Below are 57085 nucleotides of genomic sequence, written 5' to 3' on the forward strand. Positions count from 1 at the left end.
AACTCCGGTCGGGCTACGCCCTCCCTTCGTCACGAGCCCGGCGAAACCCTCTCACCTTGATTGACGCGCTCTTCCATCCTGATCGCCGCGCAACAGCCGACTGCGCCAAGCCAGTATCAAGCTGCCGGGCAAGAGCGGTGCCCATGTCTTGCGACATGCACGCGCGGTCGAGATGTTGCGCGCATCGGTCCTGCAGGAGGTAATCGGTGATCTGATCGAGCGCCGGTCGGCGGAGTCCACGGCGACCTATCTCAAGCTTGCCACCGAGGACCTCAGGACCATCGCACTCGACGTGCCGGAAGCGGAGGTGCTGTCATGACAACATGGCCGATCCCGAACGGCAGTTGATCGCGCGCTATCTGGCAGGCCTTGGCCTGCGCCACGCCGACAGCGCTACGCCTCTTACAGGCAGGTGCTGAACAGCTTCCAGGACGTCCCTGAATGCCATGCCGAGCTCAGCAAGGATATTCTGGTGGGCTGGCTGCAGATGTTGACCGACCAGTGGATGACAGCGACGCTGCTGAACCGCACCCGCAACATCGATCGGTTTCCTCGATCACCTTCTGAACACCGGAGCGATCGAGCGCAATCTCGTCACCGCCTTGTGCGACCCATGCAATATCAAGCGATGTCGGCCGGTCTGGCGCGCATTGGCGTCGCATGATCCCGAACAGGCCCTTGCCGAACTCCGCCAGCCCAAGCCGTTCGAAAGCATGCTGGGCGGGATCATGGCCGAGCACGTCGCGCTGATGCGCAACAGAGGATACAAATACACCTTACAGACCGCATGGTTCTTGCGGTTCGATCGGTTCCTGCAGTTGAATCCGACGTTGCAGGATGAACCGATCGAGGTGATGCTGGAACATTGAAAGAAGAAGGCAAAAACGACACTCAATCACGCTGCGGAATGTGAGAAACTGGAGCGGATCTTTGCGAGGGTCCTGCGCCATAAGAATCCGTCGCTCTCGCCGCGCCGCTCGGACCCGCGACCGCAGAAGGAACTAGCGAGCGGTGGCGCAAGCCTTACATCTATACACCGACCGACATACGGCAGATGCTCGATACAGCCCATTCCTGTCTTTCGGAACGGGCTCCGCTGTGTGCACCGAGCATTCATGCCATGCTTCTGCTGGCCTATTGCGCGGGGCTTGACGTGGCGAGCTTGCCCGTCCCGATCTTGGTGACGTTGACTTCCGCGTCGGCACAATCACGATGCGGCAGACCAAGTTCTACAAGACGAGGATCCTGCCGTTCTGACAGCGTGATCGCCGAGCTTCGGGCTTATCTCGATGCGCGGCAGCAGGCCGGTGCACCGCAGGATCCGCACTCTCCGCCCTGTTCTGGCACGAGGGGCGCAACGCCCGCTATACAAAGCAGGTCATCGCCTTGTTGCTCATGGACGTGATCCGCCGAGCCGGGCTGAAGCCGCCAGAAGAGCGAATGGGTCCCCGTCTTCATGACCTGCGCCACTCGATAGTCGTGCACCGTATCCTCGAATCGTACCGCTCAGGTATCAATCCGCAAGACCGGCTGCTGTTCCTCGCGACATATCTTGGCCATAAGGATATCCTCTCCACCCTCATCTACATCACCGTTACACAAGACCTGCTTCATCTTGCGCACGAGCGGTTCAGGGCCGTAGGCGATCCATGCCTCGATCTGAGGCAGGAGTTGCGACCATGAACAGGCGAACGCGTTCGCGGATTTGATGTGTGCGTTCTTCGAATGGCTCGTCGAGCAGCGCAATGCATCGATCCACACGGTCCGGTCCTATCGTGACACTAGCGGCTGTTCCTGCGGTTCGCCGCACAACGTGTGGAAAAAAGGGTGGCGGTGTTCACACTGGCCGATCTGACTGCTGACGGGTGGCTGCCTTCCTCGGTCACGCCGAGCACGACCGCGGCGGTACTATCGGCACGCGCAACTGCAGGCTTGCCGCGATACGCAGCTGCTTCAACTTCGTCATGACCAAGGACCCCGCATCGATCGCTCAGTGCGTAGAAATCCTTCACATCCCAGCCAAGTGGGCGCTGGTGTTGGGACCCTGTTATCTGGACCTAGCGGAGGTAGCAGCGATCCTTGCCCAGCCAAACCGCTCCACACTCGAACGCATACGTGACCACTGCTCTCGTCCTCTACAACAGCGGAGCACGGATACAGGAGGCTCTCGATCTGCGTCCAAGGCGATCCGGTTCGATAGCCCAAGTTGCGTTCGTCTTACCGGCAAGGGCCGCAAGGGACTCTGCCCACTCTGGCCGGGTCCGCAAGCGGCATCGCGGCGGCGGCCATCGGCGACGATGTTTTTTGGCGACGTGGGCTCACGCTGCGGCCTGCGCAGTGCGCTGGCGGGCCGCCTTCCGGTTCCAGGCGAGCAACTCGAGCAGCTCGTGCAGCTGATGGTTCTTGGTTCGTCCGGAGGCGATGCGCTCCAGCACGTCGGTCAGGTAGGCTTGCGGGTCGAGCAAATGCTCTAGCCCATCAAGACAGGTAGGTGCGCTGTTGAAGAACCCGTGCAACTAAGCAAATAATGAGAGGAGAGGAAACGCAGCGAGAGGAGGTAAGAAGGAAATCGTAAAGACCGCGAGCCGGCGAACGACCGAATTTGGCGGCGCTTGCTGGTAATAAGTTGGCCGCGATCCTCGAGTCGTGCAGTAGCTTGGTTAAGGGAGAGCCATTCATCCTTAGTACATCGCATTGCAACCAACTTTCCTCGATCACGCAACCGCCCTTCTAGTCTTAGCGATACCTAGCGGGGTAACCTCAAGAGCCGCAGAACGGTTCAACCCTGGAGAATCACGATGAGTGCGTCGGCTTCGATTGATAATTGGATACCGCGTAGCGATATCGTCAAACGCGCGGCGCGCATCGGTGCCGAGATCAAAAACATCAAGCTGTCGGGCGATTTGCCCGACGGGACGATTGGCGCGATTAATGCCTTGCTCTTGGAGCACAAGGTCGTCTTCTTCCGCGGTCAAGATCATCTCAACGATGCCGAGCAGGAGCGCTTCGCGCTTCGTTTGGGGACGCTTGTGCCGTCTCCGACACGTGGTGCAAAAAAGGGTACACTATCAATTTTCGAGATTGATTCCGCGGGCGGAGGTATCTGGACCGACAATTGGCACATCGACCTAGCCTACGTGGACGCCTACCCAAAGATCTTAGTGCTTCGAAGCATCGTGATCCCACCGGTCGGTGGCGACACGCTGTGGTCGAACACCGCAGCCGCCTATCTTGACCTGCCCGCGCCTCTGCAACGACTTGCCGACGACCTCTGGGCTGTTCATACCCACGAGTTCGATTTTGCCGATATTGCTCGCCCCAACGAAGTGGATAAAAGGCTCTATTTCGAAAGGCTTGCCAGAGGGAGGTTCGAGACCGAGCATCCTGTCGTACGTGTCCACCCCGAGACCGGCGAGCGAGCGTTGGTGCTCGGCTTTTATGTGAAACGTTTTGTCAACGTCCCGAAATATGATGGCCAAATGTTGTTCAATCTATTCCAGTCGCACATTACGACGCCAGAGAACGTTGTGCGCTGGAACTGGAAGCAAGGCGATGTGGCTATCTGGGACAATCGCGCCACGATGCATTATGCCACGAAGGATTACGGTGACCAGCGGCGCGTCGTTCACCGCGCGGCAATCGATGGCGATATTCCTATTAGCGTCGACGGCCGATGCAGCGTAGCCCGTGTCAGGAGCCTCGATCGGCCTATCACGAATGCGATCCCTTCTAGCTGATCCCGTAGCACTTGCGAGCTCTCTCCTCCCGAATCGCTGAGGCGGTGATGACGATCATACCAGCGACGAAAAGTAGCGGCTATTTCCCCCGCCCTTCTCGTAGGCGGACCGGCTTGCAATGTTCGTTCCGTCATGAAGAGAGCGGATCGCAACTGGAGTTGGACCAATGAGGGCCAGTTACCGGGCCTTCAGGCCGCTTCCGCCTCTGACGAGTTGTAAAACAGTCGCATGATCCTTCAGGAGTGAAGATAAGATCGGCCCCGCCGGCGACTTCGGACCAGGTCTATCTCAGTACAGAAAGTTGTGCGGACTGCCCACCTAAGCTTCCTCATTGGAAGATAAGTCTCGAAGCGAACGAGGACGTTCTTTGGAGCACTCACATGCCGACAAAAGTTTCAACGAATTCCGCTGTATGGGAACATTATCAGACGCTTGGCGAGCACTACGACAAGGAGCGACCGGGCTATCCAATCAGCGCAGTTCATGAGATTGCGGCACGGGCTCTGGCTTTGCGTCATTCTTCGCGCAAGGTCGTCGACGTCGGCTGCGGGACGGGTATCTTCACACGAATGCTGGCCGGTGCTCTCGACCCGTCTCTTGAAGTTTTTGGTCTGGAGCCGAGTTCGACGATGATCGGGCGCGCTATTGAAGCAACAAAGACCATTCGGGCGATTCGGTTCGTACAATCTCCGGCCGAGCATCTTCCGTTCGACGATCGAACCGTTGGGGTGATCACGGCTGCAAGTGCCGCCCCACTCTTCGACCGGACGCTCTTCTATGCAGAAGCACACCGCATCCTGGTAGATACTGGCCTCCTCGCGATATTGCAGAATAAGCGCCGCCATGAGACTGGCTTCTTCCGGTCCTTCGAGCTGTTCCTCGAAAAGTTCGTCCCGGGCTATCGAACAGGCACATGCGCTGATGCTCGCGGCGGATACTCGGTCGCCAACTTCGATGCTGAGCTTGCCTCAGATAATCGATTTTCGAAGGTCATGGTCCAGAAATGGGACTGGCCAAGAACTTTCACGACCGAGAGCTTCGAGGCGTTCGCCTTATCCACAATCCAACTCAAAATAGCACGGGCCGCGCACGGTAACGACATCATCATCAACGAGCTGCGGTCGATCTTGTCCCGTCATTGTAATGCCAGTGGGACTATTGATGTGACCTACAGCGCCGAACTTACAACTGCAGTACGGGCTGTGCAATAACCATATTCCGTTGATGGAGCGGAATGCGGCCCTCAAGAGTTTGCTCGGAATGCGATTTTCAGAAAGAAGGCAAGGTCGCCGGTTGTCTTTCGCGTGCCGATCTCAACCAATACCTCAGCATACGGATGGATCTCAGTGGCGATGTGTGGGAAGGTCAGATCATACTTATAAAGCTGATTCAGTCGGTACAGGCAGAGGATATTCAGGGGCATTCGGTTATTCTGCCTGGCGCGAATGCATCAGCCGTTCACATTGGCCAAAGAGTCTCTCCCTTGGATGATTGGAACCTAAATCGCAGCTTTCTAGGCGATCCAAATGGGACTCCGACGATGATGATCGAGCATTTCATCGAAGCGGTCCTGTTGCCGTGCTGCGATCTCACGGTGGCCAGCGTGTGACCCTCATAGGGTTGCCGGGCAGCGCCTTCACATGGGTGACGAACTGGCCGCCCTTCGCGCGGCTGATCGTGGTTGCAACGGAGACTTTGACGCCGAACTCGTAAGGCCGATGGGCCTTGCCCTTGCCGATGCATTCGACCTCCGGCGCGTGCAGGGAATATACCTTCGGCCCGCGTTGACGCTGTTGCTGCTCGCGCACGCGCCGCGCCGGCGGCAGCAGCTTTGCGAACGCCGCTTCGCGCCCGCTGTTGCCATCGATCTTGCGGCCGATGTCGCGGATCACGCGGCCGAGATAGGTCCGTAGCGTCTTGAGCGCCCGGTTGGCACGCTTGAACTGTTTGGCGTGGGCATAGCGCTGATGCTGGATCAGGGCGAACTTGCCCACCCGCGCATAGGATTGACGCAAGCTCACCCCATGGCGCTGCGCCAGCCGTACCAGCTTCTCGCGCGCCCGGTTCAGAAGCTTCGCATCGGTGGGGAACGTCACGTTCTTGGGCTGAACCGTGGTATCGACGATCACCCGGGACAACTCGGACGGCTAGATCGCCTTGGTCCTGGTGGCAACCGACAGGCTCTCCTGGATCGGCGCAGCCAGTCGTTCCTCGCCCATCCGGTTGCGCCAGCGCGTCAGCGACGAACGATCGAACACCAGCCGGTGCTGGAAGAACTCCTCGCCGCAGAAGTATTGGTAATAGGGGTTCTCGACCCACCGCTCGCACAGAACGTCGAGCAGCAGCTCCCAGTGCTCTCCACTTACCTCGGCCACGTCTGCGTGCGCGATACTTACTGGTAACTCTCGGCCTGCGCCGAGTTGATGGAAGAAGCGGCTATGAGGCCCAGGGCGCACATGGTATTGAGCTACGCTCAAAGCGAGCAGCGTTCGAAAGCAGGCAGCTAAAGCCTCGCAGGCATTCTGGCCTAAGAGAAATGCGCCTGTCCTATAGCTCTCTTGAAGCGGTAATGAGATGGAAGGCCTCGCACGTGCCGCTGGTCGCCAATCTGTTCGAATCCGTGATGTCGGTAAAACGAGCCGGCCGTTGTTCGCCCGTTGCACCATATCAGAAGTCCTCCACGCCTACGGATCTCGCGTAAACCATGGTCAAGTACAGCGCTGGCAAAGCCAAGGCGACGGAACTCTTGGGCCGTTGCCATTCCACGAATTCTCCAACTGCGCCCGGATGACGGACTTCCTTGATCCAAATCCATGTCTTCGAGAGTAAACGTACCAACGGACGCCAGGACCGATCCACAGTAGGCGCCGACGTGAAATAGGGCCTTGGCGTCAGGATAGGCCGGGACTGGTTTCGGAGGTGCGGGTGTCAGTTCCGAATTCCGGAGGTCAAGGCCTGCTTCTTCGGAAATGAGACAAACGCGCAGATCGGTATCGCTGGTGGGGAACTGACCTGTTACGGGAGCATGCGTTAACTGGCCCTTCATTGGTTGAACTCCCGATCCGCAGGCGCATCCATAAGAGATGCAATTGCCTTCAACCCGCGAACAAGTTCGTCCTGATCCGACGGCACGCCCAGACCGACCCGAAATTTCCGGTGTCCGTGTTGATTGTTAACGGCGAAGGAATCGCCCGGTCCAACAACCACTCCAGCATCGAGGGCCGCCTTGACGAAGGCGTCAAGCTGCCATGCCTCAGGCAAGTCGATCCAAAGATGATAGTTGAATGCGCTTGGAGATAGCTGCATCCGCGGAAGGATCGACGCAGCCAGGGCCCGGCGCCTCAGGGTCTCCGCCCGCACCGATCGCAGTATTTCTGAGCCGATCCCATTTGCGAGCCAATACGATGCGACCTCTGCCACCAGCGGTGCGACCATCCAATTCGTGGTTCGCACTCCAGGCCAAAAGACATTTTGCGAGATGTCCGAATTGGGACCTACGACATACGCCACCCGAAGCTGCGCGGCGAGGCATTTGCTTAGTCCCAAAATGTACCAGCTGCGCTCGGGCGCATAGAGAGAAAGTGGAGGAGGCGCCTCTTCCGGCAGCACGCCATATATATCATCTTCAAAGAGCCAAAGATCGTGTCGACGCGCCACCGTCGCAATGTCTGAGCGTCTTGCCTCAGACATTGTTGCAGATGTTGGGTTATGCAGTGTGGGCATGCAATAGAGGGCCCGAGCATTGTCGCCCAGCTCAACGCAGGCCTTCTCAAGACTCTCCGGATCGATCCCGTCAACATCCATTGACACAGCGTGGAGCTCGATGCCGAATATAGCTGTAAGTGGCTTGATTGCTGGATAGGTCAGCTCTTCCGTTAGAAGGACACCGCCGGGTTTGACGAACCGAGCCATTAACATCGCCAGTATGCTCTGCGAGCCGTTTGCGAGTACGACACGCTCTACGCTCGGCTTCTGACCAAGCCGCTGACTAAGCCACGTCGCTCCCGCGTCTCGGTCGCCCACAGTTCCTATGAAGCGCGGAAAGCGAATTGCATCCGCGATATTTGCACGTCCAAGGTCGGCGAAGGTGTCCGTCAAAGCTCGTTGAACTACGGGGCTTGGAGGTGGAAAATTCCGACCAAAATCGATCGGTATCACTTTGGGTGATAAGGGCTGCGCTTGTCCAAGCTTGTTCAGATCGTTCATTTCGCTCTCGCTAGTCATAACCTTATGAATTGGCCGCTGATCCTAGTGCTGAAGGCCAGATCGGGAGATCATCACCAAACTGATAGAGCCCGCGATCGCGAAGGCGGTGGCGATGGGGACTGCGATGCCCCGAATAGCCGGAACCCGAATCTCAGTTGTCACATGAAGCACTGCAAGAATGATGAAAGCGATCGCCACGACGGTCGGAAAGAGGTCGTCAGGAAAGTGCGACCGTGAAAGGAGGAGCATCGCAAGAAGTGGCGTATCGTACGAAACGGGGATGCCCGTGAACCGAGCGTCGGCAGTAAGACCCACGTTCTCAAAATAGCTGAGCCTGATGGCACCCGCTAAAACGAGAAGCACGCTCGCGACGAGCGACAGGGCAGTTCCTTGGCTGATAAGGATGATCACTGCAGCCGGGAACACGACTCCATGAAAGAAGTCGGCAAATCCATCAAAGCTCTTTCCGAACTCCGGTACACCTCGACGGCGAAGATGGCTCGTCTTGCGGGCAACATGCCCATCCCAATGATCCAGAAACCAGGTCCAGAGCATTGCCGCAACGCCGAGCTCTATCTTGCCGTTTAAGGCCAGGAAGAGCCCAATGACGGCAAACAGATAGGCGAGGGCGGTGATGACATTTGCATAGTCACGCAGATACCCGATCATCGCCTTGCTCCCGTCAGCGGGATGGAACTCGCCGCGGAAACTGCGCGGCTCATCGGCGGCGCGAAAATCTTCTCCGCTAGGCGCAGATCATCTTCGCAATCGATTTCGAACCAGCGGGTATCGCTGCAATCCGCCGCTGAAAGCTGCAGCTCTCGCTGCTCGACAAGCCGTGCGAGGACCTGCTCAACATAGGCCGTACGATGCCCGCTTTCGACAGCCTGGTGCAATGCTGGCACCAGCTGTTCGCGCGAGGCGTCTGCAGAAAAGCGCGTCAGGTTGACGGTCTTAAAGAGACCCCTGGCCCGGGCCTCGACGGGCGTCTGGTTCATGACGAACGCGACGACAGAACCATCGTCAGCCAGCTCGACGGCGGAGCCACTCATTGCTGCGTTGAACGCCGCAACAGCCGCCACGCTCTGCTGGGTAGATGAGACCGTTCGAATTGTTCTTTCGAGGACTTCGCGCTCGAAGAAGACATCGCCTTCGAGAAAGACGGTGTCGCCGGCAAGCATTGTATTTCGCGCTAGCCATAAGGAGTAGGCGCTGCCGGTCCGATCGAAGATGGGATTGTGGACATACTCGATGTCGACCTCCTCGAACCGATGGCCGCAGGACTGTTCGATGGCTTCTTCGCGATAACCCACGACGATGGTTGCTTCGCGAGCCCCGAGCTCAGACAACTGATGCAGCGCGTTGTGCAGCATCGGGGTTCCGTTCACCTCCACCAAAGGTTTCGGAACAAATTCCGTGTAGGGGCGCAGCCTGGAGCCGATTCCTGCGGCAAGGATCACCGCCCGTGTACCATTGAGCATTTTGAAACGTCCTTCTGGCAAGCTTCAGGCTGGCTGCCTGGTCTTCAGGCTGTTCAGGGTCTCGACGACGCGTTTCAGTCCCGTCTCCAGCAGGTTTGGTGGAGCACCGAAACAGAGACGCAGGCCATTCACGTCGCCAAAGGTACCGCCGGCAACGGATCCCACATCGGCTTCCTCCAGGAGCAATCGTGCAATGTCGTCGGTGGATCGAAGGTGGCCGCTGGCCGGCAAAGCTGAGACGAGCCTACTGAGATCGAGATAGAAGAAGAACGAGCCGTCGGCGCCCGGCAAGCTTACGTCCTGCAGACCAGAGAGGATGCGAAGACCATTGTTGCGAGCGTCGGACAGACGCTCATGCATCTTTCGTTCAAAACTGCCGTCGCCGACTTGAAGGTGATGCAGGATGGCGTGCTGTGCGATTACATTGGCATTCGAGGTCGTATGGCTCTGCAGCTTCTTGGCCGCGGAAACGATCTCCGGCGGAGCTGCGAAGTAACCCAGGCGCCAACCGGTGATCGCCAGCTCTTTTGAGAAGGCGTTGACCAGGATTGTCCTTGAACGGACGCCGGGATGCGCCATGACGATCGACTCATGGCGCGAACCGGTGAATACGAAGCTGGAGTAGCTTTCGTCGGAAACGATCCAGAGCTGATAGTTGATCGCGAGATCGCCGATAGCTTGTAGAGTCGTTCGATCATAGACTGCGCCGGTCGGATTGTTCGGCGAGTTAATGATAACGGCTTTCGTGCGCGGGCTGACAGCGGCGCGAATTGCGGCAATATCAGGAATATATGTCGGGGGGCGAACGTCGACGAACACGGGCTTTGCGCCAGCGAGAAGAACCTGGGACGGGAATGTCGGCCAGCAGGGGCGAATGATGATGACCTCATCTCCAGGATTGAACACCGCCAAGGCAACGTCGAGCAGGCCCTGCTTTGCACCCGCAGTGATAGCGATGTTATCCGTATTCCAGTCGATGCCTGTTTCCGCAGACAGCTTCGCGGCAACGGCGCCGCGAAGCGGCGTCAGGCCGATGGAATCGGTATACCGGTTCGCCCCGGCATTGATGGCGGCAATCGCTCCTTCGCGCACGGATGATGGTGGCTCGATGATGACTTCGCCGTCTGCCAGATCGATGATCTGACGGCCGGTCGCGGCAGCTATCTTAGCCGCCTCCCGGGCGGCGGCAGTGCCCGAACCTGACAGCAAAGACATCCGTTGCGCCAACATGTGCGCTCCTCCTGCATCGATGGTCGCATTTGTTAAGGTGATCGCAACCGCTTCGCCGCCGGTACGCGATCTGCCTCGGCGGATATCACTCTTCCGATCGGCAACCGCGTCGTAGCCAAATGGGGCTTTAGAGTTCATTGAGACCGGCGACCTCTTCATCGCGCCAAGATGCCCTTCATGCACTTACAAGGAGGGGCGCGGTTGCAGCAGACCTGAGCACACAGTATTTTGGAACCGAGGAGCCAACGCATCGATCGCGGCCGTCGGCCAGAACAGATTGTGAGTGAGTCTGCATGCTGAACTCCTTGCAGCTGATGTTTGCGTAGCCCGATACTCATCCGACAAATAGTTTGCTCCCATCAGTAGATCAGATACTAACGTTGGTAGTTGACCCGAGCGCAAACGTAAGTCGTTAGAATTGAGACGAGAGTTGCGGCTCTGCGGTGCTCGGAGTCGAGCAGGTCTAGACTTGCCCTTGGCGATGGCTTCTATCATTTGCAAGCATGTCGATGCACGAGGCGCTTGAAACATGCCGCAGTCCGATCCTGAGAGTGCCGCCCGCGCCACCGACGATGCTTATTGAGCTCAGAGTGGTGCGGATAAGCGATGCATCGATGTGAACGACCTCAGCGGTGGCGATCTTCGCCTTGAGACGGGCCCCGACCGTCCGCTTGAAGACTCATGCGGTGGCGCTCTGCACCCCACCGCTAGGGGATCCGTATCAAGCTGGAGTGGTCGGGAAGAGCGTCATGCGGTCCGTAGCCGACGAACCATCGGATGGCGACATTGACTTGAGCCTCCGATCGTCGACGATGCCCAGTGGCAGCCCAGCGAGCATCAACCGTGCAGCGACTTCCGGATATTCGCCCGGCCATCGCACAGGCAACAACAGTGAGACTTCGTAGTGTAGCCAATAGAATCGAGTACGCGATCGAGCCGAACCACCACGTGATCGTCGGGATTAGCTGGCGGAGCGAGCCCGTGACGAACAGCTCTAGCTGATCCTGTTCCTTCCCAGCATGTGGCTCCTCTCCGGCCGCGAATCACAAAGAAAACGGAGTCAATCCGCGCGAACTCTTTCAGCGACCTGCCACTCGGCAGCGCTGTCACGTGGCGTTCAGCACCTTTGGCGGCGGCGGCCTTGATGCTCTCGTGGGCGTCCGAGATCTAGCTTGAGGCCGCGCAGACCCCGCCTGGCGAGCCTGCGCAGGAACCCCGTCCGCAGATGGGCCGACATCCATGCCGGGGACTTCGGGCCGGCCATCACTGTACGCCGATCGCGACGATCCCCGCGCAATGCGCCCCTGCTGGCGCACCTTCGCGTAGGTGGCGTCGATCCACCGAGAGGGCCATCGCCCTCGACCGGACGGGCGAGGAACGCCCCGTCAACTATCAAGCCTGCTAATTGATCTAGATGTCAGAAAAGGGGAGTGATTGCCGGATGAAGGTTGGGCTGCTCAGTTGGGCTCCTCAACCGTCGCTCCTGAGGTGTTCGGCATGAAACGTCAACCACAATCTGTACTCGCCAACGGTCCTGATCGATGCACCGCATCCTCGACCGCAGAAGTGCTGCGTGCACAGGTGTGCTCCAATCTTGAACTCTCCTTCCTCATGGAAGCGCATGACGGCCTCTCGGCTGCGATCGCCGAGCGCGCAGGGTTCAAAGGTCTCTGGGCGTCCGGTCTTTCAATTGCCTCCTCTCTTGGGTATCGTGATGTCAACGAAGCGTCATGGTGCCAACTTGTCGATGCAGTCGAGCGGATCGTGGACTCGAGCAAACTGCCTGTTCTGGTTGACGGCGATGGCGGCTTTGGGAATTTCAACAATGCACGCCTCCTTGCCGGCAAGCTCCGTCAACGAGGCGCTGCGGGCGTTGCGCTTGAGGACAGCTGCTTTCCGAAGATGAACTCGCTCATTGGCGATCGTCATCCCCTCGCCGATATCCACGAATTCTCCGGCCGCCTGCGGGCAGTCAAGGATACAGTCGCGGAAGATTTAGTCCTCGTGGCCCGGATCGAGGCGTTGATCGCGGGGCATGGAATGGACGAAGCAATTTTACGCGCTCACGCCTACGCGGACGCGGGTGCGGACGCGATCCTCATTCACTCGCGAAAGAGCACCGCGGACGAGGTTCTTTCCTTCACGCGCACCTGGCAAAGCCGATTGCCCGTCGTGATCGTGCCAACGACATACTATCGAACACCAGTCTCTGCGTATCGTAATGCCCGCATCTCAACAGTGATCTGGGCCAACCACTCAGTGCGAGCTGCAATAGCGGCAATGCAGCAGATCTGCCGTCGTATCATTGCCGAAGAAGGCGTTGCCGGTATCGAGCCCAATATTGCGACGCTCGACGAGGTCTTCGAGCTTTTGAGGTATGACGAACTTGCCCGCGCGGACGCGCGCTATCTTCACGCTCTTGACTCAGGGCAATGATCTCCCATTTACACGCAACAAACTCGTTCTCGAAGGACCACCGGCATTCAATCGGCCGCCTTACTGTTACGCTCCACTGCATTTTCAGTTAAGCACAGGCGTTCCCTCCCAAATTAGATGCGCCATTAACGGGCGCGACTGCTCTTGCGCGGCTGATCCGAACATGCCGCAGATCTACGGGCTCATTTCTCTCTTGGAGAGGCGCCAACGCGGACGGTGATCCGTCGTCCTCTTCAAGAAAGCCGGTAGACTCCACACCGCAATAGCAACGACAAGTAACATTTGAGACCGACGGAGAGCCCTTATCATAAGGCAACGGACGGTTCTGCTCAACTCTTCGGGCACCGCCGCCAACGTGACAGATCTGCCTGGCGGCGCCGTTCGCAACGTGTTCGCCTTCAGTACGCGCCGCTGGCGCAAGCAACTGACCCGCTAAGGCTGATTGGGACCACGGTTGTCGCTTCAACTGTGGCTGGCAGTGTTACCGATGCGGTCGCGGGAGACGAGGTGAAGGCCGGCTTGCAAACCCAAATCGGCCGGGTGCAGCGGGGCTAAAGCCATCTCTCTACCGGTTCCCGCATGTGGCGAGACAACCCAAAAAATTGGCTCCAATGATCCGAACGATCCCGTCGATGGCACCGTCAACAAGACGATCACCGACTGGCTGGCGGCAAGGCCGCTTGGAAATCCAGCTTTGGTCTGGATAGGCCCGCTCTTGGCGACGCAAAGTCCGAAATCGACACCTCCGGTTACGGGAAGGATCTCTTCCCGCCGGCCCCGAAGCAAGACCCGCGGCATCGATCCGCATCCGAAGCAAATGCTGCAGCACCGCGGTGTGTTCGATAATTCCAAGGACATTCTCGAAAACACCATTTCAGCCGCCGACAACGCGCTTCAGCACGGTTTCCACGGTGTCGAACTCGATCTTCGCGCACATAGGAGCGGCCATGCCTGGATGATGCATGACACACTACGCTCGGGCGGGTTACCGGAGACCCGGACAATTGCTTGATTTCGGATGTCCCTACCGAGGAAATCAAGAACATGAACCTCTCGATGTGGAATCCGATCAATAATGAACGAATTCCGTGCAAATCGAGCAAAAGCGCTTTCCGGTCTTCAAGGCCAGCAGGGCAGTGCACGAGCGCCTAAACCGCGACGAGAGCTCGGAGACGATCAGCTCGCCGTCTGAGGTTGTTTAAGAGGGCAGGTGGCGCGCAGCCCGACCGTAGGGTTCCATCATGCCAAGGCGGCGGCTGACGCGGTAACGCGCCACCTGTTGGGCAGAGTGCTAATCACCATTAGCATCGACAAGTCCCGCGGTCAGAGCGCGCCAAGGATCAGTCCATCAACGCCTGACTCAGACCAAGGCCGTTGCGCTGAATTGGTTCGGCTTCAAGTGAATGATCGTAAACAAACGGTGGTGAGAACCCTCGTCCGCTCCCTCGGAGCCGATTATCACTTAGCTCCCGGAAGCGCGGAAACCACAAACGAGGGTCTTCGATCTGGCGTTCGTTTCAGACCCGCCACCAAATCGATCGAAAGAGCCCAGCAATCCCAAAAGATTGCTGGATTTTGTTTTGAGTCGCTTTGGTCGTGCGATCAGTAACGAGAGGGGCCACCCGAATTGTCCTCTGCGCTGGCGCCTAAAGCCATAGCCCGGGTTGATGCCGCATCCTGCATGCGTGCCCGACGCCGTCGCCCTGCACCGCTCGGTTTGCTGTCGACAGCGATTAAAGAACGGACGACTTTATTAGAGACCGACAACGAAATCTTGTCCCGAATCGTGGGCCGGTTGTCGGTTCCAAACCAATGTTGTCGTGTTGACGACGTGAGACAAAGCGAAAAATCAGCAATTTTCAGTCTGGCGCGTTGCTTGCTTTGTTCGCGCTGTCGGCGTCGATCGCCTGCGAAGGCATCGTGAATAGTTTGGCAACATTAAGCGAAGACGTGGAGACTGGCTGTGTCGCGAACTGAGATAGAGCGATTTGTCAACGATCTAGGGAAAAAGGGCAATCTGCTCGAAAACGCAAAACCGAGTGCTACAGGTCTTGCATCAATTGTAGCGGTGGGAAAAAGTCACGGCTACACTTTTACACTTGATGAAGCGAAGAGTTACATCCGGTGTCGAAGCCGACAGGAGTTGATTAGTAAGCAGCTCGATGCGACTGCCGGCGCCAATCCGAATTCGGGTGTTGCGATCTCGACCGGCGTTGTGCAGGCCGCCGGGTTGGCCAGGTCCGCTGCGGAGGTGCCCACGAGCGGCGTACAGGTCGCGGAAGCGCACTCTAACTTCGCCTCGGCAGTCGAGCCCGTCGCTGTTGTTCTGGTTGTTGTTGTTGCGGTCGCGGCCTGACATGCCTTTCGCCATGACCGCATTGGCTCGTGCTCAAGGAGACGAGAAGTACGACGAGAACATGAAAGCAGGCCTCGTCCGGGGTGAGATCATTGCCATTAGGCTTATAAGATGCTGCTTCAAGGTTTATCCGTAACGTGATGACGCGCGCTGCCACCGAACACTACCGACAGAGTTTTGACCGTCGCACCCCCGAGCAACGGCGCACCCTGTCGCACGTCAAGCGCTTCACGGAGCGGTTAGCCGGTGACGTGGAGTTCCGCAAGGCGCTTTCGGAGAACGTCGACGCCCCTCGTACGGTAACAGAGCGCTACGGCATCGAAGTTGACCCAATGGAAATGTTGCCGATCTGGCACGGAGACTACCAAAAATACCGCTTCAAGCCGGAGTCTGCCCAGTGGCCGCTGGCTACGATGTGGGACGAGCATCTGCGCGAGATGTTGCGCCATCGCGACCTCCTGCGCGATGAAGGCGAAATGTCGACGATTAACCCTCGTTTCCATGCCTGGCGCGAGCGCCAAATCCGGCGCTGCAACGACGAATTGGGCGCATCATCGCTATCGGTCACGTACCCGATCATCGCTTTCGAGTTGAGCGAAGGCTGCACCGTTGGTTGCTGGTTCTGTGGCCTCTCTGCCGACCGGTTCAAAGGCTATTACGACTACAGCAAAGAGCAGGCAGAGCGTTGGCGTGGCGTAGTTGGCGTCGCGAGCGAGGTGTTTGGTTCGGCAGCCCGTACTGGCTTCTGCTACTGGGCTACAGATCCTATGGACAACCCACACTACGATCGCTTTCTGTTCGACTACTATCGGATCACGGGCGCATTGCCGCAGACAACGACCGCTGCGCCGCTTAAGGATCAGGCACTCATCAGACGCGTGCTCAGACTGTTCAACCTGTATGGCACCACGCCGAATCGTTTCTCCGTGCTGAGCAAAGCCCATCTCAATCAGATTCATATGACGTTTTCGCCAGAGGAGCTGCTAGGGGTCGAACTCATCCTGCAGGGCAAGGAGGCGCCGACCGCAAAGGCTTTCGCCGGACGCGCGCGCGAGCGGAAGGGGAAGCTTAGGTCCGCCATCAAAGATGATGCAATGGCGTTGCTGGAACGCGATCATACCACGATCGCGTGTGTTTCCGGCTTCCTCGTAAATATGCAGCAGGGACGTTTGCAACTGGTGACGCCGGTACCGGGGAGCGAACGCTGGCCTCTCGGTTACCGCATCTTGGGTGAACGTTTCTTCAGGACGCCTGACGAGTTCCGGGAGGGGCTGCAGAGCATGATCGACCAGTATATGCTCGAGAGCCCAGCCCCACACCTGCCGATCCGCTTCCGCAGAGACCTGCAATACAAAGCAGGGATCCGGTACTTCCAGCTCCGCGCCCGCAACATGGAACACCGGGTGCCCGACGACGTCGCTCCGATTTCCGTGGGCGATCTCATCGCGTTCGGCAACTGCACAGCGTCGGAGCTGGTTATGCGGGTCACGACTGACGGAACGAGCGTACTTGCAGTCGCTGACTTGCTCGATCGGTTGTACGCGGCCGGGTTAATCGAAGACGACCTCGACGACCGCTTCGCCTGGCAGACCAGCAATTGGACGACGCGCCGCACCGAAGCTGCCAAATACGCAGGCTCCCGCACGGACGTAGATCATGCCGATTCGCACTGAGATACCACGTCAGTATCGAGGCGCTGCGGCATCTTACCATCTCGCAGCGTGGACTGGGGTGGCAAGCCGCTTCGCATCCACCGTCCGCGGCTTCATGGCGCGCGGAACCGACGTGACCGCAAAACCTGTTCTTGGCGTGCCGGGCTCTCCTAGGCAGCTCGAACTCATTCGGTCTACCACCTGCCTGAGCTCCGCCGGATGGGCTTTGGTTGCTCCGCGCTGGACGCGACCGAAGGACTTCCGCGCTCGCGGCTTCGAGCCAAGTCCTCCTTTTTTGCACATCGGCGAGTACGACTGGAGCGCTGCACGCTCTTCGTCAAGAACGGCTCGATCCGACCTGGTCCTTGGCGTGGCGCCGCTTAATGTCGGGAGCGAAGCGGTGTGTCGGCTCATTCACGGCTCGGCTCTAGCACCCTCCGCTGGACTCGCGCGTTCATGCTTTCCAGTCTCCAGGCAATGAACGTGACACGGAAACATGGCTCGAAGCGCGCCGCCTAGGGCATTCGCTGAACTAGTTGACTTCATGTTCACGGCTCCAATCACGGAGTCGCGCAGAAGTTCGCATCGCCGTCCAGCGCATGAGGCTGCGGCCGGGTGAACGCGCCTAGTCTTCCACAAATAATGTGGCATCACATGGGTATCGATGTGCCAATCGTCTTAGTCAACATGCCTATGTCGGCAGTCGAAAGACCGTCGTTGGCGCTTGGTCTGCTGAAGTCAGCGCTGACCCAGGCGGGGCTGCAAGCCACGATTGCATATCCCAACATCTGGTTTTTGGAATACATAGGCATTGCCGACTATGGGCCTCTTGAGAGTTGCCCGCCAGAGGAGGCGCTGGTTGATTGGCTGTTCGCGGGCGTTGCATTTCCCGACTTCGAGCCTGAAGAAAGCGCCTTCCTGGACCTTTATTTCGAACGCAACCCGATACACGCAGGCAAATCTTTGGCCGAGCGTCGCGCGAATTTCCTCAGGCTGCGCTCGCTCATAGGCGGGTTTATTGATTGGACGGCTGACAAGATATTGGAGCAGCGGCCGGCCATGGTCGGGTGCAGCTCGACCTTCACCCAGCATGTTCCCTCGCTCGCGTTGCTGCGCCGACTGAGCGAGCGCTCACCGGATCTTGTCACTCTCATGGGGGGCGCAAACTGCGAGTCGGTAATGGGGCGGAGCACTCACATGCGCTTCCCATGGGTCGACTATGTCGTGTCGGGCGAGGCCGACTTACTGATCGGCCCGCTGTGTTGGGACATCCTTAATCGCGGCAGAGACATTCCGCCTGCGGACCTGCCATTTGGCGTTTTCGGTCCGGCGCATCGCGAGGCCGGTTATCCCGCTGCGTCGACGCGCGACTTAGTGCCCCGCGCAGTGATCGAGAACATGGGTGACCTGCCGCTGCCCGATTTCTCGGACTATTTTGCCGAGCTCAACGCGTCGCTCTACGCCGACCGCATCCATGCCGGGCTGCCGATGGAGTTCTCTCGAGGCTGCTGGTGGGGCGAGCGGAGCCACTGCACGTTTTGTGGGCTGAACGGCGGATCGATGACCTATCGCCAGAAACCCGCGAGGCAGGCCGCAGAGGAGATGATCGAGATGTCGGCGCGCTACGGTTCGTCGCGCATCGAAGCGGTGGACAATATTCTGGCCACTGACTACCTTAAAAAGGCGCTGCCTCGCCTCACCGCGCTACCCGAGAAGCTCGCGATCTTCTTTGAGGTCAAAGCCAACCTGAAGCGCCACGAAGTAGAGAAGCTGGCTGCCGCCGGCGTCCGCTGGATCCAACCGGGTATTGAGAGCCTGGATACCCGTGTTTTGAAGCTGATGCGCAAAGGAACGAGCTCAGCGCATAATGTCCAGCTCTTGAAGTGGTGCCGTCAGCACGGTGTGCGGGTCAGTTGGAGTTTGCTGTGGGGCTTCCCCGGCGAGAGCGACGCATGGTATGCGGAAATGGCTCCTTTGCTACCGCTGCTGCATCATCTACAGCCGGGACCTGCGGTGCGTTTGCGGTACCAGCGCTACAGCCCCTATCACTACGCAGCCGAGAAACATGGATTGAAGCTGCGCCCGGCCGCCTCCTATCGCTACGTCTATCCGTTGTCGGAGCGCGATCTGGCGGATCAGGTTTACTACTTCGAAGACAGTGAAGAAGACGATGTCGGCGGTCATTTCGCGGCGCGCGACGCTAATCGCCGCCCGGGGCTAAGCACTGTCACCAAGGGTATCGATGCCTGGCTGAAAGCCTGGTACGAGCCGAAGTTGTCTATGCTGTCGATGCGGGACAGCGGCGACGAGATCATAGTCGAGGACACGCGAGCCATTGCAGTCGAGCGCGAACACCGGGTCAGGGGCCTCGAGCGGGAAATTCTTCTGGCCGCGGACGAAGGCTCGCCTGAAAACCGCCTCCGCGAACAGCTGAGCGGGACGAATGTAATGCAGGCCGAGATTGAGGCTGCGATAGCTGATATGATCGCTCGCAAATTGATTGTGCGGCTGGACGGGCGGCTGGTTGGGCTCGCGCTCTGGCATCCATATACGCCAATCGCTCCGATGACTGCGTTCCCTGGAGGCTATTTCGACCGACGTGCCGCGCCATTGGGTACCTCGCGTGAATGAGGAAAACTGCGGGGGGCATCTCGGAGGGAGACGCTTCTTCTGGGGCGCACGACGAGATGCCAAGTATGGCGGAGCGGAGATTTCGAGCTTTTGGAAGTTTTGTCTCTGTATGTTCCTCCGAGACTGGCAGCACGGCGAACAGTGGGCGCCGGAAGAGCTCAAGGAGGGAATGCGCTTGCACAACGTGTTTGCCAAGCGTATCCGAGCCAAATTTGAACGCCGATTGACAGTTTTTGGAGTGCCCAGTTTTGTAACGATGTGGCGCACCAAACACTATGCGAACGTGTGACTTCCACCTTTGGGAAGGCAATGGTCTAGGCAGCCAATCGCGGAATGAATGTTTCCACCAATCGCAAAAACCGGGTAATACGAGCCCCCACGACCATCATTTCTTGCGAGACCCCGATTTCGAGAACACCCGTTCCATTTCGCCGGAATCGGGTGTTGCGTGTCCCCGCAACCAACGATTCTTGCGAAAGCAAGGCAACCAAAACCCCGGCCTCCGAAAGGACGTCGGGGTTTTTCTTGTTTGCGGCGAACCGCAGGATCGAGGCCAGGTCGCCCCGCAGGACGATCGCCAGTTCAGCCTTGTCGGGCACAAGTGTCACCTGATCGACCAACGTGCGGAAGACTTCCGCCGCCTCGGTCTTCCCATCCTCGTTCTGCAGGCTCTCATAGAGCGCCGCGATCCGCTGACGGTAGATCTCCGCCATGTTCGGATGTAGGAGGGGTGGCGGCTCTTCCGCATTCGCAAGCTGGTCCTTCCGTACCGCCTTTCGGGCCTCGAGCCGCTTCATGTCCTCGACGATGGCTTCGATCGGACCGCCAGCCTTAATAGCAGCCAGCAGCTTTCCCAGTTCGCGTTCGATGCGCGTGAGGTCGTCTCGCATGGCAGCGAGGCCCGCTCCACGCTCAATCCGCAACCGATTAACCTCGCGGGTGAACTCGTCGCGGAATTCCTTGAATAGATCGGGCTCCATCAAGTGCGTCCGGAGGCCACTGAGCACCGAGGCTTCGAGAGAGTCTCGCCTGATATTCAGGCGGTTGTCGCATGTGCCGTTGTTCCGCGACGTCGCGCAGCCGAGCAGATCCTTAGAGATCATCGTATAGCCGCCACAGCCGCGGATCAGGCTCAGCAAGTCCTCGCGCGTCCATACGCCCGGGCTCGTTCCGCGCATTCGCAGCAGAGCTTCGTCGCGCAATCGCGCGCGGCATTCGGTTCGTCGGCTCTGGAGCACCCGCAGTAGGAAGCCGAGGATGTCGTTAATCTCCAAGTCCAAGAGACGCTCGGTGAGAACGCCCCAGATGCCGATCCGCCCCTCCGGTCCATGGGGTAGGGTCCCTGACAGGCGGGCCGGGAAAATCCGCTCTTCCGGCCATTCCTCCAAGCCGCGGACCAACAGGTCGCGGGCCACGCCGGTGGCGTCGGCATTGGTAATCAGCAGATAGCGCGTGCCGGGATCGTCGAGGTGGTGTTTGGCCGGCCGACGGGTGGTACCGTGTTTGAGCAACGCGTCGAAGTCGGTGATTGACCAGGGACCGCTGTTGCGCAGCTTCACCTGCACGACGAGTTTGTAGCCGTCTGCGACGTTCGCGCTAGGTTGGACACAGGCGTCGTTGGTTCGAACTCCGACTCCAGATCTTCCTCGTTGGCGGGTTCGAGCGTGATCCTCGTCGCCGATTTGGTGATCAACATCAACCGCAGAGCCGCCAACACCGAGACGGCGAGTTGGTACTCGTAGCCATCGAGTGCAGCCTTGGCCCCGCCTGCAGCAGATGGTCGAGGGAGCGCTGTCAAGCGTCGGCACTCATCGAACGTCATCATCCAAGTATTGGAGCTGCTGGAGATGATTCATCATCCTTTCGTTCTTACAGGTGCTTATTGGCATCGGACATGCCAGAGGCATCGAGTGTCTTCAGCAACGCCGAGACGTTCCGTTGTCGTTTTTGAGCCCGCCTAGGCGGGCCTCTATGAGACCTCGTCAGGTTGTCTTCAGTTTTAGGGTGCTTGTCGGATAACCGAAGGCGAGAAAAAAGTGTGAAACTCGAATGGTGCCGTGCGTGGGAGCCAGCGACGGATCTCGTTCGTGCTCAGTGTCGAAATCTGCCGCCCTGAACATATTGGACGGCCTCGCTATCGGGTCGCCGCCGGAGGTAGGCTTAAGGCGCAATGCGGTTGCGAGGGCGGCGTCCTCCAGTGCTTCCCTGATCTGCGGGACCACATCAGCCTCCGGATCAAGAAGGACGCCCCACCATGGCGGCGACCGCTTGTCGGCGGCTGTAGATGCCTGTGACGAAACCACCGAGGCCTTGTTCTAGCAGATAATGGTTACGGTGCTTCTTTTGCCGTCCCATGCGCTTGAACTCGAAGACGAGACGCATGCCTTGAGTGGTGTCGTTCCAGCCATAGACAATGTCGGTCCGCCGCTTCTGAATGAGCGCTCCAGTGCTCAGATCGATTTCCCCGATCACGTCCTCGGCTGATCGAGACCGCGCGCATCGCGCTTGCCATGGAGCAGTGGACGCGCGCGCTGCGGCTGTCGGAACCGTTCTGACAAATCGCGCGAGCTCCCCGACGGAAGCTATGTCGGGTTGGTCGAGGCCGCCCGCGGCAGTCTCGGGCACTGGATGGCAGTGCGCGACGGCAAGATAGAGCGCTTCCAGATCATCGCGCCGACCACCTGGAATTTTTCGCCGCGCGATTCCTTCGACGTCGGCGGCCCGCTGGAGCGGGCGCTGGTCGGCACTGATGTCGGCGACGCCGGCCCGCGTGCGGTTGCGATCCAGCACATCGTGCGCTCGTTCGAGCCCTGCATGGTGTGCACCGCGCATTGACCGGAAACTTCGTTGCCGGCTGCAAATCGAATTGTTTCCTCTTCTCGTGTTGGCAGTGTCCTCGCGTACCGTTCATGAAAGTGGTTCAAATTCGCAACGTTATGGAATCTCTCCACTTTTGAATCTCTCCAGGCTGTTGGCCTGCTTCTTGCTAACCTTTGCGTCATCGAAAAGTCAAAGCCGAAGGCGGGAGCATTCATGGGCGCGGCGACGGAAACGTTTTACAACGTGATCAGGCGCCAAGGCATCACGCGTCGGTGCTTTCATAAATTCTGCAGCCTGACGGCGACGAGCCTCGGCCTCGGACCGCTGGCGGCGAGCCGCATCGCGAACGCGCTCGAGACTAAGCCGCGCGTGCCCGTGATCTGGATGCACGGCCTCGAATGCACCTGCTGTTCGGAGAGCTTCATCCGCTCCGCGCACCCGCTGGTCAAGGATGCGGTGCTGTCGATGATCTCGCTCGACTACGACGACACCATCATGGCGGCTGCGGGCCACCAGGCCGAAGCCATCCTCGAGGAGACCCGCGCCAAGCACAAAGGCCAGTATATCCTCGCGGTGGAAGGCAATCCGCCGCTGAACGAAGGCGGGATGTTCTGCATCGACGGCGGCAAGCCGTTCGTCGAGAAGCTGAAGATGATGGCCGAGGACGCGATGGCAATCATCGCCTGGGGCGCCTGCGCCTCCTGGGGCTGCGTGCAGGCGGCAAAGCCCAATCCGACACAGGCTACTCCGATCGACAAGGTGATCACCAACAAGCCCATCATCAAGGTGCCGGGATGCCCCCCGATCGCCGAGGTGATGACCGGCGTCGTCACCTTCATCACCACCTTCGGCAAGCTGCCCGAGCTCGATCGCCAGGGCCGACCGAAGATGTTCTACTCGCAGCGCATTCATGACAAGTGCTACCGGCGCCCGCATTTCGACGCGGGGCAGTTCGTCGAGGAGTGGGACGACGAGGCCGCGCGCAAGGGCTATTGCCTCTACAAGATGGGCTGCAAGGGGCCGACCACCTACAACGCCTGCTCGACCGTGCGCTGGAACGGCGGCGTGTCCTTCCCGATCCAGTCGGGTCACGGCTGCATCGGCTGCTCGGAGGACGGCTTCTGGGACAAGGGCTCGTTCTACGACCGTCTCACCAACATTAAGCAGTTCGGCATCGAGAAGAACGCCGATCAGATCGGCATGGTGGCGGCCGGCGCCGTCGGTGCCGCAGTGGCTGCGCATGCGGCTGTGACCGCTGTCAAGCGGCTCGCCACCAAGCGCGAAGACGCCGACCACAATAGCTGATCGAAAAGACACAGCAGGGCAGGACAATCATGGGTATCGAGACTCCCAACGGCTTCAATCTCGACAATTCCGGCAAGCGCATCGTCGTGGACCCCGTGACACGTATCGAAGGTCACATGCGGGTCGAGGTCAATGTCGACGCCGACAACGTCATCCGCAACGCGGTCTCCACTGGCACGATGTGGCGCGGCATCGAGGTGATCCTGAAGAACCGCGATCCGCGCGACGCCTGGGCGTTCACCGAACGGATCTGCGGAGTCTGCACCGGCACGCACGCGCTGACTTCGGTGCGCGCGGTCGAGAACGCGCTCGGAATCACCATCCCGCAGAACGCCAATTCGATCCGCAACCTGATGCAGCTTGCCCTGCAGGTGCACGACCACGTCGTCCATTTTTATCACCTTCACGCGCTGGACTGGGTCGACGTGGTCTCCGCGCTCTCGGCCGATCCGCGGGCGACGTCGACGCTAGCGCAGTCGATCTCGAGCTGGCCGCTGTCGTCGCCCGGCTACTTCAAGGATCTGCAGACCCGGCTGAAGAAGTTCGTCGAGTCCGGACAGCTCGGTCCGTTCAAGAATGGCTATTGGGGCAGCAAGGCCTACAGGCTGCCGCCCGAAGCCAATCTGATGGCGGTGGCGCATTATCTGGAGGCGCTCGATTTCCAGAAGGAGATCGTCAAAATTCACACCATCTTCGGCGGCAAGAACCCGCATCCTAACTGGCTCGTCGGCGGCGTGCCCTGTCCGATCAATGTCGACGGCACCGGCGCTGTCGGCGCCATCAACATGGAACGGCTGAACCTGATCTCCTCGATCATCGACCGTCTGATCGAGTTCAACGAAATGGTCTATCTGCCCGACGTGGCGGCGATCGGCTCATTCTACAAGGATTGGCTCTATGGCGGTGGCCTTTCGAGCCAGAGCGTGCTCTCGTATGGCGATGTGCCAGAACATGCCAACGACTATTCCGCCAAGAGCCTGAAGCTGCCGCGCGGCGCCATTATCAACGGCAACCTGTCCGAGGTGCTTCCGGTCGACCACGCCAATCCCGACGAGATCCAGGAGTTCGTGGTGCACTCCTGGTACAAATATCCCGACGAGACCAAGGGACTTCATCCCTGGGACGGCGTCACCGAGCCGAATTACGTGTTGGGACCCAACGCGAAGGGCACCAAGACGGCGATCGAGCAGCTCGACGAAGGCGGCAAGTACTCCTGGATCAAGGCGCCGCGCTGGCGCGGTCACGCCATGGAGGTCGGCCCGCTGGCGCGCTGGGTCGTCGGCTACGCGCAGACCAAGGCGGAGTTCAAGGATCCCGTCGACAAGTTCCTTCGGGATCTGAACCTGCCGATCTCGGCGCTGTTCTCGACGCTCGGCCGCACGGCGGCGCGTGCGCTCGAATCCGTCTGGGCCGGACGCCAGATGCGCTACTTCCAGGACAAGCTCGTCGCCAACATCAAGGCCGGCGACAGCTCGACCGCCAATGTCGACAAGTGGAAGCCGGAGAGCTGGCCGAAGGAGGCCAAGGGAGTCGGCTTCACCGAGGCGCCGCGCGGCGCGCTCGCGCACTGGGTCAAGATCAAGGACACCAAGATCGACAACTACCAGTGCGTGGTGCCGACGACTTGGAACGGCTCGCCGCGCGACCCCAAGGGAAATATTGGCGCCTTCGAGGCGTCGCTGATGAACACGCCGATGGTCAATCCCGAGCAGCCGCTGGAGATCCTGCGCACCATCCATTCCTTCGATCCGTGCTTGGCCTGTTCGACGCACGTCATGAGCCCGGACGGCCAGGAGCTCGCCAAGGTCAAGGTCAGGTAGGAGAGGATCATGATGGATGCAGCTGCCTCGGACGCCGGGCCCGACCTCGCGGCGATCGCAGCCGATGCTTCCGGAGAACGTGCGGTGGGTCGTCCCAGCGTCTATGTCTACGAAGCGCCGGTACGGATCTGTCACTGGGTGAACGCGTTCTCGATTATCGTGCTTATGGTGACCGGCTATCTGATCGGAACGCCGTTGCCGACGGTCGCGGGCGAGGCGTCCGACAATTTCGTGATGGGCTACATCCGCTTCGCCCATTTCGCCGCCGGGCAGGTGCTCGCGGTATTCTTCCTCACGCGCATCCTGTGGGCTTTCGTCGGGAACCACCAGTCTCGGCAGATCTTCTACATCCCGGTTCACCGCAAGCAGTTCTGGGAGGAAGTGCTGCACGAAATCCGCTGGTACGCGTTCCTGGAGCGCGAGCCGAAGATGTATGTTGGCCATAATCCTCTGGCGCAGATTGCGATGTTCACGGGATTCACGCTGTTCGTGGCCTTCATGATCGTCACCGGGTTTGCGCTCTATTCGGAAGGCACCGGCATCGATAGCTGGCAGCATAAGCTGTTCGGCTGGGTGTTTGCGATCTGGCCGAACAGCCAGGACGTGCACACCCGGCATCATCTCGGCATGTGGGCGCTGGTCGTGTTCGTGATGGTGCACATTTACACCGCGATCCGCGAAGACATCATGTCGCGCCAGAGCATCATCTCCTCGATGATCTCGGGCGAACGGCAATTCCGCGACTGAAACGGGAACGCCAAGTGAAGCCGACATTCTCGCAAGACGATCGCATCCTGGTGCTCGGCATCGGCAATATACTGTGGGCCGATGAAGGGTTCGGCGTCCGGGCGGTGGAGGAATTCCACCGCCGCTACGCCGTACCCGACAATGTCACCATTCTCGATGGCGGCACGCAGGGGCTCTATCTCGTCAACTATCTGGAAGAGGCGGACCGCCTGATCGTGTTCGACGCGATCGACTATGGCCTCGAGCCCGGCCAGTTGAAGCTTGTGCGTGACGACGAGGTGCCGCGTTTCACCGGCGCCAAGAAGATGAGCCTGCACCAGACCGGCTTCCAGGAAGTCATCAGCGCGGCCGACCTGCTCGGCCGCTGCCCGAAACATCTGGTGCTGATCGGCTGCCAGCCGCTCGATCTCGAAGACTGGGGCGGGCCGCTGACGCCGCCGGTGCGCGACCAGATCGCGCCCGCGATCAATCTCGCTTGCGCCATCCTGGCCGAATGGGGCCTCACGGTGAGCCAACGCGCCGAGCCATTGGCAGATATCGAGCGGCTGCTCGCCAATGACATCGATCATCTCCATTACGAGACGCGGCCGGCCTGATCGGCCACACTGCCGGAGATTTGCCCATGTGCCTCGGCCTGCCCATGACGATTGTCGAGACCGACGGGATCTCGGCGCTGTGCGCGTATCGCGGCGAGCAGCGCCCCGTCTCTGTGCTGCTGCTCTCGAATCCTCCGGTCGGCGCCAAGGTGCTGGTCTATATCGACACCGCGATCCGGCTCCTGGACGAGGACGAGGCACGCCTGATCGCGAATGCGATCGAAGGTCTCAGCGCGGCGCTCGACGGCGAGGATTGCGACCGCTTCTTCGCCGACCTCATCGACCGCGAGCCGCAACTACCCGAGCACCTGCGGTCCGACTAAGATCGCCGCTGCTTCTCCCGTTTGATGCGTTGACGACATCAGTGACCGGCCGGCCTCGGCGGCCGCTGTGGGCCTGGAAGGTCGATTTCTACCCGCAAAGACAGCTCTCACCAGATATGGCAAGCATCTTTCCATTGAAGCTTAGCTTACAATCGGCGCCAAGAAATACATGATCTGGATCAATGGGATAAATCCGGACATGTGATAACCGATCCTGGCACGTGGCTTGCTAACCTCTAGTTTGGCAAAAACACAAGCTTGTCAGGAGAGGTTCGATGGAATTCCAGGTAGGAAAGCATGATCTGGCGCGGAGTGGTCTGCCCGAGGTCGATGCTGCGACGGTCGATCATTTTCTTGGCGGAGCGGACGAGGCCGGTGCGGTCGCGGTGCTGCTGTCGGCGGGCGATCCCAACCGCTTTCCGGAGGCAATCGATCTCGCCGTGGTGCTGCCCGAGCTTATCGCAGCGTTCGGTAATCGGCTGCGCGGTGCGATCATCGCACGCGACGCTGAGCGTGTGCTCGGCGAGCGCTTTGAGGTGCGGGTGCAGCCGACGCTGATCTTCGTCGCCAACGGCAAGACGCTGGGGTTGATCGCCAAGATCCAGGACTGGTCGGTCTATGCCGACCGCATCACCAAGCTGATCAACCGGCCGCGCGGGCAAGGCGCCGCAGTCGCCCTCACCATCGTTCCCCAGCATCGCGCACAAGAGGTCGGGCTATGAAGGTCGGCTTCTGGGATGCGCCCGAAAGCGCCGAGCAACCAGTCAGCGTGTTTCCGATCGGCGACGAGTGTCTCAATGCAGCGAAGGGCAGCCTGACGGCGGCCGGCGCGCTCGCAAAGCTTGCAACGCTCGACAGTGCGGAGCTTGCAAAGAGCTGCCCGAACGCGGTCGCGCTGCTCTCGAGGATCGCGGATGCCATCGCGGATCAAAAGGCGAACGCGCCGACAAGACTGTTTCGGCTGGCCAATCTCAACGATCTCGAGAGCAAGCTGGTGTCCGACGTGCTCGGCGAAGGCGAGGTCGCCGGCGTCGTCGCGCTGCCGGACGGATCGCTGGCGCAGATCCAGGAATCGGTGCTGGCGGGAATTTGGCTTGTGCGGCTCGCGACCGACGCCACTTCCGAATATCTCGAGATCGGCGCGGTTCCCGAGATCGTCAAGCGTGCGGCTGCCGACCTGACATCCGCCGATTTCGAGATCGGGCAGGTGCCGGAGGGCGCCATGAACGTGCTGCCGGTGCTCGCCGAAATCCGCGAGCGGGCACAGGCCTGGCGGCCCGGCATTCGCTCGCAGATCATCAATTTCACGCTGCTGCCGATGAGCCCGGCCGACATGAGCTTCCTGCGGGACACGATCCGGAACGGACCGATTCAGCTCGTGTCGCGCGGCTACGGCACCTGCCGGGCGCTCTCCACCGGCATCCGCAATGTCTGGTCGGTGCAGTTCTTCAACGCCATGGACACTATCATTCTCGATACGCTCGAAGTCGGCGGCGTGCCGACGGTTGCGCTGGCAGCGGACGAGGATTTCGAGGATTCCGCCGAGCGGCTGCAGGAAATCATCGAGGCCTACTTCAAATGAGCGCCTTCGAGAATATTGGCGTGCGCAAGGACGTCGCCGACGTCACGCGGCTGGAATGCGGCATCTGCTGGACCGTCTACGATCCGGCGGATGGCGATGAGGTAGCGCAGATCGCGCCGGGCACGCCGTTCGCGGCGCTGCCGGAGGAGTGGCACTGCCCGAATTGCGACGCGCCAAAGTCCAAGTTCATGGCGATCGAAACATGACAGGCCGCGCGCCAGCGAGTGCGTCAGGTCCTGCCGGCGACGCCGACGCCGCGGCGTGGGGCGAGCTTCTGGCCGCAAGCTACCGGGAGATCGGCGAGCGCGCGATGCGCGATCTATCCATCTACAACGATGCGCTCGGCATCGAGGCGGTCGGTTTCCGTCCCTTCAACGGCACGATCGTCGGCATCATGGTCACGCCGTGGTTCATGAACGTGGCGATGCCGGCGGGCGCGGTGACGCCAGCCACCTCGCGCGCGACCGTGCGAATGCGTTTTCCCGCGGGCGATATCGAATTCACCCTCAGCGAGATCGCCCGGATCGGCCGGAACGCGAGCTGCTCGCTGTTCTCGCCGATGTTCCAATTCGCCGACATGGATGCCGCGCGAGCGACGGCCGAAGCCGCGCTTGCCGAATTGATGCTGCTGGCGGACAGCGAGGAGGCGGTTCGCCGCCGCGAGCCCGAGACAAGCCCGATCGATCGGCGTAACTTCCTGCGGGGTGTCTTGATGGAGCGGCACGGATGAGTCTCTCGTTCCGCAACGAGATCGATATTACGGTGCTGTTGTCCGGCGCCACGATCGCCGACGTCGCGATCAAGCCGCGCAACCGGCCGCCGCTGACGCGGCTGTTTGCGGGAAAGCCCGCGGCTTCGCTGCTTCCGGTGCTGCCGCGTCTGTTCTCGCTGTGCTCGATCGCCCATCACGTGGCGTTCCAGTCGGCGGTGGAAGCCGCGCAAGGGCGGGAGGCGGCTCCCGCAACGGTGCGGCGCCGCGTCACCGCAGTCGTCGTCGAGCGGCTGACCGAACTGCTGCGCGGCCTGTTCGTCGGACGGCTCGCGCTCGATGGCACAAACGCTCCGGCGGTGCGCGCCGTAATGCAGGCAAGCGCGCTGCTTTGGGGCGCGGACGAGGTCGTCCCGCCGGCCTTGCATCGCAACGCCGTGGTGCAGATCAAGGCCGCGCTCGGCGCGATGGGGATCGCCGGCGAAGAAGACGAGACACTCGCGCCGGGCAGCCCGCTCGCCGCCTCCGTCGCGGGATGCCACGGCAAGCTGGTGTCAGAGCCGGAGGCCGATCCATCCTTCCTGACGGTGGCGGACGATTTGGACATCGTCACGCGTCTGCTGGCGGACGGTGCGGCCTATTCCGATGCACCGGACCTCTGCGGCCGGATTCCGGAAACCGGCGTCTGGGCGCGCAGGGCACGCCGTGAAGCGGTCTCGGCGGCGGAAGCGGGCTCCGCCGCGCGTCTGAAGGCGCGGATTGCCGAGGTCGCGCGGCTCTGCGCCTGGCTCGATCGTGGCGATGCGGATCTTGATGAAGGCGTCGTCGCGAGCTACCGGCTCGGCGCGGGCAAGGGGGCAGCCGCGGTCGAATGCGCACGCGGGCGCCTTCATCACGCCGTCGCACTGGACGACGAGGATCGCGTCGTCAACTTCGAATTCCTGGCACCGACCGAGTGGAATTTTCACCTCCGCGGACCGCTGGTCAGGAGCCTCAAGGGCGCGACGCTCGCGACCGGCCGGCAGGGACAGGACGCGGTTCGCGCGCTGGTCGGCTCCTTCGATCCCTGCGTCGGCTTCAGCCTGCAATTTCGCGAGGCCGGCCATGCATGAGATGGCGCTGTGCGAAGGCATCGTCGGTATCGTCGAGGAGGAAGCGCGCAAGCGCGCTTTCACCAAGGTGAACGTCGTCTGTCTGGAGATCGGTGCGCTGAGCCATGTCGTGCCGGAGGCGCTGAAATTCTGCTTCGAGGCCGTGGCCGCGCGGACCATCGCGCAAGGCGCGCGGCTCGAGATCGTCGAGACGCCCGGCACGGCTTGGTGCATGGCCTGTTCCAAAACCGTTGAGATCGGGCAGTATTACGAGCTGTGCCCGTCCTGCGGCGGCTACCAATTGCAGGTGACGGGCGGCGAAGAATTGCGCGTAAGGGAATTGGAGGTCGACTGATGTGTACGGTCTGCGGCTGCAGCGACGACAAGGCATCGATCGATGATGCGCATGGTCATCATCATGATCACGGCGATGGCCATGAGCACGGAGGGCACCATCATCATGACCGCGGTCATGGTCACGACCACGGTCACCACCATCACCACGGTGGTGCCCACGACCACGCCCCCGATGAGGCCGGGCTGCTCGACTGCGGCGCCAATCCCGCGGGCCAGAAGATCGCCGGCATCAGCAGCGACCGCATCATCCAGGTCGAGCGCGACATCCTCGACAAGAACAACCGGTTTGCGGCCGACAACCGCGCCCGCTTCGCGGCCGACGGCGTGCTCGCCTTCAACCTGGTCTCCAGCCCCGGCGCCGGCAAGACCTCGCTGCTGGTCCGCGCCCTGTCCGAGCTGAAGGCAAGCTTTGCGATCGGCGTGATCGAAGGCGACCAGCAGACCTCCAACGATGCCGAGCGCATTCGCGCGACCGGCGTGCCGGCGATCCAGGTCAATACCGGCAAGGGCTGTCACCTCGACGCCGCCATGGTCGGCGAGGCCTATGACCGGCTGCCCTGGCTGAACGGCGGCCTGCTCTTCATCGAGAATGTCGGCAACCTGGTTTGCCCGGCGGCGTTCGATCTCGGCGAGACCTGCAAGATCGTGGTGTTCTCGACCACCGAGGGCGAGGACAAGCCGCTGAAATACCCCGACATGTTCGCAGCCTCATCGCTGATGCTGATCAACAAGATCGATCTCGCGCCCGTGCTCGATTTCGATCTGGCGAAGACCATCGACTATGCGCGCCGGGTCAACCCGAAGATCGACGTGCTGACGGTGTCGGCGCGCACCGGCGAAGGCTTTGCGACGTTCTTTGCCTGGATCCGCAAGTGGATGGCGGCGACGACGCCTGCCGCGATGACGGCGGCGGAGTGACGATGGGCGGCGAGGCCGCGGCGCGGGACGGACGGCGGCTGCGCCTGCACGTGCGCGGCGCGGTACAGGGCGTCGGCTTTCGCCCCTATGTCTACGGCCTCGCCACGCGCTACCGCCTCGGCGGCTTCGTCGCTAACGATTCCCATGGCGTCGTCATCGAGGTCGAGGGCGAGCTCGCGTCGGACTTCGTCAGGGCACTGCCGCTGGAAAAGCCGCCGCTCGCCCGGATCGACGAGATCTCGGTGCAGCCGGTCGGGGCGGTGGCGAGCGAAGGGTTTTATATCCGCGCGAGCGACCAGGGCAGGGTGTCGACACGCATCGTCGCCGATGCCGCGACCTGTCCAAAATGCCTGAGCGAGCTGTTCGATCCAGCCGGCCGGTTCTATCGCTACCCCTTCGTCAACTGCACCCATTGTGGTCCGCGCTATACGATTGCCGAGCGGCTTCCTTACGACCGCGCGACCACGGCCATGAAGCGCTTTGCGATGTGCAAGGCCTGTGCGGGCGACTATGCCGATCCCGAGAGCCGCCGCTTCCATGCCGAAGCGATCGCCTGCCCGCAATGCGGCCCGCGGCTCAGCCACGGTATCGAGGACATCGCTGCCGCGATCGCCGCAGGCAAGATCGTCGCAGTCAAGGGGCTCGGCGGTTATCAGCTTGTCTGCGATGCCCGGGACGAGGCAGCCGTGCAGCGCCTGCGCCAGCGCAAGCAGCGCGACCAGAAACCGTTTGCCGTCATGGTCGGCTCGGTGGACGCGGTCGCCGGCATCGCCGACGCCGATGCTGCCGAGCTCGCCTTGCTCGAGACGTCGCCGCGGCCGATCGTGCTGATGACATCGCGCCATCGGCTCTCGCCGGCGATCGCGCCGGAGCTGGCGCGGATCGGCATTGCGCTGCCGGTCACTCCGCTCCATCATTTGATCTTCGAGGCGCTGGATGCGGCGTATCCGCTCGCCGGCGAGAGCTGGGCGATCGTCGCCACCAGCGCCAATCCCGGCGGCGAGCCGCTTCTGACCGACAATCGCGAGGCCGAGCTGCGGCTTGCCGGCATCGCCGACCTCATCGTCAGCCATGATCGCGACATCGTCACCCGCGCCGACGATTCCGTGGCGGCCGTCGTCGCCGGCCGGACGCAATTCATCCGCCGTGCCCGCGGCTACGTGCCGGAGCCGGTTCGGCTGGCGCGACCGGTGCCGCCGATCCTTGCGGTCGGCGGCGCGTTGAAGTCGACCGTGACGGTCACGCGCGGCAGCGAGGCCTTCGTTTCCCAGCACGTCGGCGACCTCGACACCGCCGAAGGCGTCCGTGTCTTCGAGGAAACCATCGGCCACCTGCTGTCGACCCTGGACGTCGAGCCGGCGGTTATCGCCCACGATCTGCACCCGAACATAGCCTCGACCCGCTTCGCCGAAGCGAGCGGGCGGCGGCTGATCGCAGTCCAGCACCATCATGCCCATGCCGCCTCCGTGATGGCGGAGCATGGCCTCGCGGGATCTGCGTTGGCACTGGTGCTCGACGGCTTTGGCCAGGGCAGCGACGGCGGCAATTGGGGGGGCGAGCTCCTGCTGTGCGAGCGCGCGCAGTTCCGGCGGCTCGGCCATCTGGCGCCGATGAAGATGGCGGGCGGCGATCGCGCCGCGCGCGAGCCGTGGCGCATGGCTGCAAGCGCATTGCATGGCTTGGCCCGCGGCAACGTGATCGCGACCCGGTTTGCAGCGCAGCCGCAGGCTGCGCGTCTCCATGCCTTGCTCGACCAGCCGGGCGTACCGGTGACGACCAGCGCCGGCCGGCTGTTCGACGCGGCGGCGGGGCTGCTCGGTCTCTGCCAGGTGCAGAGCTATGAGGGCGAAGCCGCGATGGAACTGGAGGCGCGGGTTCGCGCGCCGCGCTCCATGAAAGACGGCTGGACGATCGAGGATGGGGTGCTGTCCCTGTATCCGTTGCTTGCGCGCCTTGCAGCCGAGGGCATCGATCCGGTCGAGGGGGCCGGGCTGTTCCATGGCACGCTCGCCGCTGCCTGCGTCGACTGGATCGCCCGTGCGGCGCGCGAGACCGGCGTCACGACCGTCGCCCTGAGCGGCGGCTGCTTTCTCAACGCGATCCTCAGTTGCGAGATCGAGCGCGGCTGTATCGCCGCCGGTCTCTTGCCGCTGCTGCCGCGGCAAGTGCCGCCCAATGACGGCGGTCTCAGCCTCGGCCAGGCCTGGATCGCCGCGCTCCAACTCGAACAGTACGGCCTGGAAGGAACCGCCTGATGTGTCTCGCGATACCTGCTGAGGTCACGAAGCTCCTGCCCGACGAGATGGCGATCGTCTCGATCGACGGCGTGAGCAAGGAGATATCGGTCGCCTTGATCGAGAATCTCGCCCTCGGCGACTATGTGATCATCCATGTCGGCTATGCCTTGACGAAGATCGATCCGGAGGAGGCAATGCGGACGCTCGAGCTGCTGCGCGAGCTTAGCGCCGGGGGGCAGGGAGCCGCGCCATGAAATATGCCGACGAGTTTCGCGACAAGGAGATCGCGCTCGGGCTTGCGAAAGCGATCCGCGCGGAAGCCGATCCGCAAAAGCTCTATCGCTTCATGGAATTCTGCGGCGGCCATACCCACGCGATCTCGCGTTACGGCCTCGAGGACATGCTGCCGAAGACCGTGCGGATGATCCACGGCCCCGGCTGTCCGGTGTGCGTGCTGCCGGGTGGACGCATCGACATGGCGATCCGGCTCGCCGAGCGGCCGGACGTCATCCTGTGCGTCTATGGCGACCTGATGCGCGTTCCCGGCTCGCAGGGCGCATCGCTGTTGAAGGCGAAGGCGCGCGGCGCCGACATCCGCATGGTCTATTCCACCATCGACGCGATCCGGATCGCCGAGGACAATCCCGGACGCGAGGTCGTGTTCTTCGCCATCGGCTTCGAGACCACGACGCCGCCGACTGCAGTCATGATCCGGCTGGCGGAGAAGAAGCAGCTCGAAAACTTCACCGTATTCTGCAACCACGTGCTGACGCCGCCGGCGATGCAGAACATCCTGGAAAGTCCCGACATCCGCAACATCGGCCGGGTCGAGATCGACGGTTTCGTCGGGCCGGCCCATGTCTCGACAATCATCGGCACGGCCCCTTACGAGTTCTTTGCCGAGGAGTTCGGCAAGCCCGTGGTGATCGCGGGCTTCGAGCCGCTCGACATGATGCAGGCAATCCTGATGCTGGTGCGGCAGGTCAACGAGGATAGGCACGAGGTCGAGAACCAGTACAGCCGCGCGGTGAACCGCGACGGCAATCTGCGCGCCAAGGGGGAGGTCTCCGACATCTTCGAGCTGCGCGATCAGTTCGAATGGCGGGGGCTCGGTCAGGTTCCCTATAGCGGGCTGAAGCTGAAGCGCACTTACGCCATATACGACGCCGAGGTGCGCTTCGACATGCACGAGCTGCCCGTCGACGACAATCCCGCCTGCGAATGCGGCACCATCCTGCGCGGCGTGAAGAAGCCGGTCGACTGCAAGCTGTTCGGCGCCGTCTGCACGCCGGAGACGCCCATGGGCTCCTGCATGGTCTCCTCCGAAGGCGCCTGCGCCGCACACTGGACCTATGGCCGCTTCCGCGACCACCAGCAAAGGCGCGTGTCATGAAGGCCTACCAGCGCAAGCTCGACATCAGGAACGGCTGCGTCGACCTGTCCCACGGCTCGGGCGGCCGGGCCATGGCGCAGTTGATCTCGGGTCTGTTCCACGAGGCCTTCGGCAATGAATGGCTGGCGCGCGGCAACGACCAGTCGGCATTCGACGTTAGTGCCGGGCGCATGGTGATGACGACCGACGGCTATGTGGTCTCGCCGCTGTTCTTCCCCGGCGGCAATATCGGCTCGCTTGCAGTGCACGGCACCGTCAACGATATCGCCATGGCCGGTGCACACCCGCTCTACCTCTCTGCAAGCTTTATCATCGAGGAAGGCTTCCGCTTCGCGGACCTCAAGATGATCGCGGAATCGATGGGCGAGGCTGCGCGCACGGCCGGCGTTCACATCGTCACCGGCGACACCAAGGTGGTCGAGCGCGGCAAGGCCGACGGCCTGTTCATCTCGACCGCCGGCGTTGGGGTCGTGCCCCACGGGCTCGATCTCTCGGCGGAGAATGCCCGCGTCGGCGATCGCGTTCTGATCTCGGGCACGCTCGGCGATCACGGCGTGGCGATCATGTCGAAGCGGCAGAATCTCGCCTTTGAGACCGAGATCGTCTCGGATTCGGCGGCGCTGAACGATCTCGTCGCGAAGATGGTCGAAGCCGGTGGCCGCGGCATCCGCCTGATGCGCGATCCCACCCGCGGCGGGCTTGCCGCCACGCTGAACGAGATCGCCCAGCAGTCCGACCTCGGCTTCCATCTTCGCGAGGAGGCGATCCCGGTCAAGCCGGGCGTCGCGGCAGCGTGCGAGCTGCTCGGGCTCGATCCGCTCCATGTCGCCAATGAGGGCAAGCTGGTCGCGATCGTGGCGCCCGAAAATGCTGCTCCAGTGCTGGCCGCGATGCGGGCGCATCCGCTTGGCCGCGACGCCGCCGACATCGGCGAGGCCGTGGCCGACGATCATCATTTCGTGCAGATGGCCACGAGCTTCGGCGGCGGGCGGATCGTCGACTGGCCGTCGGGCGAGCAATTGCCGAGAATCTGTTGAGGCAAATCATGCGCATCCTGCTCCTGTCGCATTCCTTCAACGGCCTGACGCAGCGGCTGCATGTCGAGCTCAGGGATCGAGGCCACGATGTCGCGGTCGAGCTCGACATCCATGCCGAGGTCACGCGCGAGAGCTTGGCGCTGCATCGGCCGGATCTTGTGATCGCGCCGTTCCTGAAGCAGGCGATTTCCCAACGGCGTCTGGCGCAGCCTGCGGTGCCTGGTCGTCCATCCCGGTCCGCCCGGCGATCGCGGTCCGGCGGCGCTCGACTGGGCGATTCTGGACGGTGCAAGCGAGTGGGGCGTCACGGTCTTGCAGGCGGATGGCGAGTTCGACGGCGGTTCGGTCTGGGCGTTCCGCAGCTTCCCGATGCGGCGCGCGCCTAAGTCCAGCATCTACCGCAATGAGGTGACGTCCTGCGCGGTTGCGGCGGTGCTCGAAGCCGTCGCGGCGATCGAATCCGGACGGTCTGCCCCGCAGCCGATGGACACACCCGCATTGCTGCGCGCGGACAAGCTCGGCGATGAGCTCGACCCGGTGTCATTCGGCTTGCAATATTTGAACACGATGACGTAATTGCGGTCGGCGCTCGTGGCAGACAACCTCCGTTATCGTTGAGCCCTCGCAATCAAATGATTCGAAGGAGCTCCCATGAAGCAGTATGTCGGGCTGGACGTCTCACAGAGAGAAACCGCTGTGTGCGTTGTCAACGAGACCGGTCAAGTAATATTCGAAGGGAAAGCCAGGTCTAATCCTGGTGCCTTGACTGACCTGCTTAACAAACATGCGCCTCATGCCGAGCGTATCGGCTTCGAGACCGGTGCGATGGCGAGTTGGCTATGGCATGAACTCCGCAGGGTTGAGCTTCCGGTGGTCTGCATCGACGCTCGGCATGCGCACGCAGCTTTGTCGGTCCGAATGAACAAGAGCGATCAGAATGATGCGCGAGGGCTTGCCGAACTGGTGCGGGTTGGATAGTATCGAGCGGTAAAAGTCAAAAGTGAGGAAAGCCAGAAGATCCGCGCGATCCTTGTCGCCAGATCTCGGCTAGTGTCCGTGCGCCGAGACATCGAGAACCAGGTTCGCAGCTTGATCAAGGAATGTGGATTGCTATTCCCTCGCGCGATCGGCCAACAGTTCCGCGACCAGGTCGGCGAACTCTTGCGTCGATCATTTGCTTCTCAGCGTGATATCGCCGCTGCTCGCGATCCATGAGAACGTTTGTCAACAACAAGGTAAGTTCGACAACGAGGTCCGCCGGTTGGCAAAGCTGGACGAGACGACGCGTCGCCTGATGACGGTCCCGGGGGTCGGTGTCGTGACGGCCCTAACGTTCCGCCACACGATCGATGACCCCTCGCGCTTCCGATCGGCTTCGAGGGTCGGCGCCTACCTCAGCCTAACGCCGAGGCGTAGCCAATCCGGCGAAACCGACACCAACGGAAAGATATCTCGATGGGGCGACCGGCTTCTCCGAACTTACTTGTTCGAGGCCGCCACTGTCCTTCTTTATCGAACCAAAAAGTGGTCTTCTCTAAAGGCCTGGGGCATGAAGCTCGCCAAGCGGATCGGCATGAAGAAGGCAAAGGTCGCCATCGCCCGAAAGATCGCCGTGATTCTCCACTGCATCTGGGTCGATGGCACATCGTTCGACTGGGGCCAGCCGAAGCCCATCTAGGATTTGCTCGCAAGTTCCTGGTCCGGTCCGCCGGACTGGCGATGTCCTGCTGGGACGGTGGTCGTAGTGACCTCGGTCAATCGGCTGGTGGCGGTTCGCCCGCACTCCGCTGCAACCGTTGAGGCGCCCGATCGGGACACCATGATGAGGCGCTCGCGATCTCGGAAAGGACCATGACCCCAGCTACGATATCGACCCAACCCGACGAAGCCGCCAACGACGTCGATTGCCAATCCCGCTAAGCAATCGTCTCGCCATCCGCGATCGCTCCCTCTCCGCAACCTGACCAGCTCCGACGGAGCAATCGCTATCGGCGTGTCACTGGAGAGAGGAAGAATGGTAGCTTGACAACAAACCGCAATTAAAAGGACCGATTGACATGCATCGGGCTTTCCGTCGAATGCACGATGCGGTCGAAATCGTAGAGCTGCTTGGCCACTCCGCGCTTGACCGAGACGACCTTCTTGATGTGCCCCGAGGTCGCCTTGACGTCGACGTCGGCGGTCTCGGTCTCCTTCTGCAGCCGATAGAGCTAAACCGCCTCCTTGAGGGTTTCGACCAGTTGGTCCGGCTGCCAGGGCTTGGTGATTAGGACAATCTCCTTCGGGGATCCCGTCAAAGGGTCGTCAAAGGGGGAGGGAGGCGGCAGGGAGTTCGTCCGCCAATGCGCCCCTTACTGATCCCAATGACCTCGGAGTCATCTGCAACGCCCTGTGAGGTGCGCACCCCGTTCATGTCCGCCCTTTTGGCCCCTCGCGGGGAAGGCGTTAGGGACAGGGATAAACCGCAACGGAGGTGCGCCTAGGAACGTCAGTTCGACTTCGGGGTCGCCGCTGTCGCCTGGGCGGCCGCCTGCGGGTCGCGGCCGACAATTACGGTGAGCAGGCCGTCGCCCCAGAGCTTCTTTGCGACCCGCCTGGTGTCGTCAAGCGTCACCGCGTCGACGATGGTGTTGCGCTTCTCGATATAGTCGATCGGCAGCTTGTCGAGCTGATACTGCAACAACGTCTGCGCTAGATTGGAGGAGGTGTCCAGCGCCAGCACCTGCGAGCCCTTGAGGTAAGACTTGGCCTCGTCGAGCTCCTTTTGCGTCGGGCCCTCCTCGGCGATGCGGCGGATTTCCGTCTCGACCGCATCGACGGTCTCGCCGGCGCGATCGGCGCGGGTGCCGGTGTTGCCGATGAACAGCGCGGAGTGATCCATCCAGAGCAGCGCTTCAGAAATCGAATAGGGCAGCCCACGCTTTTTGCGCACTTCGTTGAAGAGACGCGACGACATGCCGCCGGCGAGAATGTGGTTCACCACATCGGCCGCCATGAAATCCGGGTCGTGCCTGTTGATGCCGGGTCCGCCGAAGGTGACGACGGTCTGCGGCACGTCGAGCGGGATGAAGGCGCGCTGCGGCGGCTTGGCCGCCACAACATCGGGGATCGGCGTCAGTTCAGCCTTGGCCGGCAGGGTGCCGAAGGTCTTGTCGAGCAGCTTGCCGAGCGTGTCGGGATCGACGTCGCCGACCACGACGATGCGTAGCGTATCCTTGGCGAGGATCCGGCGCCCATAATCCTTCAGGTCGGCGATCTCGATTTTCGGTACGCTGTCCAGCGTGCCGGTGTCCGGCCTGCCATAGGGATGATCGCCAAACGCGACTTCGAGGAACTTGCGGTAGGCCAGCGAGGACGGATTGGTCGATTCTCGGCGCAGGGTGGAGATCACGTGGGCGCGGATGCGTTCGACATCGGCCGGCTCGAACCGCGCGGAGGTCAGCGCCATCCGCAACAGGTCTTACGCTTCGTCCTTGTTGTCCTTGAGCATGCGAAGCGAGCCGCGGAAGTGATCGCGCGTCGCGGAGAAGCCCAACTTGATGGCCCGGCGGTCGAGCCGCTCATGGTAGGTCTTAGAATCGAGATTGCCTGAGCCTTCGTCAAGCAGGTCGGCGACCAGATTGCCGACGCCGGGCTTGCCGGCCGGATCCTGGCTCGCGCCGCCGCTGAACGCATATTTGATCGCGATCAGGGGCACGGTCGCGTCCTGCACGAACCACGCTTCGATGGCGCCGGGCGACACCAGCCGCTAGATTTTGGCCGCAGCCTGCGCGGGCGCGGATGACACCGTCGGCATCGCGGCGCAGGCGCCGCCGATCAGCGCCGCGCGGCGGGTGAGGGAATAGGTCACGAGCGCTTCTCCTTATGTTTCGGCGCAGTATCCTTGATCAGATGGCCGGTCACCGATCGCTTCTTGTCGAGCCATTTGGCCACGGCAGCGCGCACCTGTTCGCCGGTGACGGCACGGATACGGTCCGGCCGGCTCCTGATATCGTCGATGCTGAGACCGGTGGTCAGGGCTTCGCCATACCACCACGCCAGCCTCCCCTGATCGTCCTGGGCGTAGATCGCTTCAGCAATGAGCTGGGTCTTGACCCGCTCGAGGTCCTCGGCCCGTGCGGTATTCTGCGCGAGGTCGGCGATCACCTTGTCGATCGCCTCCTCGATCGGCGCGAACTCGACGCCTTGCTTTGGGTCACCGAGATTGAGAACTGCGAGGGGTCGATCGCCGTGCGCCGGTAGCCAGCGCCGGCGCTGATCGCGAGACCCCTGTCGATCACCAGCGCGCGGTAGAGATAGGAGTTGTTGCCGCTGCCCATCAACTGCGCCAGCACGTCGAGCGCGGCACTCTCGCCGGCCGCAGCCGTCGTCGCCGAGGGCACCAGGTAAAGGCGGCGAAGGCTCGGCTGTTCGACGCGCGGGTCGGACAGCGTGACGGTGCGCGGTGCCGCCGGCTCAGGCTCCTGCGGGCGGATGCGCCGCGCGGGGATCGCGGGCAGGGCCGGGATCGGGCCGAAATTGCGTTCGACCAGCGGGCGCACGTCGGCGGCCTCGACATCGCCGGCGATCACCAGGATCGCGTTGTTCGGCGCGTAGAAGCGGCGGTAGAAGGCGAGCGCGTCCTCGCGGTCGAGCTTTTCGATCTCCTGGTGCCAGCCGATCACCGGGCGGCCGTAGGGACGGTTGAGATAAAGCGCGGCCATGATCTGCTCGGCCAGCCGTCCGTCCGGATCGTTGGCGACGCTCACGTTGTATTCTTCCAGCACGACGTCACGCTCGGGCATCACGTCCTCGTCCTTGAGGATGAGGCCGGTCATGCGGTCGGCCTCGAACTCCATCATGGCAAAAAGCTGCTCGCGCGGCACGCGCTGGTAGTAGCCAGTGTAGTCGACCGAGGTGAAGGCGTTCTGGTCGCCGCCGACCCGCTGCACGGTCTGCAAGAACTCGCCGGCCGGGTGCTTGACGGTGCCCTTGAACATCAGATGCTCGAGGAAATGCGCGAGCCCGGATTTGCCCGGCGTCTCGTCGGCGGAGCCGACCTTGTACCAGATCATCTGCGTCACGACAGGCGAGCGGTGATCGGGGATCACCACAACCTGCAGGCCGTTGTCGAGCGTGAAGCTGGCGGGGCCCTCGGAGGTAACCGTAGTCTGGGCGCGGAGGCCGCTGCTTGACAGCGAGGTCGTGCAAACAAGTGCGGCAACAAAAAGGGCGGTCGCTCGCTTCGAGAGCATCATGATGATCCTTATGGAAGCCCGAACATGCGGTCGGGGAGTATTTGAGCTCGATTTCTATGCGCACGGCCACCACTCTCCAGTTCTCACCCAAGGGGCGGAGCGGAGAGCGAGGCGCGAAGCTCTGCGGGCGTTGCCCAAACTAATTGGGTTTGGCCGGCATTTTGGCGATGGCGGGACGCTTAGCTGCTCGGCGCCCGGTGAGGAAGTCGCGGCCGATGACACAGTGGTCGACCTGGCTGCGCCCATTGGAGAGCGGCCGACGACAATGGTGAGCAGACCCTGGCCCCACAGCCGCTGTGCGGCCCTCTTGGCGTCCTCCGACGTCCCTGCATCGACGACGGCGTTATGCTGTTTAACATAGTCGATCGGCAGCTTATCAAGCTGATGCTGCAGCAGCGTTCGCGCAAACTTCGAGGAAGTGTTGAGGGCCAGCATCTGTGAGCCGCTCAGGTAAGACTTTGCATCGTCGAGTTCCTGCTGGGTCGGTCCTTCCTCCGCGATTCGGCGGGCTTGATTCTCGATCTGTTCGACCATCTCGTCAGCGCGATCGGCGCGGGTGCCGCTATGGCCGACAAACATGGCGGAATGATCCATCCAGACCAAGCGCTCATGGACCGAATAGGCCAGCCCGCGCTTCTCGCGGACTTCGCGGAACAGCCGCGACGTCAGACCGGGGCCGCCGAGGATGTGGTTGACGACATAGGCCGCCATGAAATCGGGCTCGCTGCGGCGGACGCCGGGACCGCCGAAGGTCACAACGGTCTGGGGCACATCGAGCGGAATGAAGACGCGCTTCGGCGGTGTTGCTGCGACCACGTCGGGCACCGGCGTCAACTCCGCCATGGCCGGCAGGCCGCCAAAAGTCCTGTCGAGCAATTTGCACAGGGCCTCTGGATCGACGTCGCCAACCACCGCGATCTTGAGCGTGTCTTTTGCTATCACGCGTCGGACGTAGCCCTTGAGATCCGCGACCTCGATCTTTGGCACGCTCTCGATCGTGCCTCTGGCCTCCCGAGCATAAGGATGATCGTTAAAGGCGACTTCGAGGAATTTGCGCTTGGCGAGGGACGAGGGATCGGTCGGGTCTTGCCGAAGGCTCGCAAGCATGCTGGCACGAATCCGTTCGACATCGGCCGCGTCGAGATCCGTAGCAGGTCGAAGGCCTCGTTCCTGTTGTGTTCGAGCGTGCACAAGGCACCGCGAAAATGATCGCGGGTCGATTCAAAGTTCACCTCAATCGCGCGACGGTCGAGCCGCTCATGAAAGGTCTGGAAACCAGTTCGCCTTCACTGAGTAGGCCAGAAACCATGTAGCCGACGCCGGGTTTATCGGGGGAGTCTTGGGTCGCGCCGCCGCCGAATGCGTATTCCATCGCAATCAACGGGACAGTGGCGTCCTGCACGAACCAGGCTACTATACCGCAAGATGACACCAGGCGCTGGATCTTGGTCGCGCCACGCGTTCCGGCCGCGGAAAGTGAACGTGGCGAGGCGTGCATCGCAGTCGAGAGCGAGGCTCCGCCGGCGAAGCCCGCACGACGTGTGAAGGAATAGGTCATGATCGCTTCTCCTGGTGGTTCCGCGTTGATTCTCTCATGAGATAGCCGGTCACGGAGCGTTTCTTGTCGAGCCATTTCCCAGCGGCCGCGCGCACCTGGTCGGCGGTGACGGCGCGGATGCCGTCCTGCCAGCCTCGGATTTCGTCGATGCTGAGTCCGGTCGTGAGCCTAGCACCGTAGCAGGTCGCAAGCACTTCTTGGCTGTGGGCGTAGGTTGCTCGCGCAATCAGCTGCGTCTTGACCCGCTCGAGATCCTCGGCGCGCGCGCACATGTGCGCCATATCGGCTATCACATCGTCGATGGCGCACTCAATCTCCCCGAACCCAACGCCGGGCTTCGGGATCGCAGAAATCTTGAAGCACGAAGGGTCGAGCGAGATACTGTTGTAGAACGTCCCCGCCCTGATCGCGATCTGCTTGTCGATCACCAGCGCGCGATAAAGATGTGAGTTGGCGCCGCGACCCATCAATCCCGCGAGAACATCAAGCACTGGACTGTCGCCGGCGGCCGCGGGGTGAGCCGACGGCACGAGATAATAACGGCGCAAGGCTGGCTGCTCGACGCGGGGATCGGTCAGCGTCACGGTACGCGGCGCGGCCGGCGTCGGCTCCTGCGGTCGCAGGCGTTCCGCGGGAATTGATGGTTGCGGGGGGATGTGGCCATAATTCTTCTCCACCATCGGGCGGATATCATTTGCGTCGACGTCACCGGTGATCATCAGGATGGCGTTGTTCGGCGCATAAAAACGCTTGTAGAAGGCGAGCACGTCCTCGCGGTCGAGCTTTTCGATTTCCTGACGCCAGCCGATCACAGGGCGGCCGTAGGGATGGTTGAGGTAAAGCGCCGCCATCATCTGCTGGGCGAGCTGCGGATTCGGCCTGTTGGCGAAGAAATCGCATTCCTCCAGCACCACGTCGCGCTCCGACAGCACGTTCTCCTCTTTGAGGATGAGACCGGTCATGCGGTCGGCTTCAAATTCCATCATCTTACCGACCTGCTCGCGCGGCACCTGCTGGAAATAGCTGGTATGGTCGGTCCCGGTGAAGCTGCCCTGCAGCACGGTCTTGGAGAGATGTTTGGATGTGCCCTTGAACATCAAGTGTTCGAGGAAATGCGCAAGCCCCGATTTGCCGGGTGGCTCGTCGGCGGAGCCGACCTTATACCAGATCATCTGAGTCGCAACGGGGGTCCGATGATCCGCAATCACCACGACCTGCAGGCCGTTCTGAAGCGTGAAGCTGGCTGGTCGATCCGACCTGACTGTGTCCCGGGCAACGACGCTCCCTTGATTAATGTCATCCGCGCTATCATACGTTTCGACAGCCAGTGCGGTGCGCGTCATCAAATCGAAGGCACCAGCCGCGGTGCTTCCCACCTTGGCGGTTACCGATTTCCTGTTCTTCATCGCATCGCCTTTTCGTTCCATAGAGAGCCACGTTCTGTGACAGACAATCCCTACAAAAGCGGGAGGCCGCACACCGTTTGGCAAGCAACTGAGCAAAGACGGGGCCAACTGCCTGGCGGCCTGCGCACGGCCACGCTACGCGCCAACTGGGCGCAGAACAAAACGTGGGGCGCACGTACTGGCCAACGGTCAACCGCCGGCATGTCGTGAACACGACATTGCGCACGAAAGCGCACCATAACTTGGCGCCGACTGGCAGAATGGCAACTTGCAGCAAACGACAGACCGAGCGGCGATTACACCGCCGACTCCAATTTCGCCTGTCTCGCTGTTACACGCATAGGGACGCTCACCCATCGAAACGTCTGACGCACGGCGTCGTACCGACGGTCCAACTCGGGCGGGCGGTGAACGATTGCCTGTTCGCTGGAGCGCAAATTTCTGCGCAGCGGATGCCACGGCATTGCACTCAACTCGGCTGATGGCTCACTCTCCCTCTGCGCCGTGAGTGGCTTCGCAATATTTCTCGTGATCGCCAGACGGACGTTGGCAAGCAGCTGCTTGGAGTGCACTCCGCCGAAATAGTGTAGGACAAGGCGCCGGAATAACGTAGATGTCTCGGTAACGCGAATTAGGTTGTCGAGAATGGGCCCACTTCGCCAATGTGGTCGCGGATCACGTTGATAGCGTTCAGCCGGCGAACCGCCTCGTCGGCAATCACCTCTAGCAATCAACAAACGCGTTGTTCCTAGGGCGTCGTAGAATGGCTTTTCTGCAGCATACGCGCGGCAAGTGCACATCTCGTCAAATGCGATCATAACCAACAGGGAGAATTCGTCTTTGAGATGTCAGCCATGGACCAAAATCATGTGATCGAATGTTTAATCTCTCTCGAAGGTCCGTTTCGGATCCGTTAGCGACAGCTCTGTGGTGCGGATGACCCCATTGGCGTGGCGCTCTTCGTCGGCTGTCCATAATTAAACAATGCCCCGGCGTCATCCGTAGCGATCAGTCCTACTGCGTCATAATTTGCACCGACTTCGACGTCAGATTGGTCTGATGCAATAAGGGTATCGAAATAGTGTGGACACGAGAGCCGCGTTCCATCCTCTCCGAACGGGGGCGATCGAATCTGGGAGGTGTCGCTCAGGCCGCAATGGCGGACCCCCTCGGTCGATAAGTTTCGGGAATTGCAGCTTCCTTGAACAGCTTGGTGGAGGCTGTTTCTGAGGGGGAAATCGCTTCTCGCTCGGAGACCAGAATCCGTAGGCGGCAATGCACGGTGTTGCGTGATGGTGGAAGCCACGCCAGCTTCGCCCCTCGAAGTGGCCAAGACCCACATCCTATTTGAGTTCGTGGTAGTCGCGCTCAATGCGCCAGCGCAGCTTGACGGCATCGACGAGCCGACGGAAGCCAATGTTCGCCGGAAGCGTTGACAACCAATATTTGGTCGGCGCCTCTTCGCCTGCCGGCGCCTCGATCGGCAGCCATTTCCTCCGACCGGCTTTCGCCGCGCCACTAATCTCGATGTGCCGGACGGACGCGCACACGGGCGAAGCGCGAGGACAACCTTTCTGCCATACCCTCACGCCACGTGATCTTGTGCCAAGCATGTGATGGCAGGCCGAGCGCAAGCTTCTTGGCCGAAATCGCTCGGTGCGTAACCCTGTGGTAAAGCGATCATCCGGTATCCACGGGAGGAGCCAATGACCACGCGCACGCTGTTCGTGACCCATCGGGCGCCAAACCGCCCGTACAAGGACAGCCAGGTCATCAACGCTATATTGAAGGAGGCGGTCGCGGCGACGAGCAGCACCGTCTTCTCGTGTGCAAGGCTATTGGTGATGGCGTTGGCGATAGTCTGACTCTTGCCCCTGCCGGGCGGGCCGAACAGTACATAGCCCGCGCCGCGCTGGGCAGCGACGACGGCAGCGATCTGCGAGGAACCGGCCGACAGCGGCGCGAACAGTTCGATCAGGTCGACGATATCGTCGATGGTCCGCGATCGATGAAGCTCGCCCGGGACCCATCGTAGCTGTGGGTCGGGATATCGATCAGGTGACGCACGACGGGATTGCTCTTGGGCAATCTGCGCGGTCGACGAGATCCTCCCATATCAGTTACTTGGTGAAGGACTGCGTCGCGAGCGTCACCGGCTCGGTGACTTCCCAGCCCTGGATGCTCTTGATGTGGCGGCGGACACCTTCGAGCTGGGCAGGCGGATCGGCTCATTCTGAATGAGGGGGTTGAGTTGCGCCGGTGCTCTCCGACTTGTCGGCCGGACTCAATTCGCAGGCTGCTGAAATACGAGCTGAAGACATTCGGCGGAAGCTGATCTGGATGATCGGGCTTGCAACGATGCTCATGGGCCTGTTCGCCCTACTGTTGGGTTGCAGCATCGCAACAAACCGTCGCGTCGATGACGGCAGCCATGCGCCAGCTCGGGCGACGGCCCGTTCGATGTGGTTCTGCCGAGTAGCGGATCCAGGAAATAGCCTCCACGTTAGACCGTACCGAGTCTGACGTCCTTCGAATGCGGGAGCTGCTTCTTCAACTGCACGATCGACATGTTGCCTCAGGTAATTTTAAGCGTGTCGCCGCCGATCTCCCGGTTGCAAGGGCAGAGCTCATTAGTCTGTATCGCATCCAGAACGCGTAGCGTGTCTTTTGGGCTGCGGCCGACATTGAGGCTTGTCGCATAGACATGCTGGATCGTGTTCTCAGGATCGACGATGAAGGTGTAGCGATGCGCGATGCCATCACGCGAGCGCACTCCAAGGCCATCGACCAGTGCGCCCTTGGTGTCGGCAAACTGCCAGATCGATAGACGGTGCAGGTCCTTGTGCTCACGCCGCCAGGCGAGCTTGCAGAACTCGTTATCGGTCGAGCCACCAAGCACGATTGCATTGCGATCGGCGAAATCCTTGGACAGGCGGGCAAACTCAGCGATTTCGGTTGGGCAGACGAATGTGAAATCCTTCGGGTAAAAGAAGATGACTTTCCATTTGCCGGGAAAGCTCGTCTCCGTCAGCGTCTCGAAGGCGCTCTGCCCGTTCTCCTGGTGCAGGTGAAAGCCGGGCTTCACGCCTGTGATGTCGAACGGCGGCAACTTACTTCCAATTCCAGACATATTGTCCTCACAACAACATCGCGTCACGCGGAAACTGCGTTCCGGGACTAGCAAAGCAAGCGATATGCCACCCGATCGACGGCAAGTACCCACCGTGCCGGTCATGAAACATTCGCCTTTGATGATGGCGTGTCCTCGAACCCGATCTGCACAGTATGATCTCTTCAATCGCCTCCGGCTAAGGCCCGGCATTCCCGCGTTCCGCGCCCTGTCGCCGGGTGCTCGTAATGGAACAAACACGCCAAGGCTTTGTCCGGTTTCAGTCAAAGCCCTTGCCGCTGTGGCGTGCGCCCACGGCATCCGGTCTCGGACGACGGCGCGATTAGTCGAGCATGGTCAGGCGCTTGACGCACCTGCGAAGGAAATGGCACGCCCGTTGCTAAATGGATGCAGCAACAACGAGTGAGGGCTGAGGGCATGCCGACGCCGATGGCGAGCGATGGCCTCCTTCCCGAAACCCGTGTGCCTACGTTTCTGAGAGAGAAACAGCCTCGCGCGTTCGGCGCAAAAAATTTGGCAATCGGTTGATGGAGAGCAACATGTCTTCGCTGAGACAAATCGCGTTTTATGGCAAGGGTGGCATCGGAAAATCGACGACGTCGCAAAATACGCTGGCGGCCCTTGCTGAGTTAGGCCAAAAGATTCTGATCGTCGGTTGTGATCCCAAAGCAGACTCGACCCGCCTCATCCTGCACGCCAAAGCGCAGGACACCATTCTGAGCCTGGCGGCAAATGCCGGCAGCGTCGAGGACCTCGAAATCGAGGACGTCATCAAGCTCGGCTACAAAGACATTCGATGCGTCGAGTCCGGCGGTCCGGAGCCGGGGGTCGGGTGCGCCGGAAGAGGTGTGATCACTTCCATTAACTTTCTGGAGGAAAATGGCGCCTATGAGGACATCGACTACGTCTCTTACGACGTGCTCGGCGACGTGGTCTGCGGCGGCTTCGCGATGCCTATCCGCGAGAACAAGGCGCAGGAAATCTACATCGTGATGTCCGGCGAGATGATGGCGATGTATGCCGCCAACAACATCTCCAAGGGCATTCTGAAGTATGCGAATTCCGGCGGCGTGCGCCTCGGCGGCCTGATCTGCAACGAGCGGCAGACCGACAAGGAGCTGGAGCTTGCAGATGCTCTTGCCAAGAAGCTCGGCAGCCGGCTGATCTACTTCGTGCCGCGCGACAACGTCGTTCAGCACGCGGAGCTGCGCCGCATGACGGTGCTGGAATACGCACCAGATTCCAAGCAGGCGGATCACTATCGCAATCTCGCGACCAAGATCCACAATAATGCTGGACAAGGCGCTATCCCGACGCCAATCAGCATGGACGAGCTCGAGGATATGCTCATGGAGCACGGCATTATCAAGCCCGTCGACGAGAGCTTGGTCGGCAAGACCGCGGCCGAGCTCGCCGCTGCTTCGGCATAGTTCATGATGTCGGCCTTCTCGACCCGGGAAGGCCGACATCGTCCACTCAGATGCGGGGGGACCTTCATGATTGGTACACAAAGAAAAGTGGCCGATACGGTGTCACCTCCTGTATCGGCAGCTCACGTTGCCGAGCTGCGCGATGCAAGTAAGCTCTACGGCCTTCTGACTGGACGCCATCCAACAGAAGTCGACATCAGCGATAATTACGATTTCGATCGCCATGTGCTCGCCTGCGTTCTCGCCGCATCCGCTATGGATGGCGGCCAACTTCCCGAACGGGCTGGCTTGACTAACCAGGAGCTCAATGAGCTCCTAGTGCAATACTTCCCGTCCAGCCCGGTCAGAAGGTGTAACTGGCGCGAACAGTCCGCGTTATCGGCTCCTGCCGAGACAATTATGGTGCGCGACCTCCTGCTTGCGCAACGTTCGACCCATAGCGAGGTCGGCGGCTGGTTGGCGACGATGATCGCGCGGCGCGCCATGGAGCCCAATCACTTGTGGGAAGATCTTGGTCTGCGGAAGCGGGACGAATTGTCCCGCCTCCTGACGCGCCATTTCGGGCCGTTAGCGGCTCGCAACTCAAAGAAGATGCGCTGGAAGCGCTTCTTCTATCGCTTGCTATGCGAAGATGACGGTCTGGTGATGTGTACTACGCCGGTCTGCACGGAATGCAATGATTTTGATCTTTGCTTCGGCGAGGAGAGCGGGGAGAGCCGGATGGCCGGACGACGGCGGGATCATCTGCGTCGTCTCGATGATTCCGTTTAAAAGACCAGCGCCCTACCAAGCGGTGGACCCGCGATTGCTTGGCCGCTCCCACCGCATTGTGATCGGCTAGCATTCAGGGTTTGCCAAATCACTTCGCTGTTGTCCGAGTTGCAAGTGTCGGTCACCGCCGAGCAAACCGAAACCATCCTCGCGCGCGTCCGCAAGCATGCCATCGAGCACAAAGGGCCGGTGCCCCGGCGTGGTGGCAATCTGACGCGACAATCACGAGGGTTCCCTCGTCAAGGGCGCATGATCGGTTGGTCAGCCAGGGCCGCGCGATCAAGTCGAAACAGTCGGCCCGGATGGTTTCTGGGCGTGGATCTAAATGGAGGTTGAGAATGATGACGGACGGCATCCTTTCGCAATTGAAGAAGGCCTCGGCGGCAGAGGAGTTTTTTGCACTGCTCGGCGTCGAGTACGACGAGAAAATCATCAACGTGGCGCGGCTTCACATCCTGCGTCGCATGGGTCAGTATCTTGCGGGTGAGGAGTTGACCGCTGCATCCGATCCTGAGATCGCCTTGCGTTGTAAGGCTACGCTTGAGCGCGCCTATGCCGACTTCGTCACGTCCTCCCCGATCGAACAGCGCGTGTTCAAGGTCCTCAAGGATGCGGCAGCGCCACAACCGAACAAGCATCCAGCCCTGGTCCAGCTCGGTTCCTTGGAGTGACTCGAGTTTCCATCTCGTGCTCTGGACCGTGAAGGTTCGGAGCTGACAGCTCCAGCTTGCAATTCAAACGGAAGTTGCAGTGGCCTCGTGGATCCGCAGCTTTAACACTTACTCCGCTCTCCTTAAGGGCCAATCACGACTGAGCGCTGGTTTGTCCATCCTTTCAAGCTGGTGCCGATGGCGCGCCTATCTCCTGCAATGGTACGCCGGCAGCGGGAAGCGCACATTCGGCGAGGAAAGCGCACCAGATTTGGATGACTGTCTTCTGTCGCATTCCGGACACGACTCGAGTCGGTAATCGAATGTTCCGATCGTCTGAGAGGCTGCCAACCCATTTCCTTCAGTAAGAGTCTGTATTGGCGCCCAATTTTAATCGCCTACGCAATTGGTACGACAATTGCTGACATGGCTCAGCCAGTGGAGAAGCGCATGCACATCTTGGTCCGCATCGATTGTGTTTTTGACGTCGCGCAGGTTCGCGCGCGCTGCCTGTCCGCACCATGATGCGTCGCGACGCCAACGCGATGGCCGCATATTCCGACCTGGCTGAGCTAAAAGCTCGGTTTGATTTGCGCCAAAGGTTCGTCGACGAAATCACCCCCGGCCGATCTATGGCCGAGGTTTCGTGGGCCCAGTCCTTGCTCTCCAGGGCCGGTGGCGTGGGACCGTTGACGGGCGGTTTGATCCCGGCGCTCGTGCTCTCGCCAAGAGTTGCGGGTTTGTCGCTGCAATCGGCGAGATCTCGAGGGCATTCGGAGCAATGGATCGCGTTTTCACCGGCAAGCACGTGGCGGATAATGATATCAGCCGAGCCTCTGCCACATCCTCGATCCGTACCAGCTCGGTCGCATCTCGAAGATGTGGGGGACCAATCGATTGGCTCGCGTGACCGGCGCGGAGAACCCGAAACGCGTGATTCCGGGGTCGTCGACACATCGAGCAATGTCTGTCTCGGCCCCGCGCTGCTGCCAGGCGGTGCTGACTCAATGGCGGGCACCCGGCCGAACTTTTGACTGAAGCAATCCTAAAGCGCGAATTCAAAGCTGGGGGCAGAGCGCCCGCTGGCGAGCCACTACTGAACAACGGATGGGAGTACAGATGATGAGTACCGCACCCAAAAGTGCAGCGCCGGCCGCGGGTGGTGGTCGCGCAGCGACCAAGAGGGAGCTGTCGGAACGATTTAAGGCGTATAAGCACGTCTGGGTCTTCATCGAGCAGGAACGCGGGGTTGTGCACCCCGTCTCCTGGGAGCTGATGGGTGCCGGCCGCCGGCTCGCCGACAAGCTCAACGTCGACCTCGCCGCGGTTGTCATTGGCCCGGTCGGCGAGACAACGGAGCAGGCGGTCGCCGAATCCTTCTGCTACGGCGCCGACCTCGCCTATATCGTCGCGGACCAACTCTTGGCCGACTATCGCAATGAGTCCTATACCAAGGCTCTGTCAGAGCTGGTCAATACGTACAAGCCGGAAATTCTACTCCTAGGAGCAACTACACTCGGCCGGGATCTCGCCGGCTCAGTGGCCACCACACTGCTCACCGGCCTAACTGCCGACTGCACCGAGCTCGATGTCGATCCCGACGGCTCGCTTGCAGCGACGCGGCCGACGTTTGGCGGCTCACTGTTGTGCACGATCTACACACTCAACTATCGTCCACAGATGGCAACCGTCCGCCCGCGCGTGATGCCGATGCCCGAGCGCGTGACGGGCGCCGTCTGCCGCGTCATCTCGCATCCGCTCGGGCTTGTAGAAGAAGATATCGTCACAAAAGTCCTCTCGTTCGTGCCGGACCGCGATTCTAAAAACTCCAACCTTGCCTATGCGGACGTGGTCGTCGCTGGAGGGCTCGGTCTGGGATCGCCTGAGAACTTCCAACTGGTACAGGAGCTCGCCGACGTGCTTGGCGCCGAATATGGCTGTTCGCGGCCGCTGGTACAGAAGGGCTGGGTCACCTCGGACCGACAAATCGGCCAGACTGGAAAAACCATTAGGCCAAAGCTTTATATCGCGGCCGGTATTTCGGGGGCGATCCAGCATCGCGTCGGAGTGGAGGGTGGCGACCTCATCGTTGCCATCAATACCGACAAGAACGCCCCGATCTTCGACTTCGCCCATATCGGTATCGTCACCGACGCCATTCGACTGTTGCCGGCATTGACCTCTGCATTCCGTGCGCGGCTGTCGCCGCACTCGCACGACCGCATCGCCGGCTAGGGAGCTTGTTATGATCGAGGAAAAATTCGACGCGATCGTCGTCGGTGCTGGCATGGGCGGGAATGCGGCGGCACTTACCATGGCCGAGCGTGGCCTGAAAGTGCTGCAGCTGGAGCGCGGCGAGTATTCGGGGTCGAAGAACGTGCAAGGGGCCATCCTGTATGCCGATATGCTGGAGAAGCTGATCCCGGATTTCCGCGAGGATGCACCGCTTGAGCGGCATCTGGTCGAGCAGCGCTTCTGGATCATGGACGAGCGTTCGCACACGGGGCTTCACTATCGCTCCGATGATTTCAATGAGGAGAAGCCGAACCGCTACACCATCATCCGCGCTCAGTTCGATAAATGGTTCTCGCAGAAGGTCCGCGAGGCCGGCGCCACGGTCCTGTGCGAGACCACGGTGACCGAGCTCCTCCAGGATTCACATGGGCGGGTAGTCGGGGTGCGCACAGACCGCGATGGCGGTGAAATCCATGCAGATGTCGTCGTGCTGGCCGAGGGGGTGAACGGAGTGCTCGGGACGGGTGCGGGGTTAAGAGGGCGACTGAAACCGGATAAGGTGGCACTTGCGGTCAAGGAGATGCATTTCCTGTCGCGCGAGACAATCGATGCTCGCTTCAGCCTCAAAGGCGACGAGGGGCTCGTCATCGAAGCTGCCGGAACCATCTCCCACGGCATGACCGGCATGGGCTTCATCTATTCGAACAAGGAATGTATCTCGCTCGGTATTGGCTGTCTTGTTGCCGACTTCCAGCGTACCGGCGAGACGCCCTACGGCTTGCTCGAGGCTTTCAAGCGTCACCCCTCCGTCGCGCCGCTGATCGAGGGTTCGGAAGTAAAGGAATATTCCGCGCACTTGATCCCCGAAGGTGGGTACAAGGCGATCCCGCAGCTTTGTGGTGAGGGCTGGGTCGTCGTCGGGGACGCCGCCCAGCTCAACAACGCCATCCATCGCGAGGGGTCCAATCTGGCGATGACGTCGGGCCGTATCGCGGCGGAAGCGATCTGTCTTATCAGATCGCGAAATGATCCGATGACGGCGAAAAATCTTTCGCTATACAAAAAAATGCTGAATGACTCCTTCGTAATCAAGGACCTGAAGAAGTACAAGGATATGCCGGCACTGTTGCATACCCACTCGCAGAACTTCTTTCTCACATATCCGCAGCTCTTCTCGAAGGCGATGCAGGATTACCTGCGCGTCGACGGTACACCAAAGCTCGAGAAAGAGAAGCTGATGCTGAGCTCGTTCATCAAGGCGCGATCGTGGAGTGGACTGTTCAGCGATGCCCTCCGCATTGCCCGGGCCTGGCGCTGATCACGAAGCAAAGACAACGACGATTGACGGAGCCAGAATCAATGTCGAGCGAGCCATCCCAACGTGTCGAGGACAAACTATTCTACAACCGTTATCTTGTTGATTCCGGCCGCGCCCATATCAAGGTGCGGCCGCACGCCACGCCATCGTCGCAGCTGCTAGCCATGCTGAAGGCTTGCCCAGCACGGTGCTACGATCTCAACGATAAAGGTCATGTTGAGATTACAGTCGACGGGTGTCTCGAGTGCGGCACCTGCCGGGTGATCTGCGAAGAAAGCGGTGATATCAAGTGGAGCTACCCACGGGGCGGTTACGGTGTGCTATTCAAGTTTGGTTGAAGCTTCAGGGGAGGGCCTGGCTTTGGCAGGATGCGGCGTTGTCGCGATGCAACGAGATGCGCGGGACTCGAGATTCACCCGGGCACATTCAATCGCGGCCACGGGCAGGCCCTTGCATGAGACAACCGCAGCTTCCCAGCTTCCCCCCATAGTATTCCCGAAGATAGCCAAAGCGAGCGGATCCAAAACAAGGGCGCGACGCATTGTATCGCGGGGATATATCGTCGGCCGGAGAGCATTATGATGATTCGAGTACAAAAGAGCAGGGCAGCCGCTAACGCGCGGCGAGCAGAGGTAGGCCGTGAGAGTTCGGTTGGCGACATCCAGGCATGCATAGCCGAACTGAGAAGCTTGCCGCGCGAGAAGCTCGCGGATGCGGTGTTCATGCTCTCAATGAATGCAAGATGGCAGGGCGAGTTGATCCGACAGGCGATCGAGAAGCGCGCCGAGGTCGACTTGGACTTTGATCCGCCGGCGAATGCGGATTTGGCGACCTATCTCGCCAATGATGCGGTCTCGACCTTACGCCACCACGTTGTTGACCTTCCGGACTTGCTGGACTTCTTGGTTCAGCAAGCGCCTGACGTCTGCTTCACCGTCCATCGGGAGGAGGCCGTTTTGCTGCTTGCCGCAATCATTCGCGAACAGCGGCTCGAAGGAGTCCCTGAAGGCCTCAGGCTCGCCGGGCTGCTGAATGAGCCAGCGAAGGATCGTCATGCCGGGATCGGTTCGGAAGCGGACTTGAGGGGAGCCGCCGACTGCGTGTGAGTGTTCAGGGCGCTTTGAGAAAAGTCCCTGCAGAGAAGTCAAAACCGCGTCGAGAGTCCCGGCGTAGTTCCTTTCTCCTCCGTTTAACGTTTATCGCCGACGCGGAGCCGCTATGCACGCCCGGTCGCGGTCCCCGGCCGCGTCAAGCTCGGGACCTGAGTGAGCACGAGATTCGCAGTTCTGAGGTTTCGTGTTCAGTTGCAGCAAGCGCGGTGCGCAGCGCTGGCGGATCATGGAACTATTCACTAACAGGCTAGCAAGGGAAATCACGGCAGGACACGTCGGCCAAGCAGCGGCGACGTTTTTCCGTAGATGGCAGGCTTGCCGGGCGCAGTTGATCCATGTTCACTTTAGCGTCCGGTTTGGCGCCACGTCCTCCCGATCATGCGCATAGTAAGATGGTCTCAAGCTCTCGTATGCGCGAACGGCGCAAGACACAAAGTCGCGAACTCCGCAGAATGACACCATCTCGGCCGTGATTCTTGAGAACCACGGACTCGCGGTCATGCCAAGACGCCGCCTTTTGAGTTCGAGAGAGCCGCATTCGCCTCAGAAGAATGATGGAGTTCTCCAGGGCCTGACAAGACAAGGGCGTGGCACGGAAATAACAATCAAATTCCGCCGGGTAGCCCAGGCGACGTCCAGCAGATCGAGGACCAACAAAATGCCACTCCAGTCCATGGCGACCCTCCGTTGATGGGAGGGTCGTCCCCGCGGCTGATGTAGTGATGAGCTGCAGGGCCGAGCTTCGCCAGGACTCGCGATTCGCTTCGATCAGGCAGCGGCCAAACTGCTCTCAAAGATCAGCTCTCGGACGTTATTGGTTCAGCGAATTCACACGATCGACAAAGCAGAAAGCCGTCCGTTCCGTTCATGCGATCGGCAATGTTGCGAAAAGTCGCCCCTTCGAAGAGATCCTCGTACCTGTCGCGGAGGAGGTTGCCCAAGACGTGTCGTCGCTCAAAATCCATGCAGCAGAAAGTAACATCGCCGTTTGGGAGAAGAACATTACGATATTGCCGTTCGTCGGGACATGTTAGTGTTCCAACGATTGGTTGTCGTGCTTCAACCATCTCGAGTTCGCCGCTGCCACCTCTCCTGCGCTGCGGACGCAAGCGGACCAGCGCTTCGTCAGGAATGATGCCGACAAGTTCGGGATGAACCTCGCCCTTGACAACGAAGAGCAGTGATGAAATGTCGCCGTCGACAAGTTGCCGCATCAAATCGACATAGTTGCGCCTGACGAGACCACTATCCATATACGTGCCGTCATCAACAACCTGCACCAGGAAAACGCGGAACTGCAGCGCACGTAAGCGTCTTAGATCCTGCCCATTCATTCCGGCCAGGGTTGTGAAAATCCGGATTCCATGGCAGCACGCGTAGGCATGCTCAACCATTTCGGTGCAAGCCGGATTGAGCCAAGGCTGCGAAAACCCGGAAAAGCTGATGTCGACAGCTGCTGGTACGTGCGCCAGGCATCGCTTGAAATCTTGCAGAGAAAGATGCTTCACGTCGGATCTCGCTCTTTGCCGTTCGGCAAACCTGTCCTGCGAGCAATAAGTACATCCGACGACAGA

General features: G+C 60.8%; 50 protein-coding genes and 10 pseudogenes. 39 read left to right on the forward strand and 21 right to left on the reverse strand.

Features of this window, described 5'->3' with window-relative positions:
• Nucleotides 1-148 precede the first annotated feature (148 nt).
• The 3 genes from ABIB66_RS38635 to ABIB66_RS38645 all read left to right on the forward strand — a co-directional run bounded on the left by ABIB66_RS38635 (nt 149) and on the right by ABIB66_RS38645 (nt 869).
• Entirely contained in the window at nt 149-319 is a 171-nt protein-coding gene (locus tag ABIB66_RS38635) for a hypothetical protein (protein WP_502918355.1), read from the forward strand.
• 93 nt (nt 320-412) lie between these two features.
• A complete protein-coding gene (locus ABIB66_RS38640) occupies nt 413-664 on the forward strand; it encodes a hypothetical protein (RefSeq protein WP_354258577.1) in 252 nt (83 codons plus the stop codon).
• Nucleotides 651-869, forward strand: a complete 219-nt coding sequence (locus ABIB66_RS38645) for a hypothetical protein (protein ID WP_354258580.1) — start codon at nt 651-653, stop codon at nt 867-869. The genes ABIB66_RS38640 and ABIB66_RS38645 overlap by 14 nt, the downstream gene beginning before the upstream one ends.
• A 637-nt stretch (nt 870-1506) precedes the next feature.
• Here ABIB66_RS38645 and ABIB66_RS38650 read toward each other — a convergent pair.
• Both ABIB66_RS38650 and ABIB66_RS38655 read right to left on the reverse strand, forming a co-directional pair.
• Nucleotides 1507-1761: a hypothetical protein gene (locus tag ABIB66_RS38650; RefSeq protein WP_354258583.1), complete on the reverse strand. Its 255-nt coding sequence runs from the start codon at nt 1759-1761 to the stop codon at nt 1507-1509.
• A gap of 557 nt (nt 1762-2318) precedes the next feature.
• Nucleotides 2319-2465 (reverse strand): transposase domain-containing protein, encoded by a 147-nt coding sequence (locus tag ABIB66_RS38655; RefSeq protein WP_354258585.1) that lies wholly within the window; start codon nt 2463-2465, stop codon nt 2319-2321.
• A 333-nt stretch (nt 2466-2798) separates the two neighbouring features.
• Here ABIB66_RS38655 and ABIB66_RS38660 point away from each other — a divergent pair, with 333 nt between their 5' ends.
• The 3 genes from ABIB66_RS38660 to ABIB66_RS38670 all read left to right on the forward strand — a co-directional run bounded on the left by ABIB66_RS38660 (nt 2799) and on the right by ABIB66_RS38670 (nt 5346).
• Nucleotides 2799-3737 (forward strand): TauD/TfdA dioxygenase family protein, encoded by a 939-nt coding sequence (locus tag ABIB66_RS38660; protein WP_354258588.1) that lies wholly within the window; start codon nt 2799-2801, stop codon nt 3735-3737.
• Nucleotides 3738-4117: 380 nt separating this feature from the next.
• The gene (locus tag ABIB66_RS38665; protein WP_354258591.1) at nt 4118-4948 is read left to right on the forward strand and encodes a class I SAM-dependent methyltransferase; all 831 of its coding nucleotides are present in this window, start codon (nt 4118-4120) and stop codon (nt 4946-4948) included.
• A 125-nt stretch (nt 4949-5073) separates the two neighbouring features.
• Complete coding sequence (locus ABIB66_RS38670; protein WP_354258806.1) at nt 5074-5346, forward strand: M14 family metallopeptidase; 273 nt, start codon at nt 5074-5076, stop codon at nt 5344-5346.
• On the opposite strand, the pseudogene ABIB66_RS38675 reads toward ABIB66_RS38670, so the two are convergent.
• The 8 genes and pseudogenes from ABIB66_RS38675 to ABIB66_RS38710 form a co-directional block, all read right to left on the reverse strand.
• Nucleotides 5328-6073: pseudogene (locus ABIB66_RS38675) on the reverse strand (IS5 family transposase); the annotation flags it as partial. The gene ABIB66_RS38670 and the pseudogene ABIB66_RS38675 overlap by 19 nt on opposite strands.
• A gap of 191 nt (nt 6074-6264) precedes the next feature.
• Nucleotides 6265-6783, reverse strand: a complete 519-nt coding sequence (locus ABIB66_RS38680; protein ID WP_354258594.1) for a GNAT family N-acetyltransferase — start codon at nt 6781-6783, stop codon at nt 6265-6267.
• The gene (locus ABIB66_RS38685) at nt 6780-7943 is read right to left on the reverse strand and encodes an aminotransferase-like domain-containing protein (protein WP_354258597.1); all 1164 of its coding nucleotides are present in this window, start codon (nt 7941-7943) and stop codon (nt 6780-6782) included. Before ABIB66_RS38685 ends, ABIB66_RS38680 begins: the two co-directional genes overlap by 4 nt.
• A 42-nt stretch (nt 7944-7985) precedes the next feature.
• Nucleotides 7986-8612 (reverse strand): CDP-alcohol phosphatidyltransferase family protein, encoded by a 627-nt coding sequence (locus tag ABIB66_RS38690; RefSeq protein ID WP_354258601.1) that lies wholly within the window; start codon nt 8610-8612, stop codon nt 7986-7988.
• A complete protein-coding gene (locus tag ABIB66_RS38695) occupies nt 8609-9424 on the reverse strand; it encodes a phosphocholine cytidylyltransferase family protein (RefSeq protein ID WP_354258604.1) in 816 nt (271 codons plus the stop codon). The genes ABIB66_RS38690 and ABIB66_RS38695 overlap by 4 nt, the downstream gene beginning before the upstream one ends.
• 24 nt (nt 9425-9448) lie before the next feature.
• Nucleotides 9449-10654: a pyridoxal phosphate-dependent aminotransferase gene (locus tag ABIB66_RS38700; RefSeq protein ID WP_354258809.1), complete on the reverse strand. Its 1206-nt coding sequence runs from the start codon at nt 10652-10654 to the stop codon at nt 9449-9451.
• 568 nt (nt 10655-11222) lie between these two features.
• Nucleotides 11223-11646, reverse strand: a pseudogene (locus tag ABIB66_RS38705) (transposase); the annotation flags it as partial.
• Nucleotides 11647-11779: 133 nt separating this feature from the next.
• Nucleotides 11780-12035: pseudogene (locus tag ABIB66_RS38710) on the reverse strand (transposase); the annotation flags it as partial.
• Between the two features lie 185 nt (nt 12036-12220).
• Here ABIB66_RS38710 and aepX point away from each other — a divergent pair.
• Both aepX and ABIB66_RS38720 read left to right on the forward strand, forming a co-directional pair.
• Nucleotides 12221-13090, forward strand: a complete 870-nt coding sequence (aepX, locus tag ABIB66_RS38715) for a phosphoenolpyruvate mutase (protein WP_354258812.1) — start codon at nt 12221-12223, stop codon at nt 13088-13090.
• Nucleotides 13091-13805: 715 nt separating this feature from the next.
• A complete protein-coding gene (locus ABIB66_RS38720; RefSeq protein WP_354258607.1) occupies nt 13806-14102 on the forward strand; it encodes a glycerophosphodiester phosphodiesterase family protein in 297 nt (98 codons plus the stop codon).
• A gap of 450 nt (nt 14103-14552) precedes the next feature.
• On the opposite strand, the pseudogene ABIB66_RS38725 reads toward ABIB66_RS38720, so the two are convergent.
• Nucleotides 14553-14807 (reverse strand): annotated as a pseudogene (locus ABIB66_RS38725) (DUF3551 domain-containing protein); the annotation flags it as partial.
• A 246-nt stretch (nt 14808-15053) separates the two neighbouring features.
• Here ABIB66_RS38725 and ABIB66_RS38730 point away from each other — a divergent pair.
• The 3 genes from ABIB66_RS38730 (at nt 15054) to ABIB66_RS38740 (ending at nt 19729) form a co-directional block, all read left to right on the forward strand.
• The gene (locus tag ABIB66_RS38730) at nt 15054-15446 is read left to right on the forward strand and encodes a Nif11 family protein (RefSeq protein ID WP_354258610.1); all 393 of its coding nucleotides are present in this window, start codon (nt 15054-15056) and stop codon (nt 15444-15446) included.
• A gap of 140 nt (nt 15447-15586) precedes the next feature.
• Entirely contained in the window at nt 15587-17119 is a 1533-nt protein-coding gene (locus ABIB66_RS38735; RefSeq protein WP_354258613.1) for a radical SAM family RiPP maturation amino acid epimerase, read from the forward strand.
• 633 nt (nt 17120-17752) lie between these two features.
• Nucleotides 17753-19729, forward strand: coding sequence for a RiPP maturation radical SAM C-methyltransferase (locus ABIB66_RS38740; protein ID WP_354258617.1), 1977 nt, complete (start codon nt 17753-17755; stop codon nt 19727-19729).
• 314 nt (nt 19730-20043) lie between these two features.
• Here the strand turns inward: ABIB66_RS38740 and ABIB66_RS38745 are convergent, their stop codons facing one another.
• Complete coding sequence (locus ABIB66_RS38745; RefSeq protein ID WP_354258620.1) at nt 20044-21294, reverse strand: hypothetical protein; 1251 nt, start codon at nt 21292-21294, stop codon at nt 20044-20046.
• 670 nt (nt 21295-21964) lie between these two features.
• A complete protein-coding gene (locus tag ABIB66_RS38750; protein WP_354258623.1) occupies nt 21965-22201 on the reverse strand; it encodes a hypothetical protein in 237 nt (78 codons plus the stop codon).
• 5 nt (nt 22202-22206) lie between these two features.
• Here ABIB66_RS38750 and ABIB66_RS38755 point away from each other — a divergent pair.
• The 20 genes and pseudogenes from ABIB66_RS38755 to ABIB66_RS38850 all read left to right on the forward strand — a co-directional run.
• Nucleotides 22207-22564 (forward strand): annotated as a pseudogene (locus ABIB66_RS38755) (nickel-dependent hydrogenase large subunit); the annotation flags it as partial.
• Nucleotides 22565-22762: 198 nt separating this feature from the next.
• On the forward strand, nt 22763-23854 hold the full coding sequence (locus tag ABIB66_RS38760) for a hydrogenase small subunit (RefSeq protein ID WP_354258626.1): 1092 nt from the start codon (nt 22763-22765) through the stop codon (nt 23852-23854).
• A gap of 29 nt (nt 23855-23883) precedes the next feature.
• Nucleotides 23884-25674: a nickel-dependent hydrogenase large subunit gene (locus tag ABIB66_RS38765; RefSeq protein ID WP_354258628.1), complete on the forward strand. Its 1791-nt coding sequence runs from the start codon at nt 23884-23886 to the stop codon at nt 25672-25674.
• Nucleotides 25675-25683: 9 nt separating this feature from the next.
• On the forward strand, nt 25684-26421 hold the full coding sequence (cybH, locus tag ABIB66_RS38770) for a Ni/Fe-hydrogenase, b-type cytochrome subunit (RefSeq protein WP_354258631.1): 738 nt from the start codon (nt 25684-25686) through the stop codon (nt 26419-26421).
• 14 nt (nt 26422-26435) lie between these two features.
• A complete protein-coding gene (locus ABIB66_RS38775) occupies nt 26436-27017 on the forward strand; it encodes a HyaD/HybD family hydrogenase maturation endopeptidase (protein ID WP_148744601.1) in 582 nt (193 codons plus the stop codon).
• 26 nt (nt 27018-27043) lie between these two features.
• Complete coding sequence (locus ABIB66_RS38780) at nt 27044-27340, forward strand: HypC/HybG/HupF family hydrogenase formation chaperone (protein WP_148744597.1); 297 nt, start codon at nt 27044-27046, stop codon at nt 27338-27340.
• Nucleotides 27341-27615: 275 nt separating this feature from the next.
• Nucleotides 27616-28062, forward strand: a complete 447-nt coding sequence (locus ABIB66_RS38785; RefSeq protein ID WP_354258634.1) for a thioredoxin domain-containing protein — start codon at nt 27616-27618, stop codon at nt 28060-28062.
• The gene (locus ABIB66_RS38790) at nt 28059-28922 is read left to right on the forward strand and encodes a hydrogenase expression/formation protein (RefSeq protein WP_354258637.1); all 864 of its coding nucleotides are present in this window, start codon (nt 28059-28061) and stop codon (nt 28920-28922) included. The genes ABIB66_RS38785 and ABIB66_RS38790 overlap by 4 nt, the downstream gene beginning before the upstream one ends.
• Nucleotides 28919-29128: a rubredoxin gene (locus tag ABIB66_RS38795; RefSeq protein WP_354258640.1), complete on the forward strand. Its 210-nt coding sequence runs from the start codon at nt 28919-28921 to the stop codon at nt 29126-29128. The genes ABIB66_RS38790 and ABIB66_RS38795 overlap by 4 nt, the downstream gene beginning before the upstream one ends.
• Nucleotides 29125-29652 carry a [NiFe]-hydrogenase assembly chaperone HybE gene (gene hybE / locus ABIB66_RS38800; RefSeq protein ID WP_354258643.1) on the forward strand — a complete coding sequence of 176 codons (528 nt, stop codon included), beginning with the start codon at nt 29125-29127 and terminating at the stop codon, nt 29650-29652. Before ABIB66_RS38795 ends, hybE begins: the two co-directional genes overlap by 4 nt.
• Nucleotides 29649-30743, forward strand: coding sequence for a nickel-dependent hydrogenase large subunit (locus ABIB66_RS38805; protein WP_354258646.1), 1095 nt, complete (start codon nt 29649-29651; stop codon nt 30741-30743). The genes hybE and ABIB66_RS38805 overlap by 4 nt, the downstream gene beginning before the upstream one ends.
• Complete coding sequence (gene hypA, locus ABIB66_RS38810; protein ID WP_354258649.1) at nt 30736-31077, forward strand: hydrogenase maturation nickel metallochaperone HypA; 342 nt, start codon at nt 30736-30738, stop codon at nt 31075-31077. Before ABIB66_RS38805 ends, hypA begins: the two co-directional genes overlap by 8 nt.
• Nucleotides 31077-31997 carry a hydrogenase nickel incorporation protein HypB gene (gene hypB / locus ABIB66_RS38815; RefSeq protein ID WP_354258652.1) on the forward strand — a complete coding sequence of 307 codons (921 nt, stop codon included), beginning with the start codon at nt 31077-31079 and terminating at the stop codon, nt 31995-31997. Before hypA ends, hypB begins: the two co-directional genes overlap by 1 nt.
• A gap of 2 nt (nt 31998-31999) precedes the next feature.
• A complete protein-coding gene (gene hypF, locus ABIB66_RS38820; RefSeq protein ID WP_354258815.1) occupies nt 32000-34252 on the forward strand; it encodes a carbamoyltransferase HypF in 2253 nt (750 codons plus the stop codon).
• The gene (locus ABIB66_RS38825) at nt 34252-34488 is read left to right on the forward strand and encodes a HypC/HybG/HupF family hydrogenase formation chaperone (protein WP_354258655.1); all 237 of its coding nucleotides are present in this window, start codon (nt 34252-34254) and stop codon (nt 34486-34488) included. Before hypF ends, ABIB66_RS38825 begins: the two co-directional genes overlap by 1 nt.
• Nucleotides 34485-35627 (forward strand): hydrogenase formation protein HypD, encoded by a 1143-nt coding sequence (hypD, locus tag ABIB66_RS38830; RefSeq protein ID WP_354258658.1) that lies wholly within the window; start codon nt 34485-34487, stop codon nt 35625-35627. The genes ABIB66_RS38825 and hypD overlap by 4 nt, the downstream gene beginning before the upstream one ends.
• On the forward strand, nt 35624-36664 hold the full coding sequence (gene hypE, locus ABIB66_RS38835) for a hydrogenase expression/formation protein HypE (RefSeq protein WP_354079487.1): 1041 nt from the start codon (nt 35624-35626) through the stop codon (nt 36662-36664). The genes hypD and hypE overlap by 4 nt, the downstream gene beginning before the upstream one ends.
• Before the next feature lie 8 nt (nt 36665-36672).
• Entirely contained in the window at nt 36673-37050 is a 378-nt protein-coding gene (locus ABIB66_RS38840; RefSeq protein ID WP_354258661.1) for a formyl transferase, read from the forward strand.
• A complete protein-coding gene (locus ABIB66_RS38845) occupies nt 37034-37240 on the forward strand; it encodes a hypothetical protein (protein ID WP_354079489.1) in 207 nt (68 codons plus the stop codon). Before ABIB66_RS38840 ends, ABIB66_RS38845 begins: the two co-directional genes overlap by 17 nt.
• Before the next feature lie 75 nt (nt 37241-37315).
• Nucleotides 37316-38342: pseudogene (locus tag ABIB66_RS38850) on the forward strand (IS110 family RNA-guided transposase).
• A 382-nt stretch (nt 38343-38724) separates the two neighbouring features.
• Here the strand turns inward: ABIB66_RS38850 and ABIB66_RS38855 are convergent.
• The 6 genes and pseudogenes from ABIB66_RS38855 to ABIB66_RS43735 all read right to left on the reverse strand — a co-directional run.
• Nucleotides 38725-38931: pseudogene (locus ABIB66_RS38855) on the reverse strand (sigma-54-dependent Fis family transcriptional regulator); the annotation flags it as partial.
• 221 nt (nt 38932-39152) lie between these two features.
• Nucleotides 39153-40514: pseudogene (locus tag ABIB66_RS38860) on the reverse strand (M16 family metallopeptidase).
• Nucleotides 40511-41901, reverse strand: a pseudogene (locus ABIB66_RS38865) (M16 family metallopeptidase). Before ABIB66_RS38865 ends, ABIB66_RS38860 begins: the two co-directional pseudogenes overlap by 4 nt.
• A gap of 204 nt (nt 41902-42105) precedes the next feature.
• Nucleotides 42106-43459, reverse strand: a pseudogene (locus tag ABIB66_RS38870) (M16 family metallopeptidase); the annotation flags it as partial.
• Nucleotides 43456-44802, reverse strand: coding sequence for a M16 family metallopeptidase (locus ABIB66_RS38875; protein ID WP_354258818.1), 1347 nt, complete (start codon nt 44800-44802; stop codon nt 43456-43458). The gene ABIB66_RS38875 and the pseudogene ABIB66_RS38870, both read right to left, overlap by 4 nt.
• Nucleotides 44803-46208: 1406 nt before the next feature.
• Nucleotides 46209-46415: a hypothetical protein gene (locus tag ABIB66_RS43735; protein WP_502918356.1), complete on the reverse strand. Its 207-nt coding sequence runs from the start codon at nt 46413-46415 to the stop codon at nt 46209-46211.
• A 156-nt stretch (nt 46416-46571) separates the two neighbouring features.
• On the opposite strand from ABIB66_RS43735, the gene ABIB66_RS38885 reads away from it, so the two are divergent.
• A complete protein-coding gene (locus ABIB66_RS38885) occupies nt 46572-46730 on the forward strand; it encodes a hypothetical protein (protein WP_354098758.1) in 159 nt (52 codons plus the stop codon).
• A 710-nt stretch (nt 46731-47440) separates the two neighbouring features.
• On the opposite strand, the gene ABIB66_RS38890 is transcribed toward ABIB66_RS38885, so the two are convergent.
• Nucleotides 47441-47995: a peroxiredoxin gene (locus ABIB66_RS38890; protein WP_354258820.1), complete on the reverse strand. Its 555-nt coding sequence runs from the start codon at nt 47993-47995 to the stop codon at nt 47441-47443.
• A gap of 539 nt (nt 47996-48534) precedes the next feature.
• Between ABIB66_RS38890 and nifH the strand changes: the two genes are divergently transcribed.
• From nifH to ABIB66_RS38925, 7 genes are all read left to right on the forward strand, one after another.
• Entirely contained in the window at nt 48535-49425 is an 891-nt protein-coding gene (gene nifH, locus ABIB66_RS38895; RefSeq protein ID WP_085398584.1) for a nitrogenase iron protein, read from the forward strand.
• A 66-nt stretch (nt 49426-49491) separates the two neighbouring features.
• Complete coding sequence (locus tag ABIB66_RS38900; protein ID WP_354211183.1) at nt 49492-50196, forward strand: nitrogen fixation protein NifQ; 705 nt, start codon at nt 49492-49494, stop codon at nt 50194-50196.
• A gap of 338 nt (nt 50197-50534) precedes the next feature.
• Nucleotides 50535-50867: a nitrogenase stabilizing/protective protein NifW gene (gene nifW, locus ABIB66_RS38905; protein WP_275174379.1), complete on the forward strand. Its 333-nt coding sequence runs from the start codon at nt 50535-50537 to the stop codon at nt 50865-50867.
• A gap of 1098 nt (nt 50868-51965) precedes the next feature.
• Nucleotides 51966-53081 (forward strand): electron transfer flavoprotein subunit alpha/FixB family protein, encoded by a 1116-nt coding sequence (locus tag ABIB66_RS38910; RefSeq protein ID WP_502917428.1) that lies wholly within the window; start codon nt 51966-51968, stop codon nt 53079-53081.
• A 10-nt stretch (nt 53082-53091) separates the two neighbouring features.
• Nucleotides 53092-54399, forward strand: coding sequence for an FAD-binding protein (locus ABIB66_RS38915; protein ID WP_354258664.1), 1308 nt, complete (start codon nt 53092-53094; stop codon nt 54397-54399).
• Between the two features lie 41 nt (nt 54400-54440).
• On the forward strand, nt 54441-54737 hold the full coding sequence (locus tag ABIB66_RS38920; RefSeq protein WP_354258667.1) for a ferredoxin family protein: 297 nt from the start codon (nt 54441-54443) through the stop codon (nt 54735-54737).
• Between the two features lie 240 nt (nt 54738-54977).
• Entirely contained in the window at nt 54978-55505 is a 528-nt protein-coding gene (locus ABIB66_RS38925) for a hypothetical protein (RefSeq protein ID WP_354258670.1), read from the forward strand.
• A gap of 803 nt (nt 55506-56308) precedes the next feature.
• Here the strand turns inward: ABIB66_RS38925 and ABIB66_RS38930 are convergent.
• Nucleotides 56309-57019: an SPASM domain-containing protein gene (locus ABIB66_RS38930; RefSeq protein ID WP_354258673.1), complete on the reverse strand. Its 711-nt coding sequence runs from the start codon at nt 57017-57019 to the stop codon at nt 56309-56311.
• Nucleotides 57020-57085 lie beyond the last annotated feature (66 nt).

Origin of the sequence: Bradyrhizobium sp. F1.13.3, from assembly GCF_040548265.1 — a bacterium.
Classification (GTDB): Bacteria; Pseudomonadota; Alphaproteobacteria; order Rhizobiales; family Xanthobacteraceae; genus Bradyrhizobium.

What these genes read in the sequence shown, in the direction of transcription:
- ABIB66_RS38660 (WP_354258588.1), top strand. Translation starts at nt 2,799, where the DNA reads ATGAGTGCGTCGGCTTCGATTGATAATTGGATACCGCGTAGCGATATC.
- ABIB66_RS38665 (WP_354258591.1), top strand. Translation starts at nt 4,118, where the DNA reads ATGCCGACAAAAGTTTCAACGAATTCCGCTGTATGGGAACATTATCAG.
- ABIB66_RS38670 (WP_354258806.1), top strand. Translation starts at nt 5,074, where the DNA reads ATGGATCTCAGTGGCGATGTGTGGGAAGGTCAGATCATACTTATAAAG.
- ABIB66_RS38680 (WP_354258594.1), bottom strand. Translation starts at nt 6,783, where the DNA reads ATGAAGGGCCAGTTAACGCATGCTCCCGTAACAGGTCAGTTCCCCACC.
- ABIB66_RS38685 (WP_354258597.1), bottom strand. Translation starts at nt 7,943, where the DNA reads ATGAACGATCTGAACAAGCTTGGACAAGCGCAGCCCTTATCACCCAAA.
- ABIB66_RS38690 (WP_354258601.1), bottom strand. Translation starts at nt 8,612, where the DNA reads ATGATCGGGTATCTGCGTGACTATGCAAATGTCATCACCGCCCTCGCC.
- ABIB66_RS38695 (WP_354258604.1), bottom strand. Translation starts at nt 9,424, where the DNA reads ATGCTCAATGGTACACGGGCGGTGATCCTTGCCGCAGGAATCGGCTCC.
- ABIB66_RS38700 (WP_354258809.1), bottom strand. Translation starts at nt 10,654, where the DNA reads ATGTTGGCGCAACGGATGTCTTTGCTGTCAGGTTCGGGCACTGCCGCC.
- ABIB66_RS38735 (WP_354258613.1), top strand. Translation starts at nt 15,587, where the DNA reads ATGACGCGCGCTGCCACCGAACACTACCGACAGAGTTTTGACCGTCGC.
- ABIB66_RS38740 (WP_354258617.1), top strand. Translation starts at nt 17,753, where the DNA reads ATGGGTATCGATGTGCCAATCGTCTTAGTCAACATGCCTATGTCGGCA.
- ABIB66_RS38760 (WP_354258626.1), top strand. Translation starts at nt 22,763, where the DNA reads ATGGGCGCGGCGACGGAAACGTTTTACAACGTGATCAGGCGCCAAGGC.
- ABIB66_RS38765 (WP_354258628.1), top strand. Translation starts at nt 23,884, where the DNA reads ATGGGTATCGAGACTCCCAACGGCTTCAATCTCGACAATTCCGGCAAG.
- cybH (WP_354258631.1), top strand. Translation starts at nt 25,684, where the DNA reads ATGATGGATGCAGCTGCCTCGGACGCCGGGCCCGACCTCGCGGCGATC.
- ABIB66_RS38780 (WP_148744597.1), top strand. Translation starts at nt 27,044, where the DNA reads ATGTGCCTCGGCCTGCCCATGACGATTGTCGAGACCGACGGGATCTCG.
- ABIB66_RS38785 (WP_354258634.1), top strand. Translation starts at nt 27,616, where the DNA reads ATGGAATTCCAGGTAGGAAAGCATGATCTGGCGCGGAGTGGTCTGCCC.
- ABIB66_RS38790 (WP_354258637.1), top strand. Translation starts at nt 28,059, where the DNA reads ATGAAGGTCGGCTTCTGGGATGCGCCCGAAAGCGCCGAGCAACCAGTC.
- ABIB66_RS38795 (WP_354258640.1), top strand. Translation starts at nt 28,919, where the DNA reads ATGAGCGCCTTCGAGAATATTGGCGTGCGCAAGGACGTCGCCGACGTC.
- hybE (WP_354258643.1), top strand. Translation starts at nt 29,125, where the DNA reads ATGACAGGCCGCGCGCCAGCGAGTGCGTCAGGTCCTGCCGGCGACGCC.
- ABIB66_RS38805 (WP_354258646.1), top strand. Translation starts at nt 29,649, where the DNA reads ATGAGTCTCTCGTTCCGCAACGAGATCGATATTACGGTGCTGTTGTCC.
- hypA (WP_354258649.1), top strand. Translation starts at nt 30,736, where the DNA reads ATGCATGAGATGGCGCTGTGCGAAGGCATCGTCGGTATCGTCGAGGAG.
- hypB (WP_354258652.1), top strand. Translation starts at nt 31,077, where the DNA reads ATGTGTACGGTCTGCGGCTGCAGCGACGACAAGGCATCGATCGATGAT.
- hypF (WP_354258815.1), top strand. Translation starts at nt 32,000, where the DNA reads ATGGGCGGCGAGGCCGCGGCGCGGGACGGACGGCGGCTGCGCCTGCAC.
- ABIB66_RS38825 (WP_354258655.1), top strand. Translation starts at nt 34,252, where the DNA reads ATGTGTCTCGCGATACCTGCTGAGGTCACGAAGCTCCTGCCCGACGAG.
- hypD (WP_354258658.1), top strand. Translation starts at nt 34,485, where the DNA reads ATGAAATATGCCGACGAGTTTCGCGACAAGGAGATCGCGCTCGGGCTT.
- hypE (WP_354079487.1), top strand. Translation starts at nt 35,624, where the DNA reads ATGAAGGCCTACCAGCGCAAGCTCGACATCAGGAACGGCTGCGTCGAC.
- ABIB66_RS38840 (WP_354258661.1), top strand. Translation starts at nt 36,673, where the DNA reads ATGCGCATCCTGCTCCTGTCGCATTCCTTCAACGGCCTGACGCAGCGG.
- ABIB66_RS38845 (WP_354079489.1), top strand. Translation starts at nt 37,034, where the DNA reads ATGCGGCGCGCGCCTAAGTCCAGCATCTACCGCAATGAGGTGACGTCC.
- ABIB66_RS38875 (WP_354258818.1), bottom strand. Translation starts at nt 44,802, where the DNA reads ATGACGCGCACCGCACTGGCTGTCGAAACGTATGATAGCGCGGATGAC.
- ABIB66_RS38885 (WP_354098758.1), top strand. Translation starts at nt 46,572, where the DNA reads ATGACCACGCGCACGCTGTTCGTGACCCATCGGGCGCCAAACCGCCCG.
- ABIB66_RS38890 (WP_354258820.1), bottom strand. Translation starts at nt 47,995, where the DNA reads ATGTCTGGAATTGGAAGTAAGTTGCCGCCGTTCGACATCACAGGCGTG.
- nifH (WP_085398584.1), top strand. Translation starts at nt 48,535, where the DNA reads ATGTCTTCGCTGAGACAAATCGCGTTTTATGGCAAGGGTGGCATCGGA.
- ABIB66_RS38900 (WP_354211183.1), top strand. Translation starts at nt 49,492, where the DNA reads ATGATTGGTACACAAAGAAAAGTGGCCGATACGGTGTCACCTCCTGTA.
- nifW (WP_275174379.1), top strand. Translation starts at nt 50,535, where the DNA reads ATGATGACGGACGGCATCCTTTCGCAATTGAAGAAGGCCTCGGCGGCA.
- ABIB66_RS38910 (WP_502917428.1), top strand. Translation starts at nt 51,966, where the DNA reads ATGATGAGTACCGCACCCAAAAGTGCAGCGCCGGCCGCGGGTGGTGGT.
- ABIB66_RS38915 (WP_354258664.1), top strand. Translation starts at nt 53,092, where the DNA reads ATGATCGAGGAAAAATTCGACGCGATCGTCGTCGGTGCTGGCATGGGC.
- ABIB66_RS38920 (WP_354258667.1), top strand. Translation starts at nt 54,441, where the DNA reads ATGTCGAGCGAGCCATCCCAACGTGTCGAGGACAAACTATTCTACAAC.
- ABIB66_RS38925 (WP_354258670.1), top strand. Translation starts at nt 54,978, where the DNA reads ATGATGATTCGAGTACAAAAGAGCAGGGCAGCCGCTAACGCGCGGCGA.